General features: G+C 63.5%; 53 protein-coding genes and 1 pseudogene (1 of these 54 running past the window's edge). 20 read left to right on the top strand and 34 right to left on the bottom strand.

The window, feature by feature from the left end:
* A protein-coding gene (gene mutL / locus ACWTU7_RS05515) for a DNA mismatch repair endonuclease MutL (protein WP_455838059.1) crosses the window boundary here: on the top strand, positions 1–1,619 show its 3' portion. Its footprint begins 256 nt before the window's first position; the window shows 1,619 of its 1,875 coding nt (coding positions 257–1,875); its start codon lies beyond the left edge, outside the window; the stop codon is at positions 1,617–1,619.
* 202 nt (positions 1,620–1,821) lie between these two features.
* On the opposite strand, the gene ACWTU7_RS05510 is transcribed toward mutL, so the two are convergent.
* Positions 1,822–2,715 carry a DMT family transporter gene (locus tag ACWTU7_RS05510; RefSeq protein WP_287338772.1) on the bottom strand — a complete coding sequence of 298 codons (894 nt, stop codon included), beginning with the start codon at positions 2,713–2,715 and terminating at the stop codon, positions 1,822–1,824.
* An 89-nt stretch (positions 2,716–2,804) separates the two neighbouring features.
* Here ACWTU7_RS05510 and ACWTU7_RS05505 point away from each other — a divergent pair, with 89 nt between their 5' ends.
* Both ACWTU7_RS05505 and ACWTU7_RS05500 read left to right on the top strand, forming a co-directional pair.
* Positions 2,805–3,731 (top strand): LysR substrate-binding domain-containing protein, encoded by a 927-nt coding sequence (locus tag ACWTU7_RS05505; RefSeq protein WP_455838058.1) that lies wholly within the window; start codon positions 2,805–2,807, stop codon positions 3,729–3,731.
* Positions 3,732–3,874: 143 nt separating this feature from the next.
* Complete coding sequence (locus ACWTU7_RS05500; RefSeq protein ID WP_029354089.1) at positions 3,875–4,108, top strand: DUF2093 domain-containing protein; 234 nt, start codon at positions 3,875–3,877, stop codon at positions 4,106–4,108.
* A gap of 25 nt (positions 4,109–4,133) precedes the next feature.
* Here ACWTU7_RS05500 and lpxK read toward each other — a convergent pair whose 3' ends face one another.
* The 6 genes from lpxK to ACWTU7_RS05470 all read right to left on the bottom strand — a co-directional run bounded on the left by lpxK (position 4,134) and on the right by ACWTU7_RS05470 (position 9,729).
* Entirely contained in the window at positions 4,134–5,162 is a 1,029-nt protein-coding gene (gene lpxK, locus ACWTU7_RS05495; RefSeq protein ID WP_455838057.1) for a tetraacyldisaccharide 4'-kinase, read from the bottom strand.
* Position 5,163: 1 nt separating this feature from the next.
* Positions 5,164–6,480: a lipid IV(A) 3-deoxy-D-manno-octulosonic acid transferase gene (gene waaA / locus ACWTU7_RS05490; RefSeq protein ID WP_455838056.1), complete on the bottom strand. Its 1,317-nt coding sequence runs from the start codon at positions 6,478–6,480 to the stop codon at positions 5,164–5,166.
* A complete protein-coding gene (locus ACWTU7_RS05485) occupies positions 6,477–7,265 on the bottom strand; it encodes a lysophospholipid acyltransferase family protein (protein WP_029354095.1) in 789 nt (262 codons plus the stop codon). Before ACWTU7_RS05485 ends, waaA begins: the two co-directional genes overlap by 4 nt.
* A 5-nt stretch (positions 7,266–7,270) precedes the next feature.
* A complete protein-coding gene (locus tag ACWTU7_RS05480; RefSeq protein WP_029354097.1) occupies positions 7,271–7,516 on the bottom strand; it encodes a DUF4170 domain-containing protein in 246 nt (81 codons plus the stop codon).
* Between the two features lie 76 nt (positions 7,517–7,592).
* Complete coding sequence (locus ACWTU7_RS05475) at positions 7,593–8,399, bottom strand: 3'(2'),5'-bisphosphate nucleotidase CysQ (RefSeq protein ID WP_455838055.1); 807 nt, start codon at positions 8,397–8,399, stop codon at positions 7,593–7,595.
* Positions 8,386–9,729: a TldD/PmbA family protein gene (locus ACWTU7_RS05470; protein ID WP_455838054.1), complete on the bottom strand. Its 1,344-nt coding sequence runs from the start codon at positions 9,727–9,729 to the stop codon at positions 8,386–8,388. Before ACWTU7_RS05470 ends, ACWTU7_RS05475 begins: the two co-directional genes overlap by 14 nt.
* Positions 9,730–10,064: 335 nt before the next feature.
* Here ACWTU7_RS05470 and ACWTU7_RS05465 point away from each other — a divergent pair, with 335 nt between their 5' ends.
* Genes ACWTU7_RS05465 through ACWTU7_RS05455 form a run of 3 tightly spaced genes read left to right on the top strand, consistent with a single transcriptional unit; the run spans position 10,065 to position 12,238 of the window.
* A complete protein-coding gene (locus ACWTU7_RS05465) occupies positions 10,065–11,138 on the top strand; it encodes a glycosyltransferase family 2 protein (protein ID WP_455838293.1) in 1,074 nt (357 codons plus the stop codon).
* Entirely contained in the window at positions 11,113–11,805 is a 693-nt protein-coding gene (locus tag ACWTU7_RS05460) for a class I SAM-dependent methyltransferase (protein WP_455838053.1), read from the top strand. Before ACWTU7_RS05465 ends, ACWTU7_RS05460 begins: the two co-directional genes overlap by 26 nt.
* Positions 11,798–12,238: a GtrA family protein gene (locus ACWTU7_RS05455; protein WP_455846500.1), complete on the top strand. Its 441-nt coding sequence runs from the start codon at positions 11,798–11,800 to the stop codon at positions 12,236–12,238. The genes ACWTU7_RS05460 and ACWTU7_RS05455 overlap by 8 nt, the downstream gene beginning before the upstream one ends.
* Here ACWTU7_RS05455 and ACWTU7_RS05450 read toward each other — a convergent pair.
* From ACWTU7_RS05450 to ACWTU7_RS05420, 7 genes are all read right to left on the bottom strand, one after another.
* Entirely contained in the window at positions 12,235–12,867 is a 633-nt protein-coding gene (locus ACWTU7_RS05450) for a hypothetical protein (RefSeq protein WP_455838051.1), read from the bottom strand. The two genes, ACWTU7_RS05455 and ACWTU7_RS05450, sit on opposite strands and share 4 nt — an antisense overlap.
* Positions 12,854–14,017, bottom strand: coding sequence for a hypothetical protein (locus ACWTU7_RS05445; RefSeq protein WP_455838050.1), 1,164 nt, complete (start codon positions 14,015–14,017; stop codon positions 12,854–12,856). Before ACWTU7_RS05445 ends, ACWTU7_RS05450 begins: the two co-directional genes overlap by 14 nt.
* Positions 14,018–14,126: 109 nt before the next feature.
* Positions 14,127–16,136 carry a glycoside hydrolase family 127 protein gene (locus ACWTU7_RS05440; protein WP_455838049.1) on the bottom strand — a complete coding sequence of 670 codons (2,010 nt, stop codon included), beginning with the start codon at positions 16,134–16,136 and terminating at the stop codon, positions 14,127–14,129.
* Between the two features lie 27 nt (positions 16,137–16,163).
* Complete coding sequence (locus ACWTU7_RS05435; RefSeq protein ID WP_455838048.1) at positions 16,164–17,021, bottom strand: carbohydrate ABC transporter permease; 858 nt, start codon at positions 17,019–17,021, stop codon at positions 16,164–16,166.
* On the bottom strand, positions 17,021–17,947 hold the full coding sequence (locus ACWTU7_RS05430; RefSeq protein WP_455838047.1) for a carbohydrate ABC transporter permease: 927 nt from the start codon (positions 17,945–17,947) through the stop codon (positions 17,021–17,023). The genes ACWTU7_RS05435 and ACWTU7_RS05430 overlap by 1 nt, the downstream gene beginning before the upstream one ends.
* Before the next feature lie 390 nt (positions 17,948–18,337).
* Positions 18,338–19,591 carry an ABC transporter substrate-binding protein gene (locus ACWTU7_RS05425; RefSeq protein WP_455838046.1) on the bottom strand — a complete coding sequence of 418 codons (1,254 nt, stop codon included), beginning with the start codon at positions 19,589–19,591 and terminating at the stop codon, positions 18,338–18,340.
* A gap of 130 nt (positions 19,592–19,721) precedes the next feature.
* A complete protein-coding gene (locus tag ACWTU7_RS05420; protein ID WP_455838045.1) occupies positions 19,722–20,774 on the bottom strand; it encodes a LacI family DNA-binding transcriptional regulator in 1,053 nt (350 codons plus the stop codon).
* A 445-nt stretch (positions 20,775–21,219) separates the two neighbouring features.
* Between ACWTU7_RS05420 and ACWTU7_RS05415 the strand changes: the two genes are divergently transcribed.
* Positions 21,220–22,950 carry an adenylate/guanylate cyclase domain-containing protein gene (locus ACWTU7_RS05415; RefSeq protein ID WP_455838044.1) on the top strand — a complete coding sequence of 577 codons (1,731 nt, stop codon included), beginning with the start codon at positions 21,220–21,222 and terminating at the stop codon, positions 22,948–22,950.
* 157 nt (positions 22,951–23,107) lie between these two features.
* Here ACWTU7_RS05415 and ACWTU7_RS05410 read toward each other — a convergent pair whose 3' ends face one another.
* Entirely contained in the window at positions 23,108–24,001 is an 894-nt protein-coding gene (locus tag ACWTU7_RS05410) for an HNH endonuclease (protein WP_455838043.1), read from the bottom strand.
* Positions 24,002–24,206: 205 nt separating this feature from the next.
* Here ACWTU7_RS05410 and ACWTU7_RS05405 point away from each other — a divergent pair, with 205 nt between their 5' ends.
* Positions 24,207–24,749: a dihydrofolate reductase family protein gene (locus tag ACWTU7_RS05405; protein ID WP_455838042.1), complete on the top strand. Its 543-nt coding sequence runs from the start codon at positions 24,207–24,209 to the stop codon at positions 24,747–24,749.
* A gap of 139 nt (positions 24,750–24,888) precedes the next feature.
* A complete protein-coding gene (locus ACWTU7_RS05400) occupies positions 24,889–25,908 on the top strand; it encodes a PQQ-dependent sugar dehydrogenase (RefSeq protein ID WP_455838041.1) in 1,020 nt (339 codons plus the stop codon).
* A 347-nt stretch (positions 25,909–26,255) separates the two neighbouring features.
* Here the strand turns inward: ACWTU7_RS05400 and ACWTU7_RS05395 are convergent, their stop codons facing one another.
* Positions 26,256–27,164 carry a LysR family transcriptional regulator gene (locus ACWTU7_RS05395; RefSeq protein WP_455838040.1) on the bottom strand — a complete coding sequence of 303 codons (909 nt, stop codon included), beginning with the start codon at positions 27,162–27,164 and terminating at the stop codon, positions 26,256–26,258.
* 166 nt (positions 27,165–27,330) lie between these two features.
* On the opposite strand from ACWTU7_RS05395, the gene ACWTU7_RS05390 reads away from it, so the two are divergent.
* Positions 27,331–28,227, top strand: a complete 897-nt coding sequence (locus tag ACWTU7_RS05390) for an MBL fold metallo-hydrolase (protein ID WP_455838039.1) — start codon at positions 27,331–27,333, stop codon at positions 28,225–28,227.
* 176 nt (positions 28,228–28,403) lie between these two features.
* Here the strand turns inward: ACWTU7_RS05390 and ACWTU7_RS05385 are convergent, their stop codons facing one another.
* Positions 28,404–28,820 (bottom strand): phosphosulfolactate synthase, encoded by a 417-nt coding sequence (locus ACWTU7_RS05385; protein ID WP_455838038.1) that lies wholly within the window; start codon positions 28,818–28,820, stop codon positions 28,404–28,406.
* On the bottom strand, positions 28,759–29,193 hold the full coding sequence (locus tag ACWTU7_RS05380; protein ID WP_455838037.1) for a phosphosulfolactate synthase: 435 nt from the start codon (positions 29,191–29,193) through the stop codon (positions 28,759–28,761). The genes ACWTU7_RS05385 and ACWTU7_RS05380 overlap by 62 nt, the downstream gene beginning before the upstream one ends.
* 134 nt (positions 29,194–29,327) lie before the next feature.
* Here ACWTU7_RS05380 and ACWTU7_RS05375 point away from each other — a divergent pair, with 134 nt between their 5' ends.
* Complete coding sequence (locus ACWTU7_RS05375) at positions 29,328–30,473, top strand: CapA family protein (protein ID WP_455838036.1); 1,146 nt, start codon at positions 29,328–29,330, stop codon at positions 30,471–30,473.
* A 19-nt stretch (positions 30,474–30,492) separates the two neighbouring features.
* Here ACWTU7_RS05375 and ACWTU7_RS05370 read toward each other — a convergent pair whose 3' ends face one another.
* Positions 30,493–30,900 (bottom strand): c-type cytochrome, encoded by a 408-nt coding sequence (locus ACWTU7_RS05370; protein WP_455838035.1) that lies wholly within the window; start codon positions 30,898–30,900, stop codon positions 30,493–30,495.
* Between the two features lie 120 nt (positions 30,901–31,020).
* On the bottom strand, positions 31,021–31,380 hold the full coding sequence (locus ACWTU7_RS05365) for a hypothetical protein (RefSeq protein WP_455838034.1): 360 nt from the start codon (positions 31,378–31,380) through the stop codon (positions 31,021–31,023).
* A 355-nt stretch (positions 31,381–31,735) separates the two neighbouring features.
* Here ACWTU7_RS05365 and ACWTU7_RS05360 point away from each other — a divergent pair, with 355 nt between their 5' ends.
* A complete protein-coding gene (locus ACWTU7_RS05360; protein WP_455838033.1) occupies positions 31,736–32,887 on the top strand; it encodes a helix-turn-helix transcriptional regulator in 1,152 nt (383 codons plus the stop codon).
* A gap of 10 nt (positions 32,888–32,897) precedes the next feature.
* Here ACWTU7_RS05360 and ACWTU7_RS05355 read toward each other — a convergent pair whose 3' ends face one another.
* Positions 32,898–33,164 (bottom strand): winged helix-turn-helix domain-containing protein, encoded by a 267-nt coding sequence (locus ACWTU7_RS05355; protein ID WP_455838032.1) that lies wholly within the window; start codon positions 33,162–33,164, stop codon positions 32,898–32,900.
* A gap of 21 nt (positions 33,165–33,185) precedes the next feature.
* On the opposite strand from ACWTU7_RS05355, the pseudogene ACWTU7_RS05350 reads away from it, so the two are divergent.
* Positions 33,186–33,233, top strand: a pseudogene (locus ACWTU7_RS05350) (hypothetical protein); the annotation flags it as partial.
* Positions 33,234–33,500: 267 nt separating this feature from the next.
* Here ACWTU7_RS05350 and ACWTU7_RS05345 read toward each other — a convergent pair.
* The 5 genes from ACWTU7_RS05345 to ACWTU7_RS05325 all read right to left on the bottom strand — a co-directional run bounded on the left by ACWTU7_RS05345 (position 33,501) and on the right by ACWTU7_RS05325 (position 39,876).
* On the bottom strand, positions 33,501–34,385 hold the full coding sequence (locus ACWTU7_RS05345) for a patatin-like phospholipase family protein (RefSeq protein WP_455838031.1): 885 nt from the start codon (positions 34,383–34,385) through the stop codon (positions 33,501–33,503).
* On the bottom strand, positions 34,385–35,632 hold the full coding sequence (locus ACWTU7_RS05340) for a M16 family metallopeptidase (protein ID WP_455838030.1): 1,248 nt from the start codon (positions 35,630–35,632) through the stop codon (positions 34,385–34,387). Before ACWTU7_RS05340 ends, ACWTU7_RS05345 begins: the two co-directional genes overlap by 1 nt.
* A gap of 262 nt (positions 35,633–35,894) precedes the next feature.
* Complete coding sequence (locus ACWTU7_RS05335; protein ID WP_455838029.1) at positions 35,895–37,259, bottom strand: M16 family metallopeptidase; 1,365 nt, start codon at positions 37,257–37,259, stop codon at positions 35,895–35,897.
* 96 nt (positions 37,260–37,355) lie between these two features.
* Positions 37,356–37,910 carry a 16S rRNA (guanine(966)-N(2))-methyltransferase RsmD gene (rsmD, locus tag ACWTU7_RS05330; protein ID WP_455838028.1) on the bottom strand — a complete coding sequence of 185 codons (555 nt, stop codon included), beginning with the start codon at positions 37,908–37,910 and terminating at the stop codon, positions 37,356–37,358.
* Positions 37,891–39,876, bottom strand: coding sequence for a pseudouridine synthase (locus tag ACWTU7_RS05325; RefSeq protein ID WP_455838027.1), 1,986 nt, complete (start codon positions 39,874–39,876; stop codon positions 37,891–37,893). The genes rsmD and ACWTU7_RS05325 overlap by 20 nt, the downstream gene beginning before the upstream one ends.
* 176 nt (positions 39,877–40,052) lie before the next feature.
* Here ACWTU7_RS05325 and ACWTU7_RS05320 point away from each other — a divergent pair, with 176 nt between their 5' ends.
* On the top strand, positions 40,053–40,505 hold the full coding sequence (locus ACWTU7_RS05320; protein WP_455838026.1) for a nucleoside deaminase: 453 nt from the start codon (positions 40,053–40,055) through the stop codon (positions 40,503–40,505).
* 131 nt (positions 40,506–40,636) lie between these two features.
* On the opposite strand, the gene ACWTU7_RS05315 is transcribed toward ACWTU7_RS05320, so the two are convergent.
* Positions 40,637–41,314 carry a hypothetical protein gene (locus ACWTU7_RS05315; RefSeq protein ID WP_082982516.1) on the bottom strand — a complete coding sequence of 226 codons (678 nt, stop codon included), beginning with the start codon at positions 41,312–41,314 and terminating at the stop codon, positions 40,637–40,639.
* Between the two features lie 189 nt (positions 41,315–41,503).
* Positions 41,504–44,488 carry an isoleucine--tRNA ligase gene (gene ileS / locus ACWTU7_RS05310; protein WP_455838025.1) on the bottom strand — a complete coding sequence of 995 codons (2,985 nt, stop codon included), beginning with the start codon at positions 44,486–44,488 and terminating at the stop codon, positions 41,504–41,506.
* Positions 44,489–44,543: 55 nt separating this feature from the next.
* On the opposite strand from ileS, the gene ACWTU7_RS05305 reads away from it, so the two are divergent.
* Entirely contained in the window at positions 44,544–44,759 is a 216-nt protein-coding gene (locus ACWTU7_RS05305) for a hypothetical protein (protein ID WP_455838024.1), read from the top strand.
* 36 nt (positions 44,760–44,795) lie between these two features.
* Here ACWTU7_RS05305 and ACWTU7_RS05300 read toward each other — a convergent pair whose 3' ends face one another.
* Complete coding sequence (locus ACWTU7_RS05300; protein WP_455838023.1) at positions 44,796–45,608, bottom strand: MipA/OmpV family protein; 813 nt, start codon at positions 45,606–45,608, stop codon at positions 44,796–44,798.
* A gap of 210 nt (positions 45,609–45,818) precedes the next feature.
* Between ACWTU7_RS05300 and ACWTU7_RS05295 the strand changes: the two genes are divergently transcribed.
* Complete coding sequence (locus tag ACWTU7_RS05295) at positions 45,819–46,373, top strand: HdeD family acid-resistance protein (RefSeq protein WP_029354161.1); 555 nt, start codon at positions 45,819–45,821, stop codon at positions 46,371–46,373.
* Between the two features lie 2 nt (positions 46,374–46,375).
* Here the strand turns inward: ACWTU7_RS05295 and ACWTU7_RS05290 are convergent, their stop codons facing one another.
* The 3 genes from ACWTU7_RS05290 to ACWTU7_RS05280 form a co-directional block, all read right to left on the bottom strand.
* Positions 46,376–47,359, bottom strand: coding sequence for a bifunctional riboflavin kinase/FAD synthetase (locus ACWTU7_RS05290; protein WP_455838022.1), 984 nt, complete (start codon positions 47,357–47,359; stop codon positions 46,376–46,378).
* Between the two features lie 9 nt (positions 47,360–47,368).
* On the bottom strand, positions 47,369–48,229 hold the full coding sequence (locus tag ACWTU7_RS05285) for a TIGR01459 family HAD-type hydrolase (protein ID WP_455838021.1): 861 nt from the start codon (positions 48,227–48,229) through the stop codon (positions 47,369–47,371).
* Between the two features lie 86 nt (positions 48,230–48,315).
* The gene (locus tag ACWTU7_RS05280) at positions 48,316–48,501 is read right to left on the bottom strand and encodes a hypothetical protein (protein ID WP_065009659.1); all 186 of its coding nucleotides are present in this window, start codon (positions 48,499–48,501) and stop codon (positions 48,316–48,318) included.
* A gap of 75 nt (positions 48,502–48,576) precedes the next feature.
* Here ACWTU7_RS05280 and ACWTU7_RS05275 point away from each other — a divergent pair, with 75 nt between their 5' ends.
* Positions 48,577–50,535 (top strand): pilus assembly protein TadG-related protein, encoded by a 1,959-nt coding sequence (locus ACWTU7_RS05275; protein WP_455838020.1) that lies wholly within the window; start codon positions 48,577–48,579, stop codon positions 50,533–50,535.
* A 154-nt stretch (positions 50,536–50,689) separates the two neighbouring features.
* On the top strand, positions 50,690–51,322 hold the full coding sequence (locus tag ACWTU7_RS05270; protein ID WP_287330990.1) for a LysE family translocator: 633 nt from the start codon (positions 50,690–50,692) through the stop codon (positions 51,320–51,322).
* 90 nt (positions 51,323–51,412) lie between these two features.
* Here ACWTU7_RS05270 and ACWTU7_RS05265 read toward each other — a convergent pair whose 3' ends face one another.
* Complete coding sequence (locus tag ACWTU7_RS05265) at positions 51,413–52,240, bottom strand: DUF2189 domain-containing protein (protein WP_455838019.1); 828 nt, start codon at positions 52,238–52,240, stop codon at positions 51,413–51,415.
* 175 nt (positions 52,241–52,415) lie between these two features.
* Positions 52,416–53,120, bottom strand: coding sequence for a glutathione S-transferase family protein (locus tag ACWTU7_RS05260; protein WP_455838018.1), 705 nt, complete (start codon positions 53,118–53,120; stop codon positions 52,416–52,418).
* A gap of 106 nt (positions 53,121–53,226) precedes the next feature.
* On the opposite strand from ACWTU7_RS05260, the gene ACWTU7_RS05255 reads away from it, so the two are divergent.
* Together ACWTU7_RS05255 and ACWTU7_RS05250 are read left to right on the top strand one after the other, a co-directional pair.
* Complete coding sequence (locus tag ACWTU7_RS05255) at positions 53,227–53,592, top strand: winged helix-turn-helix transcriptional regulator (RefSeq protein WP_287382263.1); 366 nt, start codon at positions 53,227–53,229, stop codon at positions 53,590–53,592.
* A gap of 481 nt (positions 53,593–54,073) precedes the next feature.
* Positions 54,074–55,270, top strand: coding sequence for an MFS transporter (locus ACWTU7_RS05250; protein ID WP_455838017.1), 1,197 nt, complete (start codon positions 54,074–54,076; stop codon positions 55,268–55,270).
* Positions 55,271–55,616: the final 346 nt, after the last annotated feature.

The raw sequence follows: 55,616 nt of genomic DNA, 5'->3' as shown, positions 1-55,616 counted from the left end.
ACATCCGCTCGCTCGGCTTTCGCGGCGAAGCGCTGCCGTCGATCGGCTCGGTGGCACGGCTGTCGATCCGCTCGCGCACGGCCAACGGCGACAGCGCCGCCGAGATCGGCATCGAGGGCGGGCGCGTGTCCGCCGTCAGGCCGGCGGCCGCCAATCGCGGCACCACGATCGAGGTGCGCGACCTGTTCTTCGCCACGCCGGCGCGGCTCAAATTCATGAAGGGCGAGCGCGCCGAAAGCTCGGCGACCAGCGATGTGATCAAGCGCATCGCCATCGCTTTTCCCGCCGTGCGCTTCACGCTGGCCGGTTCCGACCGCTCGACGCTGGAACTGCCGGCGACCGACGACAGCCCGGAAGGCCGGCTGCGCCGCGTCGCGCAAGTGATGGGCGCCGACTTTCCGGAGAATGCCATTGCCATCGACGCCGTGCGGGACGGCGTGCATCTCGCCGGTCACGTCTCGATCCCGTCGTTCAGCCGCGCCAATGCGCTGCAGCAGTACGCCTATGTCAATGGCCGGCCGGTCCGCGACAAGCTGATCGCCGGCGCTATCCGCGGCGCCTTCGCCGACGTGCTGCCGCGCGACCGCCATGCAGTGACGGTGCTGTTCCTGACGCTCGATCCGGCCATCGTCGACGTCAATGTCCATCCGGCCAAGGCCGATGTCCGCTTCCGCGATCCGGGGCTGGTGCGCGGGCTGATCGTCGGCGCCATCCGCGAGGCGCTGGCCAATGCCGGCATCCGTGCAGCCACCACCGGGGCGGCCGGCATGATGGCGGCGTTCCGGCCGGGCGCGGCGTCCTATGCCCATGCCGGTCCGGCAAACGGCCATCGCAGCTACGAAGCGGCCTACCGGGCCTCCCGCTTCGCCGGTTTCGACGCCTCCCGCTCGCCGCGACGACCGCTGGACATGGGGCTTGAAGACACGGAATTCAGAAATGGTGGCTTCGGCGAAAACGATCAGGCGGCGTTCGACGCCGGACCGCTTCACAGCGCCGACGCGCGTGCCGGGCAAGCCGAAGCGGCGGAGACGCTGCTTGGCATGGCGCTGGGCGCCGCACGCGCGCAGGTGCACGAGAACTACATCGTCGCGCAGACCAAGGATTCGCTTGTCATCGTCGACCAGCATGCAGCGCATGAGCGGCTGGTCTACGAGGCGCTGAAGAACGCGCTGCATGCGCGCGCCGTGCCGTCGCAGATGCTGCTTTTGCCCGAGATCGTCGACCTGCCGGAAGAGGATGCCGAGCGGCTTGCCATGCATTCCAAAACGCTGGCCCGCTTTGGCCTCGCCGTCGAGCGCTTCGGCCCGGGTGCGGTCGCGGTACGCGAGACGCCGTCGATGCTCGGCGAAACCAATGTCCAGCAGCTGGTGCGCGACCTTGCCGACGAGATCGCCGACAACGACACGGTCGACACGCTGAAGGAGCGGCTGGACAAAATAGCCGCGACCATGGCCTGCCACGGCTCGGTAAGGTCCGGCCGCCTGCTCAAGGCCGAGGAGATGAACGCGCTGCTGCGCCAGATGGAGGCGACGCCGGGGTCTGGCACCTGCAACCATGGACGGCCGACCTACATCGAGCTGAAGCTTGCCGATATTGAGAGACTTTTTGGAAGGCGGTAGGGAATTCGCAGGGCGCAGACCCCCGCCCGGACCTTCGGTCCGACCTCCCCACAAGGGGAGGTAGGGAGCTTAGCCGCGGACGCTTCGCGAAGAGCTTACCCTCCCCCTTGTGGGGAGGGTCGCTGCGAAGCAGCGGGTGGGGTCCGAAAGAGCCGCTGTACAGCGGCTCTTTCGAGTCAAGAGACAGCCCCAACCCTCAGATTCACCTCTTCAAATTCACCACGATCACGCCTCCCAGCGCCAGTGCACCACCGAGAATACCGAGCAGCGTCGGTACCTCGCCCAGCCAGAAGAAGCCGATCAGCGTCGCCACCGGCGAAACCAGATAGAGGAAGTTCGAGGCACGGGCTGCAGGCAGACGGGAAAGTGCTGTTGCCCAGGCGGCGTAGGCGATGAGGCTGGGCACGATGCCGAGAAAGATCACGGCGCCGAGGCCGGCGCTATCGGCAACCGCCGCCTGCTTCAGGCTGCTCGGCAGGAAAGGCAGCAGGCAGAGCGCGCCGAGCACCATGTTCGAGGCCGAAATGGTCAGTGGATGATGACGGGCAAATAGCGGCTTTTGCACGATGGTGTTGACGGCCGAGCACAGCGCCGAGCCGAGGATGAGCAGCGCGCCAGTGTTGAAATGCAAGCCTTGCCCCTCGCCCATGGCGATGATGCCGATGCCTGCGAACGAAATCGCGGTGCCGGCCCAGGCCAGGCCTGAGAAGCGTTCGCCGAGCAGCACCATCGCCATGATCGCGGTAAAGATCGGGCTGACATTGATGATGAAGCCGGCAGCACCAGCCGAGACGGTCAGCTCGCCGAAATTGAGCATTGCCGTGTAGAGCGCAACGAAGACGGCGCCGCCGAAGGCAAAGCGCCAAAATTCATCGAGCCGGGGCAGTGCCGGCCGCTTGACGGCGAGGAAGATCGCCGCCGGTACCGCCGCGATGGCGAAGCGCAGCGCGCCGAGTTCCAGCGGCCCGAAGGCGGCGAGGCCGGCGCGGATCGCCGGAAAGGCGGAGGCCCAGCCAACCACTGTCAGTGCCACAGCAATGACTGCTGTGGTGTCCATCCGCTGTGTCGAATTCAACGTGCCGGTATAGGCGTTCATCTCGTACCCTCGGGCCTTTATTGTCCTGAAGACACAAACGCCTTTCCTGGCCGGTTGACAAACGACCAAATCGAGGATCACCTGTGACTATGGATCACAGCTCGGATGCGATGTTGCCGCTTGAAACCCTGCGCGCCTTCGACGCCGCGGCGCGGACGGGCAGCTTTTCGGCCGCTGCCGAAAAACTCAATCTCACCCATGGCGCCGTCAGCCGGCAGATCGCCAAGCTCGAGGACTGGCTCGGGCTGAAAGTGTTCGATCGCGGCGCGCGCGGCGTTTCGCTCACGATCGAAGGCAACCGGCTGCATCTGCGCACCACTGAGGCCTTTGCGCTGATATCCAGCAATTCGGACCGCTGGATCGAGCCGCGCGGCACCGCCGTGGTGCGGCTGACCTCTATCCCCTCGGTCAGCGGGCTGTGGCTGATGCCGCGCATGGCGGCGCTGGAAAACAACCCATCCAAGCTGCGCATCGTGCTCGACGTCGATATCCGTCAGGCGGATCTTGCCGACGAGGGCATCGATCTGTCGATCCGCTGCGGCCGCGGCCGCATTCCCAGCCGCGTCTCGGTACAGCTGTTCGAGGAACATGTGTTTCCGGTCGCCTCGCCGGACCTCGCTAGGGAGATCGGCCGTGGCGACCCAGCCCGGCTGCTCAAATTTCCGTTGATCAATGATTCGGATGCTTCGGCCTGGCGCGCCTGGTTTGCCGCCCAGGACATGGACTATCGCCCGCGTCCACAGGACCGCCGCTTCGAGGACTACAATCTGGTGCTCGATGCTGCCGCCCACGGCCTCGGTATTGCGCTGGCGCGGCCGCCAATGATCGAGCATCAACTGAAGTCAGGCCGCATCGTCGCTGTGGACGACCGCATCGTTCTCAGCCCGATATCCTACTGGCTAGACCGGCCTATAGGGCGACCGCGCGCCGCCGCCGCCGAGCTTGCCCGGCGCATTGCGGCCCAGGCCGGGCTGGCGCCGGACAAGATCGAGGATTTCATCGTAGCCGAGCAGTAGGGTGCCGGACATCCACTTAGCCGGCTTGCTCGGCTGGTTGTCGTCTGAAACAGAGCCGACCAAACCCAATCTTGCCTCGCTCCAAGCTTGACCTTGCCGGCATTTTGTGGCGATGACATCCTCATGAACCTTGGCTCCCTGTCATGATGAACCGCTTCGAAGGCCCCGGCGGCAAGGAAGCCCGTATCCGCTACCTAGACGGCGACTTCCAGGTGACCAGCCCCGGCGCCTTCGTGCGCTGCGCGGTCACCGGCGAAAGCATCCCGCTCGATGAGCTCAAATATTGGAGCGTCGCCAGGCAGGAGCCCTATGCGAGTGCCGCGGCCTCGCTGCGCCGCGAGATCGAGGCAAATCCCGAAATGCGCAGCCGGCGCTAAACCAGCTTCCGGATCGGCTGCAAAGTCAGCCCTGAAGCTTGCGCTGCCGCCAGGCATCCAGCGTCTCGTCGATGATGCGTTCAGGCACGTGGTCGGGATCGAACACGGTGTCGATCTCCAGCACATCGAGCTGTCCGAGGAATTCGGCGGACGCGGCATCATGGCGCAGCCGGGCGGCGTCCTTGGCGGTGGTGATGAGGCCAAGTCCGGCACCTCGCGCTGACGTTGCCAGTTCGGCAAGCTCGTCCTCGCCATAGAAATGATGGTCCGGAAACGACCGGGTCAGCGCAATCTCGCCGCCGGCCTCACGGACCGTGTCGAAGAATTTGTCGGGATGGCCGATGCCGGCAAAGGCGAGATATCGCTTGCCGGCCAGCCCCGCCTTGCTGCTTGGCCGTGTACGCGCCTCGAAGATCGGCCGGCCGGCACGCGCCGCTTGGCGGACGACCGCATCGGCAGCAAGGCCCTCGCCCATCTTCAGCAGCGCGCTGGTGAAAACCAGTTGGTCGACGATACCAGCCCTGAGCGGACCGCCAGGAATGACATGGCCGTTGCCGACGCCGTAGCGTGCATCGACGACGACCAGCGCATAGTCGATATGGATGCGCGCGCTCTGGAAACCGTCATCCATGATCAGGAAATCGCAGCCATGCTTTTCCAGCAGAAGGCGCGCGCCGGCGGCACGGTTCGGCGTCACTGCGACCGGCGCGTGCTCGGCCAAAAGCAGCGGCTCGTCGCCGACATGCTTGGCGGCGTCATGATGCGGATCGACGACATGCGGCTGCGCGAAGGAGCCGCCATGGCCGCGCGACAGGAAACCGGGATTGAGCTGCATGCGCCTGGCCTGCCGGGCCAGGGCGATCGCCACCGGCGTCTTGCCGGTGCCGCCGACGGTGAAGTTGCCGACGCACAGCACCGGCGCCTCGATCTTTTCGCGCGCTGCTGAGCGCATGCGGCGGCCGGCAATGAGCGCATAGATCGCGGACAGCGGCGCCAGCGCCAGCGCCCGCCAGTCCGGTTCTTCCCACCAGAAGGGGGGCGCTTCGCTGGCCATTTTAGCGGCCGTTGGCGCCCTTGAGGCGCGACTTGACGACCAACGGCTGAATGTAGGGTTCGAGCGACTTCAACGTGAGCGCCAGCGCGCCGCGCATCTCGTCGACGGTCGCCGCGCCGGCCGCCATCATCTCATGGCGAGCCACCTCGTTGCTCAACAGGAAATTGACGGCGCCGGCCAGCATGTCGCGGTCGCGCACCAGCTTGGCGCCGCCGCTGTCGAGCAGGCGCTGATAGGTTTCGCGAAAATTCTGGACATTGCGGCCGGCCAGCACCGCCGTGTCGAGCATGGCCGGCTCCAGCGGGTTCTGGCCGCCCTCCGAGGTGAGCGAACGACCAACGAAGGCGATCTCTGTCAGCCGGAGATAAAGCCCCATCTCGCCCATCGTGTCGCCGAGCAGAATGTCCGTATCGGCGATGATCCGGTCGCCCTTGCTGCGCCGAGCGACTTTCAGGCCCATGCCGGAAATCTGCGTGGCAAGCGCTTCGGCGCGATCGGGATGGCGCGGCACGACGATCGTCAAAAGACCGTGGTGACGCTTGTGCAGCATCGCGTGAACCTCGGCAGCGACCACCTCCTCGCCGTCATGGGTCGAGATCGCCGCCCAAGTCGGGCGGGCGCCGATCTGGCGCTTCAGCGTGTACAGCGCCCTTTCATCGGCCGGCGGCGGCGTGGTGTCGACCTTGAGATTGCCGGATACGGTGACCGGCCGGGCGCCGAGCGAGAGGAAGCGCTCGCCGTCGACATCCGACTGGGCAACAACATGGGCGAGATTCTCGAACAGCGCCTCGGCGATGTTGGCGCGTTTCTTCCAGGATTTGAACGAACGGTCCGACAGCCTGCCATTGACCAGCACCTGCGGCACACGGCGCGCACCAAGCTCCAGGATGGTCATCGGCCAGATCTCCGATTCGGCGATGATCGCCAGATCCGGCCGCCAATGGTCGAGGAAGCGGCTGACCGCCGGCTTGAGGTCGAGCGGCACATATTGGTGGATGATGCGATCGCCGAGCCGTTCGTCGGCAACCTGAGCGGAGGTGACAGTCCCCGTCGTCAGCACGATGTTGACGCCGTAGTCGAGGATGCTCTCGACCAGCGGCACGACGGCGATTGTCTCGCCGACGCTCGCCGCGTGGATCCAGATCACCGGTCCCTCGGGGCGCTCGCGCCCGGCGATGCCATAGCGTTCGCGCCGGCGAATTCGGTCCTCCTTGCCCCTGGAGGTGCGCCAGGCGACATAGGGTCCGATCAGCGGGTAGGCGACTGCGCCTGCGAAACGATACGCCGTCAGGAAGGTGCGCGCCCAGCGCTCGCTCATTTTGAGCCATCCACGAGGCGATAGGCCTCGGCGGTCGCGGCGTTGAGCGCGGCCGTGACCTCCTGGCGCTTGCGTTCCATTTCGGCCTCATCCGCATTGGCCGGAACGAAAACCGGCGCTCCGACGACAATCGAGGAGCGGCCGAACGGCAGGTTGATCGTGGTCTTGTCCCAGCTGCGCTCCAGCACCTTGCGGCGGCTGGTGGCGATCGCGGCGGGCAGGATCGGTCGGCCCGAAAGCCGCGCTAGGAGAACGATGCCAAGCCCCGCATCGCGCGGCGTGCCATGCGGAATATCAGCGATCATGGCGACGTTCTTGCCGGTGGCGAGTGACTTTTTCAGGGCGATCAGCGCTGTGGCGCCGCCCTTGTCGCGACGCTTCGAGCTTTCGCGTCCGCCCGAGCCGCGCACCGCCTCGATGCCGAATTTCTCGATCATCAGTGCGTTGAGCTCGGCATCGGCACTACGCGACACCATGGCGACCAGCGGCCGTCCTTTGGGATAGTAGGCCGGAGTCAGAAGATGCTGGCCGTGCCATAGCGCGATGATGATGGGTTCGAACTGCGAGTAGGCGCCGCCCGACATCTGCGCCGACCCGTCGACGACACGGTTGGTCAGGCGGATGATGCGAACGAACTGCGCAAATAGGCTGGCGATGGCGTTCTTGACGAATCGCGATTGCGCCAGCGGTTCACGTATTTTGCGCCAGAATGTCTTCGAGGTGCCACCGCGGCGCCCCCTTACCGCGGACCTCGTGGGCGGCCCTTTCACGGCTTCATGATCCATCAATGTCAACCGGCGGCCTTGTTGTCGGGGTCGAGCAACCGGTGCAGGTGAACGACGAAATAACGCATGTGGGCGTTGTCCACGCTGGCTTGGGCCTTGGCTTTCCACGCCGTTTGCGCGGACTGATAATCCGGATAGATGCCGACGATGTCGAGCGCGTCGAGATCACGGAATTCTGTCCCGCCCAGCGTCTTCAGTTCGCCGCCGAACACCAGGTGCAAAAGCTGCTTCTTTCCGTCTTCCGCGGTCATGTCGGTCCTTCACATATCGTGAGTTTGTGACAGGTCTAGACCAAAGCCGCCGACTTTGGAACCTTTGATGATATGTTCAACCGTCCAGTCCTGCGATGATGCCGGAGAGCACGGCGAGCAGTTCGCCGCTGCCGGCAACCAGCGCGCCGTGGTGGATCACTTCGCCGGCATAGCGCGGTGCGCGGCCATTCTGGTCGAGCAATGCGCCGCCGGCCTCGCGCAGGATGAGATCCGCCGCGGCGATGTCCCAGTCATGGGCGTTGGGTTTGACGAAGGTAGCGTCGAGCCTGCCATTGGCGACCATCGCCAGCCGGTATGCGAGCGAGGGAATATAGGGCACGCGGCTCAGCCGGCCCTGCCATTCCGCCGGCATCAGCCCTATCAATGGCTTCGGCCCGCCGATTTCGACCATTGCTGCCGGGCGGCGCACGGCAATGCGACGGCCATTCAGGAACGCCCCCTCACCGGGCAGCGCCCAATAGGTCTCCTCGGTGGCGGGACATTCGAGAACGCCGGCAAGAGTGCGGCCGTCCTCGACCACCGCGACGCTGACGCACCAGGAGCGAAGGCCTTCGAGGAAGCCGCGCGTGCCATCGATCGGATCGACGACGAAGGTGCGGCGGGCGGCAAGCCTTGCCGGATCGTCGGCCGTCTCCTCCGACAGCCAGCCATAGTCCGGCCGCGCTGCAAGCAAGGTTTCGCGCAGATAGGCGTCGGCGGCGTGATCGGCCTCGCTCACCGGCGAGGTGCCGCCCTTCATCCACACCTGCGGATTGTTGCCGAAATAGCGCATGGCGATGGCGCCCGCCTCGCGGGCGGCATCGCGCAGCAGTGACAGATCCTCGCGAGCCCCGGCGGAGGTGACCTGGTCAAGCTCCGGCAAGGGTCATGCCTTCGATCAGAAGCGTTGGTGCGGCGGTGCCGAAATTGCGATCGAGATCGCTCGCCGCAACCATGTTGAGGAACATGGACTTCAGGTTCGAGGCGATGGTCACTTCCGCAACCGGATAGGCGAGCTCGCCATTCTCGATCCAGAAGCCGGAAGCGCCGCGACTGTACTCGCCAGTCACCATGTCGACGCCCTGGCCGAACACTTCGGTGACGTAAAAGCCTGATTTGAGCGACTTGATGAGGTCTTCGGGCGTCCGCTCGCCCGGCTCGATAGCGAGGTTGGTTGATGACGGCGAGACGGAGGAGCCGTTGCGCGAACCGCGCCCGTTGGTGGTCAGCCCCAATTCCCGCGCGGCCGAGGTTGAGAGGAACCAGTGGTTCAAAACGCCCTTCTCAACCATGAGCAGCTTTTCGCCCTCGATGCCTTCACCGTCGAACGGACGCGACGCCTGGCCGCGGAGCCGGAGCGGCTCGTCGGTGACGGTGATCGCGGCCGCCGCCACCTGCTTGCCCATCATGTCGCGCAGAAAGCTGGTCTTGCGCGCGACGGACGCGCCGTTGATGGCGCCGGCGAGATGACCGGCAATGCCGCGGGCGACGCGCGGGTCGAACACCACATCGACCGGCCCGGTCGCTGCCTTGCGCGCGCCGATGCGCCGCGCGGCGCGTTCGCCGGCCTTGCGGCCGATGTCCTCGGGCGCGTCCAGGTCGGAGAAATGCTGGCGCGAGGAGAATTCATAATCGCGTTCCATACCAGTGCCCTCGCCGGCGATCACGCTGGTCGAGCGCGAAAAGCGCGACGCGACGTAGTGGCCGACAAAGCCGTGCGAGGTGGCGAGCACCAGCCCGCCAAGCCCGGCGCTGGCGCCGCTGCCGGCCGAATTGGTAACGCCCTTGACGGCAAGGGCCGCCGCTTCCGCGGCCAGCGCCGCTTCCTTCAACTGGTCGGCCGAGACTTCCGTTGGATCGAACAGATCGAGGTCACGCGGCTTCTTGACCAGCAAGGCCGGATCGGCGAGGCCCTGATAGGGATCTTCCGGCGAGACTTTCGCCATCGCCACGGCGCGCTCGGCTAGCGCTTTCGGGTCGGAGGCAGCGGTTGCCGAGACGCTCGCCACCCGCTTGCCGACGAAGACGCGTAGCGAGACATCCTCGCTCTCGGACGCCTCTGTGCCCTCGACCTTGCCAAGCCGCACCGACACACCGGTCGAACGGCCGCGCACCGCAACCGCGTCGGCGGCGTCGGCGCCGGCCCGTTTGGCAGCCTCGACCAGGGCCGCGACGCGGTCGGTCAATTTCGCTGAGTCCAGCGTATCGGTCATGTGCATAGTCCTGTTTTCCCGCCGGGCGGGCGCTCCGCACCATCTATTGTTCCGATGTGCCTTGTGCAATGGCAGAAGTGGCAAGCAGGGTAGATCGGCCAGCAGACACTCGGCTTTAAGCGGCATGATCGGAGCGGGCCCTCAAAGGCTGCTTCGCAGCGATTTCGGACTGGCCGATGGCCCTTTGACGCCGTGCTCCGACCACATGCGGACGTGCGATTGCGGTAACGCCTTTGTCCTTTCCACTCATGATCGGCACCTGCCCGAAACCGCTAAATTTAGCGATTTCTCGTGTGTCCTTGGAACTTTGTAGCTTGCGTTCCATTTTCAATCGCATGCGAGACTCTGTGATCCAAAGCATCAGGACTGCGGTGAACGTGTCGCCGCCGCGGTACTCGCTGGTCCTTCCCATATACAATGAAGAACAGGTGCTGCCTCGACTGATCGAGCGGATCAGTTCGCTGATCTGCCGGTTGGACGGCGAGGCTGAGGCGATCTTCGTCGATGACGGAAGCCTCGATGGAAGCGTCGAATACCTTCGGAACGTCGTCGCCGTCGAGCCGCGCTTCCGGCTGATCGAGCTTTCCCGCAATTTCGGCCACCAGGTCGCGATCACGGCAGGCATGGACGCGGCTGCGGGTGATGCCGTCATCGTCATGGATGCCGACCTGCAGGACCCGCCGGAGGTGGTTCTCGATCTGGTGGCGAAGTGGAAGGAAGGCTTCGAGATCGTCTATGCCCGCCGCGTCAAGCGTGAGGGCGAATCCTGGTTCAAGCGCTTGACGGCGAGCCTCTTCTACCGCCTGCTGGAGAAGATGACGTCGGTCGACATCCCGCGCGACGTCGGCGATTTTCGCCTGGTCGGGCGCAAGGCTCTGGAAACCTTCAAGCAAATGCCCGAACATGATCGTTTCGTCAGGGGCATGTTCGCCTGGATGGGGTTCAAGCAGACGGCGGTGCCTTTCGAACGCCCCGCGCGGACCCTTGGCCAGACCAAATACCCATTCTGGAAGATGATGCACCTTGCCGTTCACGGCATCGTCAGCTTCTCCGAGAAGCCGCTGCGCATGGCGCTGTGGGGCGGATTGGCCATCTCCGCGCTTGCGGTGGTGTTCGGTACATTCGCCATCTTCGCCTGGATTTTTGAAACCGGCATCATTGCCGGCTGGACATCCACTGTAGTGATCGTGTCGCTCCTTTGCGGCATCAATCTTTTCATGACCGGCGTGGTCGGGCTCTATGTCGGCGGTATCCACGCCGAGGTCAAACGCCGTCCGCTTTACGTGATCGATCGGGTCGCCGGCTTCGACACGGCAGTGCGTGCTGCCACCCCGGGTGATAGCCGTCGATCGTTTCGGAAACCCAGAAACGGAGCCTCGGCCGATGGCCGAACTCTTCGACAGCTATAAATCAAATTATGGCGAGGCGGTCGCAGGATCCATCCGGTTTTCCGGACTCAAGCACGACTTCTTTCTGATCGCCAAGGCCGACCTGCTGCGGCGTCTCGTGGTCGAGCGAAGGCTTCGGCAGGGTGGTGGCGGTGTGCGGGCGCTGGATGTCGGCTGCGGCGTCGGGTCGCTCCACCCTTATCTCGAAGGCGTCTTCGACCGCCTGGATGGCTGCGACGTCTCGGAGGAATCGATCCTGCGCGCCGGCCAGGACAATCCAGGTGTGACCTACCGCGCCTGTACCACGCCGAGCCTGCCTTACGAGGACGGCGCGTTCGATCTGGCTTTCGCCAGTTGCGTCGTCCATCATGTTCCGCCCGTCTCCTGGCTCGATTTCTTCCAGGAGATGCGGCGCGTGGTGCGGCCGGGCGGCGTCGCCTGCATCATCGAACACAATCCCTATAACCTGCTGACGCGTCTTGCGGTGTTGCGGTGTCCATTCGACCAGGACGCGGTCCTGCTCAACGCGGCCAAAGCAAGGTCCCTCTTTCAGGAGACGGGCTTCAGCGATATCCGATCCGAGCATTTCCTGCTGCTGCCCTCGGCCAGGCCCTTCGCCCGAAGACTGGAACGCGTGCTCGCGCCCATGCCGCTTGGAGCCCAGTACGCGTGCAGTGCGTATGTCTGAGGGCCGTTCGACCGCCCGCATCGGGCTGAAGCTGCTGGCGCGCTTCGGGTTGGTCGGCATCGCCGCGACAATCCTGTATGCTGCCTTGGCTATCGGTTTGGTCAAATCGGAATGGATCGGCTTCTCGCCCGTCCAAGCATCGCTTGCAGCTTACGCCGCGGCTGCCGTGTTCTCGTATCTCGCCCATAAGTCAGTAACGTTCATGTCGAGCGGACCGCACCGATCGGAAGCTGCGCGTTTTCTCCTACTGACGGCGACAGGCTTCGCCGTGGCTTACGCGGCGCCGGCGCTTTTGACCGCGAAACTCGGCCTGCCGCCCATCATTGCCATTCTGGTTACATGCCTGCTTATTCCAGCGGTCAATCTGCTCATGCTCGACCGATGGGTTTTTGCGCAGCGTAGACCCGGCCAGCAAGGCGACCGCTCTACCTAATCCACCTCAATGGCATCCAGCCGGAACGACACCAGCTTGATGGAGCGCTTATAGATGTTGCTGGCGGCCGGAGTTGGCGGAATGCCGTCGAGATAATCGAAGGCAATTTCGAGTGTATCGGCCTTGCCGAGCGCCGCCGATGGAATGACGAACGAGACCGTTCGGGGATCTTTGCCAGACAGCGTCACCGCATGCGCTCGAACACCGTTCACCGAGATCACAACCCTCTGCGTGATCTGTGGAGGACGAATGACGGCGGCCATCTGCAGCGTGGCTGTCAGCCCGTTGCGCAGCGGCGGTATCTTCACGCGGAGCCGCGAGGTCTCGCCCAGGGAATGGGTGCCGTCGGCGACGGGTCCCGACCAGCCGCAGACCTTTATGCCGGCTGCCTGCTTGGCGCCGTCGTTCCGGAACGATATCGTCTGGCCAAGTGTGTAGCTGCCGACGGCATCGCGGTTGAGGCAGGTCGTCGTCCGATCGATGTAATATGCGCGATAATCGGCATTGACGTTCGGATTGAGAGCAAGCGCTAGGATGACGATCTCGGACCCGGCCAGAACCGCCGCGAGCACGTAGCCGCCGAGCGAGGCGGTGCGTCTGTAAGGCCCCAGAGTGTCAGACCAAGGCAAGGTAGCCTCCGATCCACGCCATCGTCGTGAAATAACAGGCGCCGAGGAAGAGAACCAAAGCTGCGAGCCAAATGAGCCTCGACGCCGACAACAGGACGGCTAGCAACATTGTCAGAGGCGCAAGCCCAATGACGTATCTGACCATCGAGGCCAGGTTGGTGATCAGCGGCAGGATGATGCAGAGCGCGCAGAAGAGTGCCGCGCCATATTGCCTGCGAGCCGCCAGAACGGCCGACAGCGCCAATCCGGTGATCGCGGCCAGCGCGCTCCATTGCGGCGCCGTGGGCAGCCATCCGATGGTCGGAACAGCTGAGAGCCCGTCCCATAGAAAGACCAGCGGATTGCCGGCCACGCGTCCGAAGGCGCGCTGGACGTGCAAGAACGCAAAGCCGTCTCCGACGGTGAGGTACAGGAACAGGATGTAAGCGAACAAACCGGCAGGCGAGATGAAGACAGCGACCAGCAGATCCGGCCGGCCAAGCACCCAGCGCGGGAAAGACAGCGTCGACCCGCCCTGCTCGCGGTGCTCCCTGAACATTTGAATCACGGTCGCAAATACGACGAAGACCCCGACTAGCCTGGTCGCCGACAGCAGCGCGGATGAAACACCCGCGGCGAGATAGCTGGACCGCTTGAGCGCCAGAAAAACGCACGAGGTCAGGAGCACGAAAAGAGGTTCGCTCAGGAAGGTCGTGAAGTGAAAGGAGAACGGGCCGCTCAGCAGAAAAGCGCAATACAGCACATAAGCGCGCATGTTCTTGTCCAGCAGCGGCCATGCCACCAGACAGGCGGCGTAGCTGCAGACAATGGAGGTGATGGTGGCGACCAGTATCGTCTGGAAAGGGAAGATAACCCGAATCGTCGCCACCAGCATCGGGTAGAGCGGGAAGAAGCCCCAGCGACCGACATTGCTGTGGTCAGGAATGGGAAAGCGCTCGTAACCTTGTTCGCTGATGTCAATATACCAGGCGCAATCCCAGCGGCAGAGCGCGCGGGCATAAGCCGCGAAACCTGGCTCCTCCGACACAGAAGCAAATGCTGCATAGCGAATGGCCAGTCCGCTGATCACGAACAGCAACGGCACCGCTGCGACGGTCAGGACCATGGCGCGAGCGCCAGCGCTCGCCCGCGCGACATCTTCGAGCGCCAACTCTGCCTCCACCCATTCGAGTGGCTGGCGCCACTCTCCCCTCTAAATTAGCGCCGCCGGGACAAATTCAAGACATCCCTTTCGTCGGCGGCATCATCTTCGTCCCGGATCACGAGTCTCTCAGCCAGACGAGCATCTCGCCGGGATCGCGGTTGTCCCAAGCAAAATAGGGAACGGCGGTGACTTTCGTCTCCTCCACCGCCGGTGGTTCGGTGCGGTAGAGTCCGTCTTTCCAGTTTTCAAAGGCCTCTTTTTTGGCGACGGCCGAGAGCGTGACGATGCCGCCCAGAAGGTTGGGCTGCTCACGCGCCTCGATGTTTGCCGTCCGTGGCAAGGCGATGCGGTGCAGCTGGCCGGCATTGTCGGTCCCCTCGACGCAATAGATCAGCGGACCGCGGGCGAGCGCGACGCGGCCGATGTCCTGCCGGACCTCCGGATTGGCGTAGAGCCGGTCGACGGCCATTTCGAGGTCTAGCTCGACCTGGTCACCCTTGCGCCATTCGCGGCGGATTGCGGCGTAGCCGTCGTTGGTTACGCTACCCAGATCGACTGCCTCCCCGTTCACCTTGAGCGCCGCCTTGCGGCACCAGGCTGGCAGGCGCAGGTGCAAGGTAAACTCGGTCGGCGCCTCGGGCTCGATCGTGATCGAGACTGCCCCGTCCCACGGATAATTGCTGGCCTGGGTCAGCTCTATCTGCGTCCCCGCGATATCGAAACGAGCCGTGCTGTTTCCATAGAGATGGACGGCGAGTGCATCGTCCGACAGACTGTAGAAATAGCTGCCGATCGAAGCCACCATGCGCCCGATATTGGGCGGACAGCACGGGCAGCGATGCCATTTCCAGCGGTTGTGCTCCCCCCGGCTTTCCAGCGGATTTTCATAGAAGAACAGCGAGCCGTCGAGCGACAGGCCCGAGATCGAGCCGTTGTAGAGAGCTCGCTCCATCATGTCGGCGTAGCGGGCATTCGGACCCATGCCGAGCATGCGGCTTGCCCAGAACACCAATCCGACCGAAGCGCAGGTCTCGGCATAGGCGGTGTCATTGGGCAGGTCGTAGTCGGCGGTAAAACCCTCATTGTGCGACGACGGTCCAATGCCACCGGTGACGTAGAGGTTCTTGGTCGTGAGATCGTCCCACAGCCGGTCGAGCGCCACCCGCAGCGTGTCGTCGCCATATTCGGTGGCGATATCGGCCATGCCCGAATAGAGATACATCGCCCTGACCGCGTGGCCGACGACCTTGTCCTGATCTCGCACCGGCTTGTGCGACTGGCTGTATTCGTAGGTCTTGAAATGATAGGCTCTCGGGTCGGCGCCGCGGGCACGCGCCTCCTCGTCGAAATAATGCGGCTGTTGGCCTCGCTGGTCGATGAAGTATTTGGCGAGGTCCATATACTTTTGCTGGCCGGTGACCCGCGCGAGCTTGACAAGCGCCAGCTCGATCTCCTCGTGGCCGCAATAACCCTTCTTCTTGCCGGGCTCGGGACCGAACGTCTCGGCAATATGGTCGACATAGCGGCACATGATGTCGAGCAGCTTGCGCTTTCCCGTCGCCTGGTAATAGGCGACCGCACCTTCGATCAGGTGGCCGGCGCAATAAAGCTCGTGGCAATCGCGCAGGTTGGTCCAGCGCAAGCCGGGCTGGATGCGCTGGTACCAGCTCGAGAGATAACCGTCGGGCTGCTGCAGCTTGCCGTACATGTCGATCACGGTGTCGATCTTCTTCTCCAGCTCGTCATTGCGGCGGCGATACAGCGAGTAGGCCGCGGTCTCGATGGTCTTGCCCCAATCGCTGTCCCAGAACATCTGGGTCGTCACCGTAGATCCCGTGAACTCGTTGCCGGCGGTGGCTGCCTCGTCCGGCGAGGGTGAGTGGAACGGAATGACGACGCCCGGCGATGGCCGGTCCGGGTCGATCTGCTCCAGCATGCGCGCCTCGACGCAGCGCTCGTAGAGGATGTTGGCGGTCCTGGTGGCGACGGCATCGACACGGTCGCCCCAGAAGCCGCGCACATCGACCTGCGGCACGGGCAGCGGACGGAAGGCGAGTCTTGGCTTGCCCAACTTGCCGGTTTGGCCCGGCGTAGTGCCCTGACTGACGGATTGCGATGCTGTCATCAATTTACTCCGGTTCGATTCGATTGGTCACTTCACGGCCCCTGCCATGAGGCCGCGGATGTAGAAGCGCTGCAGCAACAGGAAGAGCACCAGGCATGGCACCATCATCACGGTGACGCCGGCCTGCACCGCGCCCCAGTCGATGGCGCCGAAGCGGCCGGACTGCAGCGCAGTCATCATGATCGGCAGCGTGAATTTGGACTGGTCCGTCATCAGCACCAGCGCCGCCAGGAATTCGTTCCAGGCGCCGAGGAATGCGAACAGCGCGATGGTGACGATGCCCGGCCAGACCAGCGGCAGCATCACCCTCAGCAGCATGGTGACATTGTTGGCGCCGTCCATGCGGGCGGCTTCCTCGATCTCGCGCGGCACCGCGTCGAAGGCGTTGCGCATCATGAAGATCGAGAACGGCAGCTGCAGCGTGACATAGACGCAGACCAGCCCGGTCAGCGTATTGTGCAGACCGATCTTGGTCAGCACCAGGAAGATCGGCGTCAGGATCGACTGGAACGGGATCATGATCGTCGACAGGATGACGACGAAGAGCAGGTTCTTCAGCGGAAAGCGGAAGCGCGAGAAACCGTAGCCGGCCAGCACGCTGACGATCACCGACAGCACCACCGTCATGACAGAGACATAGATGCTGTTTTGCGCCGGCAGCCAGAGGCCATCGCCGAAAGTGTTGAGCGTGGCGTAATTCTCGACCGAAAAACCCGTCGTCGGCCAGGGCGGCAGCGGCGGCTGACGCGACTCCTGCGCCGGCTTGAACGCCGAAAGCACGGTCCAGACGATCGGCGCCAGGAACAGCAATGAGGCGATGACGCCCGTCGAGTGCTCGGCGATCTGCATGCCGATGCGGGTTTTGCGGCTCCTTGCCTGCGCCATCAGTCAACGCCCTCCGGTTGGCGCAGCAGCCGCAGCTGGATCAGGCTGAGCGCGACCAGGATGATCAGCAGGATCATCGACAATGCGGCGCCGTAGCCGAGCTTGAACGACACGAAAGACTGGTTGAAAATCCAGTAGACGGCAGTCAGCGTCTGGTTGCGCGGCCCGCCGCGCAGGATGATGTAGAACTGGTCGAAGGCGAGCACCGAACCGGCAACCGACAGGATCAGCGCCAGCGCCAGGGTGCGGCGCATCAACGGCAGAGTGATGGCGCGAAACCGCGCCAGGGGCCCTGCCCCGTCGATCATCGCCGCCTCCTGCAGATCCGGCGGGATGGATTGCAGGCCGGTCATCAGGATGATCATGGTGAAGCCCGCCACCTTCCAGACGACCATGGCGATGATCGACCAGAAGGCCGGCTGGAACGTCGCCAGCAAATTGACCTTCTTCTCGGTCAGGCCGAGTTCGAAGGCGGCCGGGCTGAACAGGCCGGAATCGACATTGAGAAGCCAAGACCAGAGCAGGCTGGCCGAGGCGAAGCCGATGACCGCCGGCATGAAGAAGGACGTCCGGTAGAAGCCGGTCAGCGGCCGCGGCCTTTCGATGAAAAGCGCCAGCGGAAAGGCGACGGCGAAGATCGCGATCGTCACCACCACCGTGTAGTAGCCGGTGAATTTGAGTGCGTTCCAGAACCTGGTGTCGCGCAGGATCGCCCAGTAATTGTCGAGGCCAATGAACGAGTGCGCGCCCATCAGCGGCCAGTTGTGCAGCGACATCCACGCCGTCATGCAAAGCGGGATGATGAAGAAGACGACGACAAGGGCGACGGCCGGCGCGACGTAGAGCAGGCCGATCCACTGCCGCGGGCCGGCGCCGACCAGTTTTCTAGGGCGGGCGGGTGCGGTGGTTGCCGCGATGGAGGTCATGCCTGGCCGCTCCCCTTTCCTTCTCCCCTTGTGGGAGAAGGTGGATCGGCGCGTAGCGCCGAGACGGATGAGGGGTGTTGGACGGAGTGCTGTCGGAGCCAAGCTGGAGCACCCCTCATCCGTCGCCTTCGGCGACACCTTCTCCCACAACAAGGGGAGAAGGGGGAGCCAACGTCCCGACTGCGCGATAGCGCCGTGGTTTCCGTGATTGAGCTCATGCCTGTTCTTCCGTTAGCGCTACGTCCCCTCCCCCTTGAGGGGAGGGTCCGGCCGAAGGCCGGGGTGGGGTCGCCTCCGACGCGCGCCGACGCAAAAGAACGTCGAGCACTGCCGCAACGACCCCACCCGGACCTGCGGTCCGACCTCCCCTCGAGAGGGAGGTAACGGGGCCTACTGTTGCGGCGCCGAGTCGATGATCGACTGCATGGTTTCCTGCGCATTGGCGATGGCGCCATCGACGTCTTCGCCGAAGAAGACCTCGTTGACCATCTGGTTCCACGGACCGTTGGCGGAGTTGATCAGGTCGTTGAACACCACCGAATAGGGCGTGCGGCCCTTGGCCATGGCCTCTGCGGCGACCTTGTAGCGCGGATCGAGATCTTTCAGCGCCTCATTGGCGATGTCGCCGCGCACGGGAAGGCTGCCATATTTCGCCAGTATGGTCTGGCCTTCGAGCGAATAGGCGAAATCGAGGAACTCCTTCACCACCGCGATCTTGGTGGTGCCCTTGGTGACGACGAAATTGTCGCCGCCGGCGAAGGACGACCAGCCGCCATCCTTGCCAGGCAGGAAGGTGACGCCGTAGTCGATGTCTGGGTATTGCGTGTTCAGCGCGCCGATGGCGAAGGCGCCGGACGGCGAGATGCCGATATTGCCGGCGGCAAACGCAGCAAAGAAGTTGGAGCCGGTGTCAGTCTGCGCGCCTGCCGGCACCAGGTCCTTCTTGACCATCGAGCGGTAGAGGTCGATGGCGCCGCGCAACTGCGGGCTGTCGAGCGTCGCCTTCGAGCCGTCCTCGGTGAGGATGTCGCCGCCCGAGGCCCAGATCAGCGGCGTGAAGGTGAAGATGTTGCAGCCGCCGCAATTGCCGGAGAAATAGAATCCCTTGGTGTCGCCGCCAAGCGCGTTGACCTTCTCGGCATAGGCTTCGATCTCGGCCCAGTTGGTCGGGCCCTTTTCAGGGTCGAGACCGGCCTGCTTGAACAGCTTCTTGTTCCAGATCAGCACCGAACTATCGGCGGAGAACGGCAGCCCGTAGATGCGGCCCTTGTAGGTGCCGGTCTTGACATGCGCCGGCGACAGGCTCGCGAAATAAGGCAGGGATTTCGCCCAGTCGGTGATGTCTTCCAACTGGCCGGCGGCAGCGAAGGACGGCGTGTAGATCAGGTCGAGCGACAGCGCATCGGGTGCTGTGCCGCCGGCGGCGGCCGCGCCGTATTTCGGGATGATCTCGGCATTGGGGATGATGTCCAGCTTGATCTGGTTCTCATGCCCCTTGTTGAAGGCGTCGACGATCCTCGGCATGAAGTTCGAGCCGTCGGCGCGAACCCAGATGTTGGCGGTCTCGGCTGCGGCCGGCCCGACTGCTGCCAGCGTGGAAAAAATGCTCGCGGCAAAGGCGAGCCCGGTAATTATGGTCCTCATGTTCTCCTCCTCATGGTTCTGTTTCCTGCAACCGCGCTCCCAAGCCGGTGACTATCGGCACGGCTGCCTTTAGTTTGATGCATGTCGTTATCCCAAAACCGCTATGCACTTTTGGGCGACATGCATTCGTTCAGCCGTCCGGCAGACGGCCGCATGACTGACGCACCACCAGCCGGCACGGCAGTTTTCGGATGCCCGGCTCGGCGGGTTCGCCGCCGACGAGCGAAAGCAAGGTGAGGCCGGCCTCGCGCCCGAGTGCCGCCAGGTTCATGTCGACGGAGGTCAGCGGCGGGCGGGTTGCCTCGGCCACGATCTGCCAGTTGTCGAAACCGATGACGCCGACATCGTCCGGCACGCCAAGGCCGCGCTCGCGCAGTGCGTCGATGACGCCGCGCGCGATCTGGTCGTTGCCGCAAAAGATGGCATCGGGCTTTTCGTCCCCACTCTTCGACAGCTTACCGTCGAAGAGCTTCTTCACCGCCTCGTGACCCCATGCTTCCGACCACGATCCGAGCAATGGTTTCATGACCGGCAAGCCTTTCTCGGTCAGCACGTCACGATAGGCCTGTGCCCGCGCGTGCACCACCGCAAAACTCGCCGGCCCGGTGACATGGGCGATGCGGCGCCGCCCGAGCCGGCAAAAGTGCTCGACCGCCAGGCGCGCGCCGCCGGCGTCATCAGACACGAACGCGATGGCGCCGGGATCGGGCTGGGTGAAAGCATAGATCACGGGAATGCGCAGATTGGACAGGTCGACCGGCAGATGGCGGTCGATGCGCTTGCCGGTGGCGATGATGCCGTCGACGCGCTTGTCGAGCATGGCATCGACATGGAGCTGGCCGAGACGCTTGTCGTCCTCGACGTTGCAGAGAAACACCGAGACGCCCTTGTCGACCAGCGCATCCGAAATGCCCGACATGACCGGCAGCGAAAAGCGGCCATAGGTGTCGTTGGTCAACAGCCCGACGGTGAAGGAGCGCCGACGCAACAAGCTCTGCGCCAGGCTGTTCGGCCGAAAGCCCAGCCGCTGCGCCGTCTCGCGAATGCGCTCGCGCGTCTCGGCGGTCATCCGCCCCTGCCCGTTCAGCGCTTTTGAGGCCGTGGCGACGCTGACGCCGGCAAGGGCGGCTACCTCTCGGAGCGTGACGGGCTTGGTGAAGACTGGCTGGGCGTCGGAAGCCATGATGTGCGCGGCGAATCCCTTAGTTGGAAAAAGGTTTTCTCTTATCGTCCTGCGAGGCGCTGACTGGTGAGTTCAGCGGATGCGGGCGAATTGGGAAAAGGTTTTCTCAGAGGGAGATTAGGGGAAGGTATAGGGGATGGCAAGTGGGATAGATTTAGTTTTGGGCGTGTCTAAGATTTCTTGCTAGGGCGCCATTTGCAGAGGTCAGCGAGTGCAGCCACAATGGCCCAAACTCGTGTTCATATCGGACGTTTCCGGTCTGACGCCGCGCGGATCCCTCCCGCCGTTTGATGCGATCGAGTTTTGCAGCCACCTGGCGGAAAGCGGAAGGTTTTGATCCGCCCTTTCTTGCTGCTGCGGTAGGAAGACTTCTTGATTCAGCCACAAGCCCAAATTGCTGGATTTGGCAGCCCAGGAAGGATAGGCTTGGTTTTTGGTTCAAGCGATGGAACAGAGACTAGCCGCAATTCTGGCTGCCGACATGGCGGGCTACAGTCGGCTAATGGAGGCCGACGAATCCGGCACGCTCGCACGCCTTCGGACGCATCGCATAGAACTGGTCGATCCCGCCATCGCGAAGAACAAGGGCCGGATCATCAAGACCACCGGAGACGGCATGCTCGTTGAGTTCCAGAGCGTGACCGATGCCGTGAAATGCGCCGTGGAAATCCAACAGCGCATGAAACGCCGCAATTCGGATGTGCCGCAAGAACGGCGTATCGAATTCAGGATCGGCATAAATCTCGGCGACATCATTTTCGAAGATGAGGACATTTTCGGCGACGGCGTCAATATTGCCTCGCGCATCGAGCAACTCGCCGACGTCGGCGGTATCTGCGTGACCGCAGCGGTGGCGACCCAGATTGCCGACCGTCTCGAAATAGCCATGGAGGACCTGGGCGAGAAGACGTTAAAGAACATCAGCCGCCCGGTTCGCCTCTATCGCATTGGGTTTGACAGTCCTGTCCTGCCGGAAGTCGAGGCAAAGCGATCCATCTCGAAACCTTCGATAGTGGTGCTGCCATTCAACAACATGAGCGGCGACCCCGAGCAGGAATTTTTCGCGGACGGACTGACCGAGGACATCATCACCGAACTGTCCCGCCACCATGAGCTGTTCGTCATCTCGCGCAATTCCAGCTTCGTCTACAAGAACCGCGCCGTGAATGTGCGCGAGGTGGCCGAGAAACTCGACGTCCAATACCTGGTGGAGGGAAGCGTCCGCAAGATCGGCGACAGGGTGCGCGTGACGGTTCAGCTGATCGACACGGCGAATGACGCTCATATTTGGGCAGACAAATATGACCGGAAGCTGGACGACATATTTGCGATTCAGGATGAGGTGACCGCGGCGATCGCAGCCACGCTGCCCGGTCGTGTCGAGGCGGCTCAGCGGGACCAGCTCGCGCGGGCGAAACCTGCAAACATGGCCGCCTATGAATGTGTGCTTGCTGCCAAGGTGCTGCATCACCGAAGCACGATTGCGGATAATGAACGCGCGCAAACCTTGATAGGCAGGGCCGTCGCGCTCGACCCCGATTATGCTCATGCCCATGCCTGGCGGGCCTGCATCCTTGGCCAGGCCTGGGTCCATAACTGGTGCGAAGACAGGGATGGCGTCTGGAACGACATCATGGCTGCGCTGGACAGGGCGCTGGCGCTGGACGACAACGATGCCGATGTCCACCGCATCCTCGCCGCAGTGAACGTGAACAACAATGAGCTGACCACAGCGCGCTACCATCAAGAGCGCGCCCTCGCCCTCAATCCGAATTATGACCTCGTGGTGGTGCAGCAAGGCGAGTTATTGACCTGGCTGGGGAGGCCGGAAGAGGGAATTGAATGGATCCGCAAGGCAATGCAGTTGAACCCGCACCACCCGGAGAGGTTCTGGAGCCATCTGGGAAAGGCGCATTTCGCCGCGCGCCAGTATGGCGAGGCGATCGAAGCTTTCATGCATCTGTCAACCATGGACTCGGTTCAGCACGCTTTCGCCGCTGCCTGCTACGGCTGGCTCGGCGACGAAATCGCGGCCGCGGCGCATCTAGCCAAGATCAGAACGCTCGATCCGCAATTCGACCTCGATTCATTTATCGCCACCCTGCACTTCGCCCAGGAGTCTGATGTGCAGCACGTCCGCGAAGGGCTGCTGAAAGCCGGTATTGCCGACCTCTAGCCAGCCCGCAACTACGAACCAGATCCAATCGGGGACAGGCAAAAAAGACCGGGCCCCACCCGATGCGGACCTTGTGGCATGACCGAACGACGGGCGGCGCAGGGTCAGAGGCGGCCGTTTCACTCACCTACCAACACGCTGCCACGCCGGCGGTGCTTCACTGCTTGAAGCAGTGGTCGCGGTGCCATTGCAAAAACCGAGGATGCGGGCGTTCAAACTGTCGGCCCGGCGGAAGTGCGCGGCGATTCTTGTTGATGAATGCCTGAACGCTGTCGAGGTCGTTGACCTGTCGCGAGATCAGGATTTCCAAATCGTCGGATAGGCTGATCAACCCGCGATCGAACATCCAATGCGCCGTGCCTGACAGTGCGATCCCATTGTTGATGACATCAGGCCCGTTCGCTTCGACCGGTCGAATATGGGCGGCAGAAACCTCTGCTCGGCCGCCGCCATTTATCAACTTCAGTCCCGTGATCGCGCACCGCTCATCATAGGCGCGCAAGACGATGCGACGGAAAATGCGGTCCCGCACAATTCGCGATCCGATGTAGTTTACGCGATCACGGCTCTGCTCGAATTCGAATGGCGCCTGCTCATCGTGGAAGCCGGTGCCGGCCTCATCAACGCGCGGCAGCAACAACTCATTCGTGTCCTGGCCCAGATCGATAATGCGGTTGAAATCGGCTGGACTGATTGGGCGAACGGCCGATTGGGCACGACCGGAAATCCGTCCTTGGTCGTTGAGCAAGCCTCGCTCAACAAGACCATCGGTTCCGTTAAATGAAACTGGGTTGAAAAATTCGAGGTAGCTTCCAGGCTCAATCAGAGCGAGGTACATATCGGGCGTCACGGGATCGGGAATGACTTCCTGGACTTTGGCCATGGCGAAATATCCACGCGTCTCGCTTACCTTGCTGGGCTCGTAGTAAATGATCCAGTCGCCGACGCATGCCTCGACACGACGCAGATACTGGCTGGGAAATTGATATTGCTCTTCGGGGCGGTCGTTGTATCTCGAATCTGATCGATGAATGAAGACCCCGAATCCCATGATCTTCCTGCAATGCGTTCTTTGGGAATATCTGCCTCAGATGTAACACCAATCCGATCTTGGGAACTTAGTCCAGGTCGGAGAAGCTTTTCCCCATGGTATCGGTCCTTTGATAGGGAAAGCCCGTTCAAAGCGACCGCGCTATTTTCACGGAGCGTGTCGTAGAAGCCCCGCGCCATCCGTCCTCTGACAGAAGGAGAGCGCCATGAGAAAACTCATCGTCACCGAATTCATCAGCGTCGATGGCATCGCCGAGGTCGAGAAGCTGCCTGGCGTGACCTGGAACGATGAGATGAACAGGTTCAAGGAGGACGAGCTTGCCGACAGCGGCGCCATGCTTTTGGGGCGCACGACCTATGAGATCTTCGCCGGCTCCTGGCCCAAGGAAACCGGAGACTTCGCCGACCGGTTCAACGCGCTGCCGAAATATGTCGCGTCGACCAGCTTGAAGGCGCTCGACTGGAAGCCGGCCGATCTGCTGAAGGGCGCCTTGCCGGATGCGGTCAGGGAACTGAAGCAAGGCAACGGCGGCAACATCTATGTGCATGGCAGCCTCAGCGTGGCGCAGGAGTTGCTGCGCCATGGTCTGGTGGACCGCGTCAGGCTGCTCAGTTATCCCGGCGCCGTCGGCCAGGGCAAGCCGCTGTTCCCGCCCGGCGAGCCAGTGCCGCTCGAGCTCATTTCGGCCACGCCATTCAGCAACGGCGTGGTGGCGCTTGAGTATGCGCCGGTAATAGCGAGGTCGTAATACGCTTTACCGCTCCTCGCCCCTCCCCGTTTCACCCCATCTGCTGCTCAGCCGCAACGAGGCCTGGGCTCCGGCTTGAAACGAGAACAAGCCGCCCCAATTCCCTCCAGCAAAGTCAGCTTGTATTCGGAGGGCGCCGATGGACGTTTTTTCCCCTAAGGCCGGGTTCCTTTCCGCTAGAATTGGGCTTCTCGCTCTCGTCTCGGTCGCGGCGGCCGCCTCTGGCGTGGCTCTCGCCCCCGGACCCGCGCGGGCTGAGGTTCTCGCCCGCGTTCCCGCCGCGCGCGAAATGGCGGTCTGCGGCAACGTACTGTTCGTCGGAACCAAACGTTCTTCGGTCTACGCGGTGCCGGTGTCCGGCGGCCGCGCCCGGCGGGTCGCCTCCGGATTCTCCGCTCCGAATGGAGTCGCATGCTCACGCGGTCGTTTGTTCGTAGCTTCGAGCGACCGCGTGACCGCGTTCGACATCGGGCCGGGGGGCGCTCTGAGCGGCAGGCGCGACATTCGCCGAGGGCTGCCGGATTCGGGAGCCCACAGTCTTCGCTATATTGGCGTCGGCCCCGATTCCCGGCTCTATGTCTCGTTCGGATCGCCTTGCAACATTTGTTTGCCGCGTGGACTGCAAAGCACGATCGTCAGCATGAACCAGGACGGGTCCGATCTTCGACGCGTCGCCTGGGGCGTTCGCAATTCGGTCGGCTTCGACTGGCGCGGCGGCACCATGTTCTTCACTGACAACGGCGCCGACCGAATGGGCGACGATATCCCGCCGGATGAGCTGAACGCGCTTCGGCCGGGCGGCTTTTATGGCTTTCCCTACTTCGGAGGCCGAATTCGGCTTAAAGGGTTCCGGGACGCACGGCCGCCCGCGCAGCAGATTCCGCCCGTCTTCGAATTTCAAGCGCATGTCGCAACCCTCGGAATCCATTTCTTCCGCAGCCTCGGCGGCGACGCTCTAGTCGCCGAGCACGGCAGTTGGAACAGGTCAGTTCCAGTCGGACGTCAGGTCGTGCGCGTGCGCTTCAAGGGCGGCCGGCCCGTCTCGGCGACGACTTTCCTCAGAGGCGTCGGTCGGCCCGTGGATGTCAAGGAAGCGCCGGACGGTTCCGTGCTCGTATCCGACGACGCCGGAGGCGCGATTCACATCTTCAGGCGATGACGTTTCCTTTCAGGCGAAGCGCCTAGGGTTGGCGGATTGGTTTGGCGGTTGAGCGCTTCGAAGTGGTTGGCGGGACAGCGCCCCCCTCTGGCCTGCCGGCCATCTCCCCCACTTGGGGGAGATCGGCTGTTCGGGTCTTGGCGCTCATCCTGCAACACTGGTGATCGGCGAAGGCGCGGATGACGGCCAATCTCCCCCCTTGAGGGGTTGATGCCGGGCAGGGTAGAGGGGGTCGGTTCGACCGGGCCCGGCCTCCTCTCTTGCGACAGTGGAGGTTGGCGCATTACGCTAGACGACCCCCTCTGGCCTGCCGGCCATCTCCCCCTCAAGGGGGGAGATCGGCAGCTTCAGCCTCCTCGCCCCTGCCCGACCGGCCCCATCTCCTGCTCGGCCGCGACCAGCATCTCGACAAACCTCGTCACCTTGGGCGGCCGAAAACGCGCGGCGGGGTAGACTGTGTAGATGCCTCCGGAGGGCAGCCGCCACTCGGGCAGGATGTGGACGAGCCGCCCTGCGGCCAGTTCATTCCGCACCAAAAAATCCGGCAGCACCGACAGGCCGGCGCCGGCGCGGACGGCCGCCAGCACTGCCGGCGTCGCGTCGATTGCGATCGTTGCCTGCATGGGCACGGTTTGCACGGCGTCGCCGCGCGAAAATTGCCATAGCAGCGGTTCGCGCAGCGCCATGTTGGCGACGAAGGGCAGCCCGGCCAAGTCTTGCGGTTCGCCGGCCTTAAAGCTCCCTGCGAACTCGGCGCCGCACACCATGAATTGCCCAAATGTGCCGATCCGCCGCGCCTGCAGGCTGGAATCGGCCAGCCAGCCGACGCGGATCGCCACGTCCATTCCACCGGACGCCAGGTCGATGGTCTCGTCGCCCAGCGTCAGTTCCACCCGACAGGCGGGATGGCGCGCGCTGAAGGCGGCGACCACCGGCACCACCGCCGACGTGCCGTAGTCGTTGGGCGCCGCGATCCTGAGCGTGCCGGTCGGCTCGGCGGCCGCCTGCGCGAGCTCGTCGAAGGCATCCTCGGCCTGCTGCAGGACGTTTAGGCAGCGGGCATGGAATGTCCGGCCGGCCTCGGTCGGATGGACGCGCCGCGTCGTGCGGATCAGCAGCGTCGTTCCGACATCGCGCTCCAGCCGCGCCACCTGCTGGCTGACCACCGCCTTGGTGATGCCCAGCCGCTCGGCAGCTCGGGTGAACGAGCCGGCGTCGACCACCGCGGCGAAATAGGCCAGCCGGTTCAGGTTCATGCGTAGTTCATGGCAGGGGCGAACCTATTGTCAGGCAATGGCATACATTACGTCCATTTTGTTGGCCTTCAATACGCATTCCGGCTTTGCCATCTTCCGGACATCGAGGCTGCGTGGGGGAGATGCGCCCGCCTCGCCCGAATTCCGCATCTCCCAGGAGACATCCATGTTCACACGGAGAGCCATCATGAAAACCACCCTCGCCGCCGGCGCCGCCGCCGTCTTCGCTCCCGCCGGGCTTGGCCATGCCGCCGCAGGGCTTTCCTGGAAGCATTTTCCGGCCGGCGAAAACGGCTTCTTTCGCGCCCCCGTGCTGATCACCGGCGCCTCCGAGGCGCTGCTGATCGACGGCGGTTTCACCTATTCCGACGGCCGCGGCGTGGCCGAGGCGATCAAGGCGACCGGCAAGACGCTCACCACCATCTATGTCAGCCAGTCCGACCCGGACTATTATTTCGGCCTCAAGGCCATCAAGGAGGTTTTTCCGCAGGCACGGGTGATAGCCGCTGCCGAGACGGTGGCCGCCATCAATGGCAGCGTCGACAAGAAAATCGCCGTCTGGGGGCCGCAGCTCAAGGAGAACGGCCCGCAGGCGCTCGCCGATGTCGTCATCCCCGAAGTCTTCGACGGCAAGGCGCTCACCGTCGATAGCGAGACCATCGAGATCGTCGACGCGAAAGGCCTTGCCAACCGGCGCTATCTCTCGGTGCCGTCGCTGAATGCGGTGTTCGGCGGGGTGATGATTTTTGCGGGCGTGCATGTCTGGACCGCCGACACGTCGAGCAAGGAACAGCGCGCCGCCTGGCTCGCCAATCTCGAAAAGATTGTTGCCGCCAAGCCTGAAATCGTCGTGCCTGGCCACATGACGCCGCGGGCCGCCACCGACCTTTCGGGCGTCGAGCACACCAAATCCTATCTCATCGCGTTCGAGGAAGAGCTGGCCAAGGCCAAGGACGCGGCCGCGCTCAAGGGCGCCATGGAGGCCCGCTTCCCCGGCCTCGGCATGGGCGTTGCGCTCGACATCGGCTCCAAGGTCGCCACCGGCGAGATGAAGTGGGGCTGAGGGCACGACCTGGGTTCCCCGCCCCCACCGAAAGGTGGGGGAGAGGTGGCCGCGAAGCGGCCGGAGAGAGGGCTTTCGTAAGGCGCAGTCCCCTCTCCGTCTCGGCTTCGCCGAGCCACCTCTCCCCACTTTCGTGGGGCGAGGAACCCAAGCTGGAACGAGGCCGCTCAGCCCTCTCACCCAATATTCTGAATCCGCCCCCAGGTGCTCTTGGTTCCCCAGATGCCGGAGCGTAGCGCTTCAAGCTGCACGATCTGGCTGTGGTCGACGAACAGATTGACCTCGTTGCCGTAGTTCTTGATGTACCATTCGAAGACCGCCGGGTCAGCGGCCTCGAACATCACCTTCTCCAGGCCGAGCTCGTCGATGATGCGGGCTACTATTTCGGTGCGCCAGGACGTGACGTTTTCGGTGATCCCTTCACTCTCGATCATGATGATATCGGCGCCGGCATCGAGGGCACGCCGGGCCTGTGCGACCAGCCAGCCGACATCCCTGGTGCCTTCGGCTTCGAGCTCCTTGGCCGACGTGTCACCACCGGCCCCGAACTGGATTCCGAGCTCCGGCTTGGCCTTGAGCCCGGCCTTTTTCACGGTTTCGACCAGGCGCAGCAGCGCTTCCGTGGATCACGTCGAACCCCAGCGCCTTGGCTTCCTCGACGTAGCGGCCCACGGCGTCCGGGCCGAAACGGAGGACATTCTCGATCCAGCCGCCCGTCGAAACATAGGCGCCGTGATCATGCGCCAGCTTGTTGATCGATTTCACCGCTTCCGGCGGCATCAGGGCGAATGATCCGCCGGCAAACTTGATGCCGTCGATCCAGTTGCCCATGGTTTCCAGGAGGTCGGCCAAATGGCGCGGCCCATAGGCGCTGTAATAGGGTCCGCGAATCTCGGTCAGGCCGGTTTTCCGCGGCTTGGGAGAGCGTGCGGCGCGCGGGATGAAGGAGAAGGCTGTGTCGGTCATTTCTGGCCTCGGCTGTCGGTTCTCCTTGGTTAACTCGGTTCTCGTGCGTTAACGACTGGGCGCGCGATCCGATCCGCGCAAATTGGGCTGGAGCCCTTGGCGTCACGGGGTGTTGGCGGGGAAGGAGGTCTGGGATGCCGCAGATCGCGAACAATGCCGCCGCAGGACCTGAACGGCCTGTCCGAAGCAGCGCAAAGCTGTTCCTGTGCGGCGACGTCATGCTCGGGCGCGGGATCGACCAGATCCTCGCCAATCCGGGTGATCCGCACCTGTACGAGCGCCACGTCAGATCCGCGACGACCTATGTCGAGCTTGCCGAACGCATCAATGGCCCAATCCCGAGAAAGGTCGACGATGCGTATGTCTGGGGCGATGCACTCGCCGAACTGGACCGTGAAGCTCCCGACGCGCGGATCATCAACCTCGAGACCAGCATTACCACCAGCCTGTCTTTGGCGCCCAAGGGCATCAATTACAAAATGAACCCCGCAAACATCGGCTGCCTGGCGGCGGCGCGGGTAAGCTGCTGCGTGCTCGCCAACAACCATGTGCTCGACTGGGATGAGCCCGGCCTCGTCGAAACCCTCGATACGCTCCGGCATGCCGGCCTCGCCTATGCCGGGGCCGGGCTTGACGCGGATGAGGCGGCGGCGCCTGCCGTAATCGAACTGGCCGGCGGAGGCCGCGTGCTCGCCTTCGGCTTCGCGCTCGAGACGAGCGGCGTTCCAGCTTCATGGGCAGCCGGAACCTACAAGCCAGGGGTCAACCTGCTGGCGGATGTTTCGGCCCGCTCGCTCGCGCAGATCGCCCGATCCGAGGAGGCCGTAAAACAGCCTGGCGACCTCGCGGTGGCCTCGATCCACTGGGGCGGCAACTGGGGCTACGAAGTCCCCACGGAAGAACGAGCGCTTGCCCATGCTCTCATCGATGTTGCAGGTTTCGACGTCGTGCACGGGCACTCCTCCCACCATCCCAAGCCGATCGAAATCCATAACGGCCGGCTGATCCTTTATGGATGCGGCGACTTCCTCACCGACTATGAGGGAATCACAGGCTACAAGATCTTTCGCGGTGGGCTTGCGCTGATGTACCTGCCGCGGCTCGCGATGCCTGAGGGCAGGCTCCTTTCGCTCGAGTTGGTGCCGTTCGAGCTCCGCAAATTCCGGCTAAACCGCGCCTCGCCCGAAGATGTCGCCTGGCTCGCGGCCGTGCTTGAGCGAGAGAGCTCGCCCTTCGGCACTCATGTGGCGCTCGATAACCGTCTCACTGTCCTTTGGTGAAGCTGGCAGCCTGCGATATCTAGCGTTCAAGCCGCTCAGGCCGGCCTCGGCCAAGCGCACCGTCGGCGCGGGCCTGCAGATAGGCGTAGATGTCGTCGATGTAAGGAGCGACGTTGGGGTCGTCGGCGAAGCCCTTCATCACTGAAGGGCCGCTGCGCACGCCGTCGCGAACGCTGCGCCGGAAGACCTCGATGCCGGGCAGCCGGTCGACAAGGGCCGAGGCGAACGTCGAGCCCATGCCGTCGGGACCATGGCAGTGATTGCAGCTGCCATGGTAGCGACGGAAGCCATTATAAGTCCGCGCATCGACCTTGCCGCCGACAATTTCGTAGAACTTGCCTGAAGCCAGCTCGGCTTGCGAAGACGCGGCGAAGGCCGCGCCAACCGAAAAGATGGCGACAGACGGGAGGACGAGCCACAGGGGCATCGTCTGTCGCCCACGTTGCAGGCTCATCCAGCGCCGTCGCAACGCGCATGCCCCCGGATCACTCGACCTTGGATCACTCGACCTTGGATCACTCGACCTTGGATCACTCGACGGCGGTCATCAGTCGACGGCGGGCTTCGGAGAAGAAACCACGATGCCGTCTATCGGTTGTGGGCTGACGACAAGCTTGCCGCCGACACGGGATATCTTGATGATCTGGTCCGACTCTCCCACCTTGCCCGGCACGGAGACCGCGACTATCTGGTTCTCGGTCAGTGTCGCCACGAAACGCACGGGCAAGCCAGCCTCGCCCTGCGCGATTGTGGTGACCACCCGATAGCCGTCCTCCTGAGGCGTATAATAGACGACACCAAGGAAGCCGGCGAGATCGATGCTTTCAGCCTTCATGGCTCCAAGCTCGTCGGCATGCGCGGGCATCGCCGCCATGCAGAGTGCTGCAAAAGCAATGTATCTATACATAATGCTGCTCCATCCCGAATTGTCCGGGTCGAGCCCGGCTTAACGTTTCAGCAATAGGCGGTCGCGCGCCGTGATAGTCGGCGCACGCAGGCAGAATTCTTGATTAATCCCCCCGGCTGCATCACAGTGGCGAAGGCCCGCGAGCCAGGAACGCGCTGAACCTCACTGGTTGTCACAGTTAAGTGTGACCTTATCTTCTGGGCGCGAGTATTTCACCGCCCGGGTGCTTGCGCATCCCCTGTTTGGGGGAGATAATCGGAATTTAAGCGATCGCTAACATTTGGACAGGCGAGAGCACCTGTGAGAGCGCGCTGCTTCCGCATCGGACGCGCTGTCGACATGCGGGGGGCCGTCGATGGCCAAGGCATTGTCGCATCATGATCTGTCGAAGCTGATCGGCTCAATCTACGATTGCGCACTCAACCCGGGGCTATGGGAACACGCGCTCGCTGGCATCAGGGATGCGCTCGATGCCCAGACTGCGGTCCTGCACCTTGACGACCTCGCCAACGACCGGCTGCTGATCTACAGGACCGTGGGAATAGAGCCATACTGGCTGGAGCAACAGGGGAAATATATCCCCGAGATCCACGCCCGGCTGCTCGAGGATCTCTCGACATGGCCTTCGCTCGATATGCCGCATGTGGTCTCACGCCATATCCCTCAAACCTACCTGGAGACCTCCCGATATTTTCAGGAGTACCTGAAGCCGCAAGGCCTGGTCGATGTCATGTCGTTCTTCCTGATCCACACCCCTACCCGTCTTGCCGGCTTCGCCGTTGCCCGACACAAACGGCAAGGCATTATCACCGAGCGCGAAATCAAGCTTGGCAGACTGTTGCTGCCGCATGTGCGCCGTTCGGTGATAATCAGCAACATGCTGGACATCGGCACTGTCGAGCGCGCAGGAATGGCCGAGGCGCTCGATGCGCTCACATGCGCCGTGGTCCTCACCAATGAACGTGGCGCCGTCCTGCACGCCAACCGCTCGGCCAAGCACATGCTGCAGAGCGGCGGACCGATCCAGGATGTCCGGGGCATTCTGCAAGCGAAGATCCCGTCGGCTTCCAGGGAGCTTCACAGCGCCATCATGCTTGCGGCTCAGGATGAGGTCAGCATCGGCAAGACAGGGCTTGCCGTCCTCCTCACCGAATCCGGCCTGCCGCCCGTCTTCGCCCGCGTGCTGCCGATGGCCGGCGGCGACCTGCGCGCCGGCATGGAACCCGCGGCGGTAGCCGCGGTGTTCATCGGCAATGCACCGGACGAGCATGACGCCGCCGGAATGCTGGCGAGAGCCTTTGGGCTTACGCTGGCCGAAACCCGTGTGCTCGCCAGCCTTGTGGCCGGGCACACCCTGGCCGAGACCGCCGCCAGCCTTCATATTGCCAACGCGACCGCCAAGACGCATCTCGACAATATCTTCCAGAAGACCGGCGCCTCCCGGCAGGCCGATCTGATGCGCCTTGTCATGCAGATCGTTCCGCCCGCGGGGCAGCCTGGTTCCTGATCACACTCATTCACCGTCTTGGATACAGGTATCCCACACCGCGGATCGTCTTGATCAGTTCCGGCTTGGCCGCGTCCTTTTCGAGCCGGCGGCGCAGCCGGGTGATGCGGCTGTCGATGCTTCGGTCGAACGGCTCGTCGCCCCTGGGCGGCGCCAGGTCGAGCAATTCGTCGCGACCAATGACCTGGCCGGCCCGGGTGGCGAAGGCCGCCACCAGATCGAGCTCCATCGGCGTCAGCGGAATGGCCACGCCGTCGGCGGCGATGGCGTCGGCCATACCCGCAACGGGACGCCGATCGTGATCTACGACCGCAAGGGGATCCAACAGGACGAGGCCGCGCGTGATATGTCGTTCGAGGCGGCGTGGGGTGCCGACGGTGCGCTTTGCGTCAGCCACACCAGAATACCCGACGTGCTCTCGATGGAGGGGCTGGCTGCGATCTGCCCGGATGTGCGGCAACAGCCGCGAACAGCGTGCGAAAGCCATGCCGGGGCGCTGATCCTCAACCGTTCAATCGACCTGCGAGCGGTCCAGGCGGCAGCGGAACAGTCATATCGCGAAAGGGTCTGCTGGGCTTATCGCAGTGCGCTCGTTCGATTGAGGCCACAAACGTCAGACTTTCCGCGCCACGCCCCCCACTTGCTTGGTGCGCTTGCCCGTGTCGACCTTGGCCCGCGCCTCCACCGCCTTCTCGATCTCCCGCTTCAGCTCATCTTTGATATCAGCCGTTTCGGCCATTAAAGCGTCGATCTTCATGAAATCGAGCACGCGGTATTTCGACACCGCCGGCCTGACCAGTATGTCCGGCTGGCATTGCCTCAGCTTGGCGGCGATGATCGACTGCATCATCAATTGCGTGGCGCCGAACATCAGATCGACGGAGGTCGGGTATTTGCGCCCGCTTTTGGTCGGCGCGCCAACGACGTCGACGGCGATGATGATATCGGCGTCGTGCTCGATCAGATCGAACGGCACCGGATTGTAGATGCCGCCGTCGATCAGCAGCCTGCCGTCGCGCATCACCGGGCGGAATACCGCGGGAATAGCCGCCGAGGCGGCAAGCGCCGAATGCAGGTCGCCGCCGCTAAGCACGGCGAGCTTATGGCCGAAGAAATCCGTGGCCGTCACCTTCAGCGGTATTTTCAGCTCGGCGAAGCTTTCGGGTATGGCGTCGGGCATGAATGCCTTGAGGATGCGCTCGACATTGAACTGGGTGACACGCAGCCCGCCCTGCAGCGCCTCGGCAAAGGTGCCTGGCCGCGCCCGCCACATGCGCGCCGCCACCTCGGCGCGGCGGCCGAGGATCGAGCGCATATAGTCGTGAATGTCGCTGCCGGCCATGCCCGAAGCCATGCCGGCGCCCATGATGGCGCCAATCGATGAGCCTGATATCGCGACCGGCCTGATGCCCAGCTCGTCCAGCGCCTCGATGACATGGATATGCGCCAGCCCGCGCGCGCCGCCGCCGCCGAAGGCGATGCCGAAGCTCGGGCTCATTACTCCTTGGCCTCGCCGTGCTTCGGCCCGACGATCATGATGGCCGGCTCGGCGGAGAGCAGTTTTTTCGCCGCCGCCTTGACCTGATCCAACGTCACCGCGTTGATGAGGGCGGCGCGGCGCTGCATGTAGTCGATGCCGAGCTTGTCGAGCTGCAGTTCGAGCAGCGTCGCGGCGATGGCGCCGGAGGAGTTCAGATTGTTGATGGCATAGGCGCCGATCAAGTATTTCTTGGTCGCCGCCAGTTCCGCTTCGGTCGGCCCCTCCTCGGCCATGCGCTTCACCACGTCGCGCACGACGGCAAAGGTCTCCGCCGCCCGGTCCGCGCGGGTCGCCGTGGTGATGGCCAGGGCGTTGGCGTGCTGGTGGTCGACCAGGTCGGAGCTGGCGCTGTAGGCCAGGCCGCGTTTTTCGCGCACCTCTTCAAACAGCCGCGAGGTGAAGGCGCCGCCGCCGAGGATCTCGTTCATCAGAACCGCGGCGAAGAAATCCGGCGCACTCCGCTTGACGCCGGGATAGGCGAGTTGCAGCGACGTCTGGGGCTGGTCGTAATTGACCTCGAGCTGCTGGTTGAGTTTCGGATCGACATCGGCGACGGGCGCGAGCGCCTGGTGTTGCGGCAGGCCGCCGAAGACCATATCGAGCTTTTTCTTCAACGTCTCGGCATCGATGGCACCGACCACCGCCACATGCAGACCATCGCGAGCGAAGTTCGCCTTGTGAAAGGCGATGAGATCGTCCGGCGTGATCGTGGCGATGCTTTGCCTGGTGCCCTGGTCGGGCCGCGCATAGGGATGGGTGCCGTATAGTGCCTCCAGCCATTTGCGCTGGGCGAGCGTGTCGGGGTCAAGCTCGTTAGCGATGATGCCGGACAGCACTTGCGCGCGGATGCGGTCGATTGGCGCCTGGTCGAAACGCGGCTCTGTGACCGCCAGCCGCAACAGGTCGAACGCTGCGTCGCGCTGCTCGGCCAGCATGCGCATCGAGCCGTAGGTGCCGTCGCGCGCCGCCTCGAAGCTCATCTCGGCACCGACGTCGTCCAGTTTTATCTGGAAGGCCTCGCTGTCAAGATCGCCGGCGCCCTCGTCGAACAGGCCGCTCATCAGATTGGCAAGCCCTTCCTTCCCAGCGGGATCCTGCGTCGTGCCGCCGTCGAAGACGAAGCGGATGGCGACCAACGGCACGGAATAGTCCTCAACCAGCCAGGCGGTGATGCCCTTTGGCGACGTCACCTCCTGGATGCTCATGGCCGCGCGAGCGGTGAGTGACGGCAGGATGAGGAAGAATAGGGAGAGGAGCAGGGTGAATAGAGGGGTGGCGCGCGACCTTCCCTTCTCCCCTTGTGGGAGAAGGTGGCCGAGCGAAGCTCGGTCGGATGAGGGGTGTTCCAGCTTGGCACCGATGGCGCTCCGGCCAACACCCCTCATCCGTCTTGGCGCTTCGCGCCAATCCACCTTCTCCCACAAGGGGAGAAGGCAAAACGCGCCGCTATGCTGATTCCTCATCAAATCAATTCCCCGCCTGTGTCTGCGGCAAGAGATAGCCTGATGTCGAATGGTTGAGATTGAGATAGCGCGCTGCAACGTCCCTGACTTCGTCGGCGGTGACCCTGCGGATGCGGCCCGGCCATCCCTCGACATCCCTGACGCTGCCGCCGGTGGCGAGCGTCGCGCCGTAGATGTTGGCCATCGAATCCTGCTTGTCGCGGGCGAAGATCATCGAGCGGACGAAACGATCCTTGGCCTTCTCCAGTTCGCCTGACGTGACGCCGTCCTTGGCGATGCGGGCGACCTCGGCCTCGACCGCCGCCTGGACATCGGCCAGCTTGGCGTCGCCGCGCGGCGCGCCATAGACGGTGAAGTTGGTGGCATCGAGCATGGTGCCCTGGAAGAAGGCGCCGGCCTCGGCGGCGATGCCCTGCTTGACGACAAGCTGCTGGTGGAGCCGGCTGCGGCTACCGCCGCCGAGGATCTCCGCCAGCAAGTCCAGCGCTTCCGCTTCGCCCGGCTTTGCAGTGTGATAGGAGGGAACCACCCATTGCGTCGAAAAGTTCGGCACACTGACACGCGCGTCAGTGAGCGTCACCGTGCGCCTGGTGTTCTGCTCGGGTTCGACCGGACGGATGCGCGGCGGCAGGTCTGGACCACGCGCAATCTTGCCATACGTCTTTTCGGCCAGCGCCTTGACCACCTCCGGGTCGACATCGCCGGCCACCACCAGCACGGCGTTGTTGGGCGTGTAATATTTGTCGTAGAAAGCCTTGGCGTCGGCGCGGTTCAGCTTCTCCATCTCCTGCATCCAGCCGATCACCGGAATGCGATAGGGCTGGTTCTGCCACAGCGTGGCGTCGACCTCCTCGCCGAGCACCGCCTGCGGATTGCTGTCGATGCGCGAGCGGCGTTCCTCCAGGATCACGTCGCGCTCGGTGGCGATGACATTGTCGTTGAGGATGAGGTTGCGCATGCGATCAGCCTCGAAATCCATCATCTGCTCGAGCGCCTGCGGCACCACCGTCTCGTAAAACGCGGTGTAGTCATAGGAGGTGAAAGCGTTGTTCGAACCGCCGATCGCGGAGACGGCGCGGTCGAACGCGCCGGCGGCGTGATTGGTCGTCGCCTTGAACATCAGATGCTCGAAGAAATGGGCGATGCCGGACTTGCCGGGCGGCTCATCCGCGCTGCCGATCTTGTACCACACCATATGGGTGACGATCGGCGCCCGGTGATCGGGAATGACGACAACCTCCATGCCGTTGTCTAGCAGGAAATTCGTCACCTTGCCGTCGTCCGGCTTGTTGTCGGCCAGCACCGGGCCGGTCATCACGAGAGCCAGCGCCAAGAGCGTTCCGCGCAGCCATTCAGCCTGAGGTGTCATCAATGGCTCCGGTTGTCATGGGCGGGACGATAGGCGGGGATGGCGATACAGGCAAAGTGATTTGTTCGTCATTTTCGCGCGCAAAGGAGGCCGAACTCAGGCGGCTTCGATGAAGCGGATAACCGTCTCGCCATAGCTGCGCTCATCGACAACCGAAAAGCCCGGCCCTGCCTCGAACGGCGCCGCTGCCGCCTCTTCGACGACGCAGAGCGCGCCGGGGGCGAGCCAGCCGCCGGCCTTGGCCGAGCGCAAGGCACGCTCACCCAGTCCCTTGCCATAGGGCGGATCGGCGAACACCAGGCCGAACGCGGCCATCGTGCCCGCGTCGCCCAGAGCCGTAGCGTCGCGACGGAATATCTTGGTACGCCCGGTGAGGCCGAAGGCCTCGACATTGGTGCGGATCAGGCCGCGCCCTTCCGCCGATTCTTCGATGAAGACGCCATAAGATGCGCCGCGTGACAGCGCCTCGAGTCCGAGCGCGCCGGTGCCGGCGAACAGGTCGAGCACGCGCGCGCCGATCAGCCTGTCGGGGAAGCGATGCGCCAGCACGTTGAAGACAGCCTCGCGGGTGCGGTCGGTGGTCGGGCGGATGGCGCTTGAGCGGGGCGTCGCCAGCGGACGCCCGCGAAACTCACCGCCGACGATCCGCATTGCCTCCCCTTGATCCCTTGGGGCCGCTGCGCGGCCGGTCGCCGCCTTTGCCGCTATCACTGCTGCCGGAATATGGGCGTTCGCCATGCGGCTTGCCGAACGGCTTTGCCCCTCCGGGTTTGGCCGGCTTGCCGTAAGACGGCTTGAATGAGGCCTTGCGTTCCTTGGCTTCGGCCGCCTTGGCGGCATCGGCGTCCGCCCTGCCCTTGCCGATCGGCCGCGCGCCCGGCGCCATCCAGACGTTGGCCTTGCGCTGGCCCGGCGGCTCGATCGGACGCTGCTCGCGTTCGGACTTTTTCCCGCCGCCCGGTTTTCCGCCAAAGCCGCCCGGCCCGCTACGTTCAGACTTGGGGCCGCGATCGCCAAAGCCGCCGCGTTCAGGCCCGCTGCGTGATTTTGGGCCACGCTCACCAAAGCTCTTTTCCGGCCCAAAGCTTCTGCCGGGACTTGTCGACAGCTTGCCCAGCGCCTCGTCGCGGCTGCCTTCGCGGCGTTTGCGGTTCTTGATCAATCCGCCTTCGCCGATCGGGCGGCGTTCGCCGTCGCGGGTGAATTTCGGCCGCTCAGGTTCCTCTTCCCGCACCGCTTCGCGCCGCACCGGCCTGTTGGAAAACGGCTTGGTGATGTCAGCGTCGAAATTCGCGCCGGACTCCTCGACCAGGCGTTCGCCGAGCTGGTCGCGCAGCACCCGGCCCTTGATCTCCAGCACATGACCCTCCGGCAGGTCGTCGAGCTGGAACGGTCCGTAGGAAATGCGGATCAGTCGCGTCACGTCGAGGCCAAGCGAGCCCAGTATGTTCCTGACTTCGCGGTTCTTGCCTTCGCGCAGGCCGAGCGTCAGCCAGGCGTTGGTGCCTTGCTCGCGGTCGAGCGTTGCCTCGATGGCGCCATAGAAGACGCCGTCGACGGCAATGCCTTCGCGCAAGCCGACGAGCGCACTTTCCTCGACCTTGCCGTGGACGCGCACGCGGTAGCGCCTGAGCCAGCCGGTCGCCGGCAGTTCGAGCACCCGCGCCAGTCCTCCATCATTGGTGAGCAGCAGCAGGCCTTCGGTGTTGATGTCGAGCCGGCCGATGGTCATCAGCCGCGGCAGGTCGGCCGGCAGCACGTCGAAGACGGTCTTGCGGCCCTCGGGATCACGGTTGGTGGTGACGACGCCGGCCGGCTTGTGGAACAGGAACAGCCGGGTGCGCTCGATCGGTGGGATCTCCATGCCGTCGAGATGGATGATGTCGCCAGGCATAACATTGAAGGCGGGCGAGGACAGCACCCTTCCATTGACCTTGACGCGGCCGGCCGCGATCAGCTCCTCGGCATCGCGGCGCGAGGCAAGGCCGGCGCGGGCCAGCCGCTTGGCAATGCGCTCACCAGCCTCTTCCGTCGCTTCGGCGGGACGCGGGCGAGGCTTGAAGCCGCCGGCCGATGCCCCTTGGTGCCGATCACGGGCAAAATCGCGCTTGGGGCGATCACTGAAGTCTCCCTTGGGACGGTCGAAGCGCCTTTCGCCGCGCTCGCCTGCGGCAGCTGCCGGCCGGTCACCGCGTGGCGCATAGGGCTTGCGCGGACCTTCGCGTTTTTCGTAAGGCTTGCCTTCCGGACGCGGCCCTTTGCTGAACGGCCTGTCGCCGGCTTTGAAGTCGCGCGTCGGCCGCTCGCCTTCGGCGGTCATCGGGCGATCGCCGCGTGGCGCATAGGGTTTGCGCGGCCCCTCGCGCTTTTCATAAGGCTTGCCTTCAGGGCGCGGCCCCTTGCCGAACGGCCGGTCGCCACTTTTGAAGTCGCGCTTCGGCCGCTCGCCGTCAGCCGCCATCGGGCGGTCGCCGCGCGGGGCGTATGGCTTTTTCGCGCCGAAGGACGGCTTACCGCCCTTGCTGGCAGCGGTATCACGACCACGCGGGCCCGACGGTTTCGGGCCGTTCTTGCGGGGACCCTTTTGGCGCGGGAATTTCTTGTCTTTGTCGTCCATGTGGCTTTTGCTCGTTTGCACTACAGCGCCGCGCGTCCGTACGGACGCGCAAAGGACGCTGTAGGACTTTGATTTGGCGCATGATCCCTTCCGAAACCGATTCCGGTTTTCGGGGTCATGCGCTAGATAACAGGATCACGCCGGAGTAGCGAGGAGATAATAGGAATGGAAACCGCTTGAAGCGGCCGGATTTCATGGCGCTGGCGCTGAAGGAGGCCGAAGCCGCCGCCTTGCGCGGCGAAGTGCCGGTCGGCGCGGTCATCGCCAGCGGCGATATGGTCGTTGCCAGCGCCGGCAACCGCACCCGCGAGCTTTCCGACCCCACCGCCCATGCCGAGATGCTGGCGATCCGCGAGGCCTGCCGCAAGCTGTTGAGCGAGCGGCTCACCGGCCATGATCTCTATGTGACGCTGGAGCCCTGCGCCATGTGCGCCGGCGCCATTTCCTTCGCCAGGTTGCGCCGGCTCTATTTCGGCGCCGCCGACGAGAAGGGCGGCGCCGTGGTCAACGGCGTGCGCTTCTTCGCCTCACCGACGTGCCACCATGTGCCAGACATCTATCCAGGCATGGCCGAAAACGACGCCGCGCTGCTCCTAAAGGATTTTTTCAGAGAGCGACGCGAACCGTAGCGTCGACGGATTTCCTAAAGCGCGTCGCGTTTGACCGGCCTAATGCGACGCGCTTTAGGTTGCTGTTTTATGCATGTCGTTATCGCAAAACCGCTGCACACTTTTGCGCTACATGCATTAGCGCCGGCAGCTTACCACGGCAGCCAGTCGAACATGCCGCCGCTCTTGTTCTTGGCGGCCGCTTCCTTCTTGAGGCGGCGTTCTTTCTTGTATTCGTCCTCGCCGAGGTCGTCCACCGGCGCGGTGGCGGCAGCGGCGCGGTATTGCACCGGCGGCTCGCTGAGATATCTGCGGGTGTTCGGATCACCCTGCTTGGCTTCGGCGAGGCGACGCTTGACCTCGGCGGCGCGGCCCTTGTCCGAATCCGCGGGCGTCCAGGCCGGCGGATGACTGGAAGCCGACTGCGCCATCGCAGTCTTGACCGCCGACGGATCCGTCTGGACGTCATCGACGATCTGCGCCTGGTAGTCCGGATCGTCCTGATGGAGCGTCGCCTCGGCGCGCAGGCGAGCGCGGCGTTGCTCGGGCGATTCCGGCCAATCGGCGCTTGCCGTCGCGATGCTTTCCTGCGGCGGCGGCAGTTCCTTCTGACCCGGCGCCGGCTTCACCAGTTCGGGGCGCGGCTTGTAGTCGATCTTTTCCTTGTTCTTCGGCATGACTGTAAAAGCGCTGGTGAGATCGCCGGCAAGCTGGGCGGAGGCGGTCTTGTCGGTCCCGTAGGTCGGCGAGCCCATGCAGCCGGACAGGGCCAGGCCGGATACGACAAGCGGCGCCAGCAGCGCAACGCGCGCGCAAGTTCTTTCGGTCATGGCAAAAAGTCCCACTCTAGCAGCCTCTCGATCGCCACCGGCCAAAGGCCCGGTCCCCCATCGCTTATGCTTCCGACGGAAATCCGGCGACAATTTGTCGGCCGGAGTTTCGCGTGTTTACCTCAACCACTCGTTAAGGGCAACGAGCGGGGGCTGATCAGCCGCCCGCCGTGGCATTTGTGCACCGCCTTATATACGACCAAGCGCCTTCAATTCATGCAGGACCGCCGCGTCCCGCGCCGAAACGTCGGGGAATTCCTCGTCCTGCCCGACATCGGCCGTGTAGCGCCATGAGCGCGCGCATTTGACTAGGCCCCGGTCCTCGGCCTTCTCGACCACCACGGCGACGCCCTTGACGTCGTCCAGCGTGAAGGCACCAGAAGGCGCGTCGCCATGCGCAATGACCAGATCGCTGGTGATCGCCATTTCGGCCATGTCGACATCTGATATCGCCGCTTCGAGCGCCGCATCGTCGAGCATGACGACCGGCACCGCTTCCAGCGACGAGCCGATGACCTTCTGGGCACGTGCGATCTCCAACGCGCCGGTGACGACACGGCGGACCTGCCGCACCTTGCGCCATTTTTCCGCCAGCGCCTCGTTCTTCCAGTCGGACGGGATTGGCGGGAACTGGTCGAGATGCACCGAGACGGCGTCCGGATGGCGGTCGAGCCAAGCCTCCTCCATAGTGAAGGGCAGCATCGGCGCCAGCCATTTCACCAGGCAGTCGAACAGATGGCGTACCACCTGCACGGACGCCTTGCGCTTTACGCTGGACGGCGCCTCGCAGTAGAGCGCGTCCTTGCGGATGTCGAAATAGAAGGCCGACAGCTCGACCACCATGAAGTCGAGCAGCGTGCGGGTGATGCGCTTGAACTCGAAGGCGTCGTAGCCCGCGCGCACGACTTCATCGAGTTCGGAAAGCCGGTGCAGCATCAGCCGCTCCAGCTCCGGCATCTTGTCCAGCGGCACGTCCTCGCCATCGTCATGGGCAAGCGTGCCCAGCATCCAGCGGATGGTGTTGCGCAGCTTGCGGTAGGCGTCGACATTGGTCTGCAAGACGTTCTTGCCGAGCCGCTGATCCTCCCAGTAGTCGGTCGTCACCACCCATAGCCGCAGGATATCGGCGCCCGACTGTTTGATGACGTCCTGCGGCACCACGGTGTTGCCGAGCGACTTCGACATCTTGCGCCCCTCCTCGTCCATGGTGAAACCATGGGTGACGACGGTGTCGTAAGGCGCCCTGCCCCTGGTGCCGCAGCTTTCAAGCAGCGAGGAGTGGAACCAGCCGCGATGCTGGTCGGAGCCTTCGAGATAGACGTCGGCCGGCCATTTCAGGTCAGGACGATCCTCCAGGGTGAAGACATGGGTCGAGCCGGAATCGAACCAGACGTCGAGGATGTCCATCACCTGCTGCCATTTCGAGGCATCGTGGTTGCCGAGGAAACGCTCCTTGGCGCCGGCCGCAAACCAGGCGTCGGCGCCTTCCTTCTCGAAGGCGTCCATGATGCGCTGGTTGACCGCCTCGTCGCGCAGGACATTGCCGTCGGCATCGGCGAACACGGCGATCGGCACGCCCCAGGCGCGCTGGCGCGACAGCACCCAGTCGGGGCGCTCCTCGATCATGGCGCGGATGCGGTTCTGGCCGGCGGCCGGCACGAAGCGGGTGTCGTCGATGGCCTTCAAGGCACGGCTGCGCAGCGTCGTGCCGTCGCCGAGCTCCTTGTCCATAAAGACGAACCATTGCGGCGTGTTGCGGAAGATGATCGGCTTCTTCGACCGCCACGAATGCGGATAGGAATGCTTCAGCCGGCCGCGCGCGAACAGCGCGTTGCGCTTGATCAGCTCGTCGATGACCGCCTGATTGGCATTGCCCTTCTTGCCGTTGTCGTCGATGACGCGGGCCGCACCGCCCTCGCGGTCCGGGCCGAAGCCCGGCGCATCCTTGGTGAAGAAGCCGGCGTCGTCGACAGGGAACGGGATCGCCGTGTCGATGCCGCGTTGGCGCAGTTCCGATGCAGCGTCCGTCCAGGCATCGAAGTCCTCGCGACCGTGACTGGGCGAGGTGTGAACGAAGCCGGTGCCGGCATCGTCGGTGACGTGGTCGCCGGCGAGCATTGGGACGGGGAATTCGTAGCCGCCATTCAAATCTTTGAAGGGATGAGAAAGTGTAAGGCTTCCAAGCTCTTCGGCCGAAATGCTACGGAAGCGATTCATCGTCACTTTGGCTTTGGCCGCAGCCTCGTCCGCCAACGCGTCGGCAAAGATCAGTCTTTCGCCAGGCTGCGGGCCGAAAGCATTCTCGGCCGCAGTGACCTCGTAGAGGCCATAGTTGATGCGTGGCGAATAGTTTACGGCGCGGTTGCCGGGTATGGTCCACGGCGTGGTCGTCCAGATGACGACATGGGCCTCCAGCAAGTCCAGTGACGTCTGCGTCAGTTTTGGATCCAAGGCCGGCTGCCCATCTTCGACGTTGGTGACCTGACGAGCGAGGCTGACGACCGGAAACTTCGCCCAGATCGTGTCGCTCTCATAGTCCTGGTATTCGACTTCAGCCTCGGCCAGTGCGGTGCGCTCGACAACGCTCCACATCACCGGCTTGGAGCCGCGATAGAGCTGGCCCGACATGGCGAATTTCAACAGTTCGCCGGCGATGCGCGCCTCGGCATGGAACGCCATCGTCGTATAGGGATTGTCGAAGTCGCCGACGACACCGAGCCTCTGGAACTCGCCGCCCTGCACCTTGATCCAGTGCGCGGCGAACTCGCGGCATTCCTTGCGGAACTCGTTGACCGGGACCTCGTCCTTGTTCTTGCCCTTGGCGCGGTATTGCTCCTCGATTTTCCATTCGATCGGCAGGCCGTGGCAATCCCAGCCGGGCACATAGTTCGAGTCGTAGCCGCGCATCTGGAACGAGCGGGTGATGACGTCCTTGAGAATTTTGTTCAGCGCATGGCCGATATGGATGTTGCCGTTGGCGTAGGGCGGGCCGTCATGTAGCACGTATTTTTCGCGGCCGGCGGCGTTTTCGCGCAGCTTGCGGTAAAGGTCCATCTCCTGCCAGCGCTTGACCAGCAGCGGCTCCTTCTCGGGCAAGCCGGCGCGCATCGGGAAATCCGTCTGCGGCAGATAAAGCGTTTTGGAATAGTCGATCGTTTCAACAGTGTCGGTCATTGGGGTATCGGTCATTGGTCTGCCATATGCATTGCCCGGCAAAAGAGCCCGGACGTTGAACTATCATGATCTGGAAAAAGCGCGAGAGGCCGCGCGCAAAATTCCCGGCGGCTCCGGCGGCGCTCAAGCCGTCCGGAACACCGGGCTCGTAATTCGTATCGCAATCGCGAGAGGGCGCGAAACGCTCGTCATGGCCGGGCTTTTAGCCGAGACAGGCGATATTGAAAAGCCCGAACTCTCGGTGCCTTCATTGCAGCTAATGACGTCATAATGCATCCGGCCGATAGGCGATTGCCGGGCTAAGCACTCACATCGAGAAATCGAAGCGATAGGTCGTCGATACGCCGATCATGAACTGATCTCTGGAGCCGCGCTCCTTGACCAGGCTGGAATCGGCCGCCGGGCCCGTCAGGCGTGAATATTCGCCGAACAGGCTGGCCGTCATCGGCTCGGTCACTTTCCAGGTCACCGCGCCGCCGAAGCCCGCCGACTTCACGCCGCCGCCCGGACGGTATCGGCTGAGGCCCGAAGCCGCGGCTTCCTCGGCGTTGACGCCGTAATAGGCGTCGAAATAGTCTGACGAGGCAAACGAGACGCGCGGCCCGCCCGAAATTCTGACGTCGGGCGTCACATCATAGAATGCGTCGGCGGCGATGTCGGCGACAAAGCCGCTATGGGCGCGAATGCCGCGCCGCAATTCGGCGCGGGCGCGCAACCAGTCAAAAGGATAGAATTCGAAGAAGCCGCCGGCTTCGCCACCCCAGCGCACCGGGTCGAGGCCTTTCAGCTCGTCGGCGTCGTCACCATCGCGCGAAAACAGCAATTTTCCGGTCAGGCCGGCGCGGAGGCCGCCGTCGTCGATCAACGCCAGCGAAATGTTGTCGTTGCGCGAGGTGAAGCGGGCCGCAGGACCGGCCTTGCCGAGCGAGATGATCGGCTGGGCGCTGAGCAGGTACTTCTTGCCGCCCTCAAAGTTCGGCGCGACCATGCCGGTGGCGCCGACCGTCAGATACCAGTCGCCGGACAGCCAGCCCAAAGCGCCCTCGCCGGCTTCGGCGGCACCGGGCGCGCACAGCACGAAGCTGGCCAAGACCACCTGAAACACCCTGACAGAACGCATCGTCACTCCATACGCACGAAACGCCGGCGGGAACAACCGGCCTGGCCAAGAGCCATGGCGCCGGTTCAGTAAACTTTGATTTAAATTCGAAACGCTGCCTCGCTTTTTTGGCGTGCGTCCGGTGCAAGCTGCTCGCTGGACGGGCAAGGCCTTCGGCGCTACCCTCCCAAATCGGCAAGATGCCAGGCGACCTCGATGGAGACGGCGGCAATGACCCTGCAAGGCGATGCTTTAAAGGATGCGATTGGTCAGACGCGGGCGAAATGGGGATGGTTCGTCGGGCTCGGCGTGCTGCTGCTGATCCTCGGCGGCATCGCATTCGGCAATCTGTTCATCGCCACGGTCGCCTCGGTCTATGTCGTCGGCTGGCTGATGCTGATGGCCGGAATCATCGAGATCATGCATGCTTTCGGCGTGAAGACATGGAGCCGGTTCTTCTACTGGCTGCTCAGCGGCCTTCTCTATGCAGTCGCCGGGTTCTTCGCCTTCTATAATCCGCTGCTGGCGTCGGCGGTGCTGACCTTCCTGCTGGCGGTCGCCCTTCTCGCCTCTGGCGTGCTCAGGGCCTGGGTCGGGTACAAGCACAGACCGGAAAAAGGCTGGGGCTGGCTGGTGGCGGCCGGCGTCATCAGCGCGCTGGCAGGCCTGGTCATCGCTATGGGCTGGCCAGTCAACAGCGTGTGGGTGCTGGGGCTGTTTCTCGCCGTCGACCTGATCTTCCAGGGCTGGGCCTTCATTGCGGTCGGCCTGGCGCTAAAAAAATAAGCTCAAAAAGCAATGGCCGCGTCGAGATCGGAAAGCGGGCGGACGCCGGCAAGCAGCGCCCTCGCCTCGACCTCGTCGCGCTTCATCTGCGCGACCAGCGCGTCGAGCCCGTCGAACTTCACCTCAGCGCGCAGGAAACCAAAGAAGGACACAGCGCAAATCTCGCCGTAGAGATCGCCGGAGAAGTCGAAGACGAAGGTTTCCAGAAGCGGCGCGCCGTTGTCATCGACGGTCGGGCGGCGGCCGAAGCTGGCAACACCCTCATGAAGCGTGCCGTCGGCGCGACGGAAGCGGACGGCATAAATCCCTTCCTTCAGAGTGGCTTCCGGCGAAAGCCTCATATTGGCGGTTGGAAAGCCGAGCGTCCGGCCAAGCTGCTGGCCGCCGATCACCTCGCTGTCGACTGTGAAGCGGTAGCCGAGCAGGCCGGCGGCCTCGGCCACCGCGCCTTCGCACAGCAGCGCGCGGATCCGGCTCGACGACACCACCTCGGCGCCCTCGTCGCGAAACGCGTCAACCAGGGTGACGCCGAAGCCGTGGCGTTCGCCGGCCGCCATCAGATAGGCCGGGCCGCCTTGCCTGTCCTTGCCGAAGTGGAAGTCGAAGCCGGTCACTGCGTGACTGATGCCGAGGTTCCTGTCCAGCACGTCGGTCACGAACGCTTCCGCCGACAATGCGGCGAAGTCGCGCGTGAACGGCTGTTCGACGAGTGCGGCAAAGCCTAGACACGATAACAGCCGTGCTTTCATCGGCGGCGGCGTCAGCACGAACAGCGGTATCTCAGGCCGGAACACCTTTCTCGGATGCGGCTCGAAGGTCAGCACCAGAGCCGGCACGCCGCGCCGGCGGGCCTCGGCAAGCGCGCGCTCGAGCACCGCCTGGTGGCCGCGGTGCACACCGTCGAAATTGCCGATCGCCACCACGCCACCCCGCAAATGGGCCGGCAGCGGCGAGATTGCAGAAACGCGTTCGAAGGCTTCCGTCATCGAGCGACCCTACTGCAGTCTCGGAATGACCGCGACCGGCCGGTAGCCGTGCCTTTCCAGAAAGGCAATTAGCCTGGCCGGATCCGGTCGTAGCGGATCGCCGTAGTCGCGGGCATGGATGCCGCCCGACACGTAGAGCACGTCGAAGCCGTTGTCGGCAGCGCCTTTGATGTCGGTCATCATGCCGTCGCCGATGGCCAGCACGTCCGAGCGCTCGACCGTGCGGCCGAGCAGGTCGGCGATCTCCTTCATCGCGACATCATAGACCGGGGCATAAGGTTTTCCGGCGATCAGCGTCCGCCCGCCGAGCTGGGCATAGTCGCGAGCCAAGGCCCCGGCGCACCAGATCATCCGCTCGCCGCGCTCGACCACGATGTCGGGATTGGCGCAGATGAAGGGCAGGTTCCTGGCGCGTAGCCGCCGAAGAAGATCGGCGTAGTCCTCCGGCTTCTCGACCTCGTCGTCGAACAGCCCGGTGCAGACCACGCCGGATGCCTCGAACTCCTCGACGAGTTCGACGTCAAGACCGTCATAGAGCGTGAAATCGCGGTCGGCGCCGATATGGAAGATCTTTCGCGGGCCCTCGATGATCAGGTCGCGGGTCACGTCACCGGAGGTGACGATACGGTCATAGGCCGCAGAAGGAACGCCGATCGCATTCATCTGCGCCACCACATCGGCGCTGCGCCGCGGCGAATTGGTGATCAGCACCACAGGTATCTTCGCTTCGCGTGCGGTCGCCAGCGCCAGAGCGGCGGCCGGAAAATGCCGTTCGCCATTGTGGACCACGCCCCAGACATCGCACAGGATGGCAGAATAGGCTGCAGACAAATCCGCGAGCGAGCCGATGATATCGGGCGAATCCGCCATATCGTTTCCCAGGTCATGATGGTTGCGAGCGCCGCCGCCGACGATCCGCAGCGACCGGACCGCATTAACCGAAGCTCTTCACCCTGTCACCAGCTTTCGCTGCGTTCAGCATGCCGCCCAGCAATGAAGGCATAATCGCAAAGCACAAAAATTTTCGTTTCCAAAGCTTTAGCCGATTCCGGAGGCTCGGCGGCGATCCCGATCGCGGGCGGCATTGGCCCCAGCGGCGGCGTGGTTAACGAGCTTTGAAAAAGTGTGTCGATCTTGGACATATTTTAGCAATCTGAAATTTAAGGATTGGTGGCATCATTCGCCGACAAAGGGGTTCTGGCGGGGTGCTGACGGCAATGATCCGAAAATTCGGTAGGGACCGGCGTGGCAACTATACGCTGATGACGGTCATCACCATGGTGCCGCTCATGGGCGGCTTGGCGCTCAGCGTCGACTACTCGGAACTGCTCCGCCAGAAGAACGCTACGTTGAATGCCCTGGACGGCGCCGGCCTCGCTACCGCTCATAAGATCGTCTCCGGCGCAAGCGACGCCGACGCCAAGGCCTATGCCAAGACTTTCTTCGAAGCCAATCTCGGCCCTGTCGATCCGGCCAATACGTTGCTTACCGTCACCCTGCCCAACAGCAATGCGGGTGGCGGCACGTTGAAGCTCTGCAGCGCCCTGACGTATCGCCCCTATTTTCTGCCGGCCGCCGCTATGCTGATGGGCGGCGGGACCACCAGCCATACAACCTTCACGGCGTGCTCGGAAATCCGCCTCAAGAACACGCTGGAAGTAGCCCTTGTGCTCGATAATTCCGGCTCGATGAATAATCTGGGTTCCGGCACCGGGGCGAAGCGAATAGACCTGCTGAAGACTGCCGCCAAGCAGCTTGTCGATACGCTGGCGCTGCAGGCACAGCAGATGAAGCAGGTCACGAAACCGGTGCAGTTCTCCCTGGTGCCGTTCGCTGCTTCGGTCAATGTCGGTCCCACCCATGACCAGGATAGCTGGATGGACCAGGACGGCATCTCCCCGATCCAGCACGAGGATTTCGACTGGACGAAGATGACCCCCGCCAACGATCCGGACAAATACGCTGAGAAGCTCAACGGCGTCTGGTACAAGCGCGGCGCCGGCTGGGGCGAAACGAAGGACCAGCCGCTGACCCGCTTCAGCCTTTACGCCGACATCACGGTCGAGTCCGGCCGCGAAGAAGTGCCTAACACGAAACAGTATATCTGCGACACCTATAACAAAAAAGGCAACTGCAGCAGCGGCCACTGGACCACTCCGGAATATATCTACACCACTAGTCGCTATGCAAGCTGGCAGGGTTGCGTCGAGGCGAGGCCGCACCCGTATAATAATGACGATACGACGCCGAACACCGCCACGCCTGCCACGCTGTTCGTGCCGATGTTTGCGCCGGACGAGGCTGGCACCCTCTGGCTCGATTTCAACCGCGACGGCGCTAACGACGTGACCTATCTGTCCTATGGTTACGGCAACAACTGGTGGGCCGACTGGCCCTACACCGCAAATCCGACCGCATCCGAGCGGCAGTCGGACATGCGCAAATATTTTCTGATCAAGCCGTACGGTTCGCAGTCGGCTGCCTCGGGCGACGGCCCGAATTCGTCCTGCACGACCAACCCGATCACGCCGCTCAAAGACGTGAGCCAGATTGCCCAGAAAGACGAGATCAAGAACGCCATCGACGCCATGGCGCCGAACGGCAACACCAACGTGCCGGAAGGCCTTGCCTGGGGCTGGCGGACGGTGTCGAGCAACGAACCTTTCACCGAGGGCCGGCCGAACACCGAAAGGGGCAACGACAAAGTGGTGATCGTGCTGACTGACGGCGCCAATACCTACAGCGCCGTCAGCGACAGCGGCTATGCCAACAACAGGTCGACCTATGCCGCTTACGGCTACACCGGCCTGACATATCCGGGCTCTGGAAGCGTGACGCGCCTGTTCATGAACACGAGCACGGACATCGGCAAGACCACCTATACCGGCGCCAACTACACCGCCGCGCTGGACGAGCAGATGCAGACCCTTTGCGCCAACGCGAAGAGTTCGAACATTCTCGTCATGACCGTCGCGCTCGACCTGTCGACCACCGATGCCGGCGATAAGAAAGCGCTCGACGCGCTGAGGGCATGCTCGTCGGACTCGCGCTTCCGCATGGATCCCACCGATCCGACCAAACCGGCCAAGCTGTTCTGGAACGCGACCGGGGCGACGCTGTCGGACAATTTCAAGGAAATCGCCAACGAATTGTCGAACCTGCGCATCGTCGGCTGACATGTAAGCGGCGATGCGACGGGCTGGCGCAATGGCTTGCGCTGTCATGCTCTTGCGCCTGCGGACTAGCGAGGGCACTTGGAGCGTTCGCCTGACCGTGCACATCGGATGGAGATCATCGGGAGGCGCGGAGTCGCCATCCGGAGATGCACCTGTGCCCGAAGCCGCCAATCATCTCGCCTTCGCGCTGGTCTGCCTCGGCATGGTGCTGACGCCTGGCCCGAATATGATCTATCTGATCTCGCGATCGCTGTCACAGGGGCCGAAAGCCGGCCTGATCTCGCTCGGTGGCGTGGCGCTCGGCTTTGTCTTCTACGTGTTGTCGGCGGCATTCGGCATCACCGCGCTGCTGCTTGCCGTGCCTTACGCCTATGATGCGCTGCGCTTTGCCGGCGCCCTCTACCTTTTGTGGCTTGCCTGGCAAGCAGTCAGGCCAGGCGGACGCTCGCCGTTCCAGGTCCGGGAACTGCCGAAGGACAGGCCGCGCAAATTGTTCGCCATGGGCCTGATGACCAATCTGCTCAACCCGAAGGTGGCGGTGCTTTATCTTTCGCTGCTGCCGCAGTTCATCAGCCCCGGCAAGGGCCACGTGCTTTCGCAGCTTCTGGTGCTCGGCACCACGCAGATTGCGATCAGCCTCACCGTCAACGCGATCATCGCGGTTACGGCCGGCTCGATCGCCGTCTTCCTCGCCGGCCGACCGCTATGGCTGGTGATCCAGCGTTGGATGATGGGCACGGTGCTGACCGCACTGGCCCTGAAGATGGCAACCGACGCGCAGCGTTAACTAAGAGCATCGGACCCAAAAGTGGGTACCGGTTTTGGGAGAATCCGATGCTCAAACGAAAAGAGAGAGCGGCGGCACCGCCGCCGTAGCCTACATCGGCCGCCGGTCCTGCTGCGCCCGCTCCGGTTCGACCACCCTGCGATAGAGGTGCCACGTCGCATGGCCAAGCACGGGCATGACGACGGCGAGCCCGGCAAACAGCGGGATCGAGCCGATGACCAGCAGCACGGCCACCATCAGGCCCCACAGCGCCATCTGCAGCGGATTTATCATCACCGCCCGTGCCGATGTCTCGATTGCCGAGACCGCGCCGACATCGCGGTCGAGCAGCAGCGGGAAAGCGACGACGGTCGTCGCCAGCACGATCGCGGCGAAGACGAAGCCAGCCGCATTGCCGAGCAGGATCAGCGTCCAGCCTTTGGGCGTTGTCAGCACCTCGCGCAAAAAGCCGCCGATCGAGGCGGGCGGCTGATTGCCGAACAGGCCGGTGTAGATCGATTGCGCGGTGTACAGCCAGAGCAGGAACAGTGCCACCAGCATGACGCCGATGACTGCGATCGCCGGCAGCGCCGGCGAGTGGCGCACGTCGAGCGCGTGCCACCAGGACGTGTCCATGCCGAGTTCGCGGCGGCGGCTGATCTCGTAGAGGCCGATCGCAGCGAAGGGTCCAAGCAGGGCGAAGCCGGACATCAGGGGATAGAGGAGCTGGATGGCGTTGGAGCCGGATGTCGTCCACTGCGCCAGGATCAATCCGACCACCGGATAGATCAGGCACATGAACACGTAATGCGATGGCTTTGCCCAGAAATCCTCGACGCCGAGCCGTAGCACATCCATCAGGTCTGCCGTGGTGATGCGGCGCACCGTGGGCTGCACGTGCATTCCACGCGCGTCCGACATGACATGAAAGCTGGCCATAACCATTCTCCCGTGTGTCGGGGCGGCCACCGCCAGGATGGCCGCCCGTAGCTGCCATTTCAAAAGCGATGGCATAATAGCCGAATTCGATGTGATTGTCGCGAATCGGGTGGTGTCGGAGCAAGCACCGCGCGGCACAGGGCGCGTCCGTGCCGCGCGGCTGGCGTGTGCTAGTCTAGGCACCAAATCGTTCAATCACCTCGGCCATCGGAATGTGGCCAAGGCAGGCACCCGAACCCGCCGGCTTTTCGCCATCCTCGATGGCCTGCGCATACCGCACGTCCGGATCGCTTTCGATCCGGCCGCGCAACGCCGCCAGCTTGGGGTAGGAGGCGCCGTCGACCGCCTTGTGGAACTCCGCCCAGCGTGCCACGCCAATCAGAGTGGTATCCGCCAGCGTCAGGCGATCGCCGACCAGAAAGTCCGTGTCGACGATCATCGCCTCAAGCCGGTCATGGCGTTCGGCAACGGCCTTGCGGCCAAAGTCGCGCAAGGTCGCCAGCAGGACCGGCTCGGCCGATTCCATTTCATATGCAGCCCAGAGCGGGGTGAAAGCGGCGGTGAAACCGGTGTTCACGAAAGCCATCAGCTGATGCATCCGGTCGGCTTCCGGCGAGCGAGGATCGAAGCTGATGCGACGTTGCGTGTCGCGGGCTTCGAGCCAAGCGGCAATCGCCATGGTCTCGGTGAGCACTCTGCCTTCGTCCGTGATCAACACCGGCGTTTCCTGACGGCCGTTGATGCTGGCATAGGCGTCGTTCTTCATTTCGGTGAGCATGTCGACGCGACACAGGCGGTAAGGCTGTCCGAGGCGTTCAAAAGCAGCGACAAGCCCCATCGAACTTCCCGCCGGGACGCCGTAAAGGAGGATAGGTTCCATTTCTTTGTCTCTTCCATGTTAGGGATCACGCTGCGCAGCGAAGCTTGACCCTAAACGCTGGTCGTCCCATGTAAATTACGCACTATTCTGTAACCAGGGACCCGCCATGAAAGATGTCGTCTCACGCTGCCCGATCGAAGAGACCATGCGCGTGCTCAGCGGTCGCTGGCCCACCTTGCTGCTCTACTATCTCAAGGACGGGACCAAGCGCTTCAGCGATCTGAGGCGTGACAACCCGACCGTGTCGCACCGCATTCTGGCGCTGGAACTGCGCAAGCTGGAAGAAGCCGGGATTGTGCGGCGAACTGCGCATGCCGGCTATCCGCTACGCGTCGACTATGAGCTCACGGCGCCCGGCCTCAAGCTTGTGCCGCTCATCGACGCCCTGGGCGACTGGTGGGAAGATACCGAGGACGATCGGGCCGGCCAGATTTCATCGACGCCGGAAACCAGGCTCGTCAAGGCGGCCTGACCAGTGGTGAAAACCTGACGCCTGCTACCCGAGGCTGGACACCGCTTTGGGTGGGATTTGCCGTCCGGGCCTAGCGCCAGAAGCCGTTATTGCCGAGCAAATACTCTAACGTCGCGTTCTGGGCCACAAGCGGACTTGCGGCTTCGAGGCTCGGAATGTCAGAAGCGGACATTTTAGTGCCCTGCGTGCATCGACGTGAACTGACCCCTCTCGGACCTTCCCTAAATGCAAGATGACGAGCAGGTATTCTGACCCCCAATCCCGACCCTTGACAGCCAAGTGCAATATGCGCCAGCTGCTTCTTCGGTCGTTACAAGCCGTTGACACGATATGAATCAGCATTGTTGGGCGGTAGCCTGAGGATTGAAGCCGATATGCGCTTCGCTGAAATGTCTAATGCGACTCCGTCATGATCTTCCGGCCCCGTCGAGCGACGTTGCCAAAGCCGGTGACGCCGAGGTGATGAGGGCAGGCTAGATCAGTGCAGCAGATCCGCCCGGCGACTTTTCTTTTTGCGGCACGAGCCCTGCGCGACATGGGCGACGGCTTCGTGGCAATTCTGTTGCCGGTCTATCTCTTGGCATTAGGCTTCGCGCCTCTGCAGGTCGGCATCATAGCAACCGCATCGCTGCTCGGTTCAGCGCTCATGACCATCGCCGCCGGACTCCTTGGTGCCCGACACGATCACCGCCAACTCCTGCTTGCCGCCGCCAGTCTGATGGTCGCCACAGGTGTGGCCCTTGCTGTGGTCCACGACTACGCGCTGCTTTTGGTGATCGCCTTCGCAGGCACCATCAACCCGTCGGCCGGCAGCGTCAGCGTATTCGTGCCTTTAGAGCATGCCGTGCTCACGCGCGAAGTCACTGATGCTGCCCGGACTAAAATGTTCGCGCGTTACAGCCTGGTGGGTGCGCTCGCAGGCGCGGTTGGCGCGCTTGCTTCGGCGACACCTGATCTTCTGGCTCCAGCCGGCTTCGACCAACTCACCGGCATCAAGGCGATGTTCGTGCTCTATGCATTTCTGGGCCTGCTCGGCGGCCTTATCTACGCGCGGATCCCGCAGCGCCGTCCAGCGTCGGACTCCGGCACCGCGTCCGCGCTCGGCCCCTCGCGCAATATTGTGTTCAAGCTCGCGGCCCTTTTTAGCCTTGATGCCTTCGCCGGCGGCTTCGTCGTCCAGTCGCTGCTTGCCCTGTGGCTTTTCGAAACATTCGACCTGTCGCTCTCGGAAGCGGGCTTTTTCTTCTTCTGGTCCGGCGTACTTTCGGCGTTCTCATTCCCCGTTGCTGCTTGGCTGTCCCGGCACATCGGGCTCATCAATACGATGGTGTTCACTCACATTCCGTCCAGCATTGCTCTGATGTTGGCGGCGCTTGCGCCCACGCTGCCTCTGGCACTCGCCCTGCTGTTGATCCGCGCTGCGCTTTCGCAGATGGACGTCCCGACGCGATCGTCTTACGTCATGGCCGTCGTCACGGAGGCAGAGCGGGCGACGGCCGCGAGCTTCACATCTGTCCCGCGCAGCCTAGCCGCCGCAGCCAGTCCCGCCTTGGCGGGCGCTCTGTTCGCTGCCTCGTTCCGGGCATGGCCCCTCCTGATCTGCGGTGCCCTAAAGATCATTTATGACCTGCTGCTGCTGATGCAATTCCGGCACCTCAAGCCGCCAGAGGAACGGTGATACAGTGTTGTCGGTTGGGGGTGTGTTATACTAGGACGGCTCGACTGATCAGGCCGGGCCGCGGCCTTGTAAAAGCGGCACGAGCCATCAGGGCTGTTCATCCGCGACAATCTCGCATGCATTCGGCTCCCGGAAATGGGTGCACCCGGCGAAGAACGGGTGTTGTCATGCATGAAAGCCCCGCCAGCTCGCACTGTTGCCCTGCGGAAACCGGATCAGCGAATTGTCCCCGCGATACATCCATGCACGAGCCCGATAAACGGAGCCCATATAGTCGGTATCCGGCTTGCCTGCCGCGACGCGGGCGGGGCGTGAGGAAGTTCACCTCAAATTGCTCTTCGGAAAC

The organism is Mesorhizobium sp. BHscii, assembly GCF_053848065.1.
The sequence above is the reverse complement of the archived record's forward strand: the minus strand, read 5'-3'. Positions and strand labels throughout refer to the sequence as shown.

Excerpts from the sequence above, each read along its gene's own strand:
- ACWTU7_RS05435 (WP_455838048.1), bottom strand. The coding sequence starts at position 17,021 with ATGGCGCAGGCAAGGAGCCGCAAAACCCGCATCGGCATGCAGATCGCC.
- ACWTU7_RS05465 (WP_455838293.1), top strand. The coding sequence starts at position 10,065 with ATGCGAGACTCTGTGATCCAAAGCATCAGGACTGCGGTGAACGTGTCG.
- lpxK (WP_455838057.1), bottom strand. The coding sequence starts at position 5,162 with ATGGCCAGCGAAGCGCCCCCCTTCTGGTGGGAAGAACCGGACTGGCGG.
- ACWTU7_RS05265 (WP_455838019.1), bottom strand. The coding sequence starts at position 52,240 with ATGGCCAGCTTTCATGTCATGTCGGACGCGCGTGGAATGCACGTGCAG.
- ACWTU7_RS05390 (WP_455838039.1), top strand. The coding sequence starts at position 27,331 with ATGTTCACACGGAGAGCCATCATGAAAACCACCCTCGCCGCCGGCGCC.
- ACWTU7_RS05315 (WP_082982516.1), bottom strand. The coding sequence starts at position 41,314 with ATGACCGAAAGAACTTGCGCGCGCGTTGCGCTGCTGGCGCCGCTTGTC.
- ACWTU7_RS05325 (WP_455838027.1), bottom strand. The coding sequence starts at position 39,876 with ATGGACGACAAAGACAAGAAATTCCCGCGCCAAAAGGGTCCCCGCAAG.
- ACWTU7_RS05410 (WP_455838043.1), bottom strand. The coding sequence starts at position 24,001 with ATGGGATTCGGGGTCTTCATTCATCGATCAGATTCGAGATACAACGAC.
- ACWTU7_RS05260 (WP_455838018.1), bottom strand. The coding sequence starts at position 53,120 with ATGGAACCTATCCTCCTTTACGGCGTCCCGGCGGGAAGTTCGATGGGG.
- ACWTU7_RS05365 (WP_455838034.1), bottom strand. The coding sequence starts at position 31,380 with ATGTATAGATACATTGCTTTTGCAGCACTCTGCATGGCGGCGATGCCC.
- ACWTU7_RS05485 (WP_029354095.1), bottom strand. The coding sequence starts at position 7,265 with ATGGATCATGAAGCCGTGAAAGGGCCGCCCACGAGGTCCGCGGTAAGG.
- ACWTU7_RS05480 (WP_029354097.1), bottom strand. The coding sequence starts at position 7,516 with ATGACCGCGGAAGACGGAAAGAAGCAGCTTTTGCACCTGGTGTTCGGC.
- ACWTU7_RS05290 (WP_455838022.1), bottom strand. The coding sequence starts at position 47,359 with ATGACGGAAGCCTTCGAACGCGTTTCTGCAATCTCGCCGCTGCCGGCC.
- ACWTU7_RS05440 (WP_455838049.1), bottom strand. The coding sequence starts at position 16,136 with ATGACAGCATCGCAATCCGTCAGTCAGGGCACTACGCCGGGCCAAACC.
- ACWTU7_RS05375 (WP_455838036.1), top strand. The coding sequence starts at position 29,328 with ATGCCGCAGATCGCGAACAATGCCGCCGCAGGACCTGAACGGCCTGTC.
- ACWTU7_RS05295 (WP_029354161.1), top strand. The coding sequence starts at position 45,819 with ATGACCCTGCAAGGCGATGCTTTAAAGGATGCGATTGGTCAGACGCGG.
- ACWTU7_RS05505 (WP_455838058.1), top strand. The coding sequence starts at position 2,805 with ATGGATCACAGCTCGGATGCGATGTTGCCGCTTGAAACCCTGCGCGCC.
- ACWTU7_RS05500 (WP_029354089.1), top strand. The coding sequence starts at position 3,875 with ATGATGAACCGCTTCGAAGGCCCCGGCGGCAAGGAAGCCCGTATCCGC.
- ACWTU7_RS05275 (WP_455838020.1), top strand. The coding sequence starts at position 48,577 with ATGATCCGAAAATTCGGTAGGGACCGGCGTGGCAACTATACGCTGATG.
- ACWTU7_RS05420 (WP_455838045.1), bottom strand. The coding sequence starts at position 20,774 with ATGGCTTCCGACGCCCAGCCAGTCTTCACCAAGCCCGTCACGCTCCGA.
- ACWTU7_RS05415 (WP_455838044.1), top strand. The coding sequence starts at position 21,220 with ATGGAACAGAGACTAGCCGCAATTCTGGCTGCCGACATGGCGGGCTAC.
- rsmD (WP_455838028.1), bottom strand. The coding sequence starts at position 37,910 with ATGCGGATCGTCGGCGGTGAGTTTCGCGGGCGTCCGCTGGCGACGCCC.
- ACWTU7_RS05335 (WP_455838029.1), bottom strand. The coding sequence starts at position 37,259 with ATGACACCTCAGGCTGAATGGCTGCGCGGAACGCTCTTGGCGCTGGCT.
- ACWTU7_RS05340 (WP_455838030.1), bottom strand. The coding sequence starts at position 35,632 with ATGAGCATCCAGGAGGTGACGTCGCCAAAGGGCATCACCGCCTGGCTG.
- ACWTU7_RS05300 (WP_455838023.1), bottom strand. The coding sequence starts at position 45,608 with ATGCGTTCTGTCAGGGTGTTTCAGGTGGTCTTGGCCAGCTTCGTGCTG.
- ACWTU7_RS05455 (WP_455846500.1), top strand. The coding sequence starts at position 11,798 with ATGTCTGAGGGCCGTTCGACCGCCCGCATCGGGCTGAAGCTGCTGGCG.
- ACWTU7_RS05370 (WP_455838035.1), bottom strand. The coding sequence starts at position 30,900 with ATGCCCCTGTGGCTCGTCCTCCCGTCTGTCGCCATCTTTTCGGTTGGC.
- ACWTU7_RS05380 (WP_455838037.1), bottom strand. The coding sequence starts at position 29,193 with ATGACCGACACAGCCTTCTCCTTCATCCCGCGCGCCGCACGCTCTCCC.
- ACWTU7_RS05355 (WP_455838032.1), bottom strand. The coding sequence starts at position 33,164 with ATGGCCGACGCCATCGCCGCCGACGGCGTGGCCATTCCGCTGACGCCG.
- ACWTU7_RS05345 (WP_455838031.1), bottom strand. The coding sequence starts at position 34,385 with ATGAGCCCGAGCTTCGGCATCGCCTTCGGCGGCGGCGGCGCGCGCGGG.
- ileS (WP_455838025.1), bottom strand. The coding sequence starts at position 44,488 with ATGACCGACACTGTTGAAACGATCGACTATTCCAAAACGCTTTATCTG.
- ACWTU7_RS05425 (WP_455838046.1), bottom strand. The coding sequence starts at position 19,591 with ATGAGGACCATAATTACCGGGCTCGCCTTTGCCGCGAGCATTTTTTCC.
- ACWTU7_RS05395 (WP_455838040.1), bottom strand. The coding sequence starts at position 27,164 with ATGAACCTGAACCGGCTGGCCTATTTCGCCGCGGTGGTCGACGCCGGC.
- ACWTU7_RS05360 (WP_455838033.1), top strand. The coding sequence starts at position 31,736 with ATGGCCAAGGCATTGTCGCATCATGATCTGTCGAAGCTGATCGGCTCA.
- ACWTU7_RS05405 (WP_455838042.1), top strand. The coding sequence starts at position 24,207 with ATGAGAAAACTCATCGTCACCGAATTCATCAGCGTCGATGGCATCGCC.
- ACWTU7_RS05460 (WP_455838053.1), top strand. The coding sequence starts at position 11,113 with ATGGCCGAACTCTTCGACAGCTATAAATCAAATTATGGCGAGGCGGTC.
- waaA (WP_455838056.1), bottom strand. The coding sequence starts at position 6,480 with ATGAGCGAGCGCTGGGCGCGCACCTTCCTGACGGCGTATCGTTTCGCA.
- ACWTU7_RS05470 (WP_455838054.1), bottom strand. The coding sequence starts at position 9,729 with ATGACCGATACGCTGGACTCAGCGAAATTGACCGACCGCGTCGCGGCC.
- ACWTU7_RS05285 (WP_455838021.1), bottom strand. The coding sequence starts at position 48,229 with ATGGCGGATTCGCCCGATATCATCGGCTCGCTCGCGGATTTGTCTGCA.
- ACWTU7_RS05280 (WP_065009659.1), bottom strand. The coding sequence starts at position 48,501 with ATGTCCAAGATCGACACACTTTTTCAAAGCTCGTTAACCACGCCGCCG.
- ACWTU7_RS05430 (WP_455838047.1), bottom strand. The coding sequence starts at position 17,947 with ATGACCTCCATCGCGGCAACCACCGCACCCGCCCGCCCTAGAAAACTG.
- ACWTU7_RS05400 (WP_455838041.1), top strand. The coding sequence starts at position 24,889 with ATGGACGTTTTTTCCCCTAAGGCCGGGTTCCTTTCCGCTAGAATTGGG.
- ACWTU7_RS05510 (WP_287338772.1), bottom strand. The coding sequence starts at position 2,715 with ATGAACGCCTATACCGGCACGTTGAATTCGACACAGCGGATGGACACC.
- ACWTU7_RS05255 (WP_287382263.1), top strand. The coding sequence starts at position 53,227 with ATGAAAGATGTCGTCTCACGCTGCCCGATCGAAGAGACCATGCGCGTG.